This window comes from Rhizobium sp. BK591 (assembly GCF_014195045.1).
Classification (GTDB): Bacteria; Pseudomonadota; Alphaproteobacteria; order Rhizobiales; family Rhizobiaceae; genus Rhizobium; species Rhizobium anhuiense.
In genome coordinates, this window is sequence record NZ_JACIAZ010000007.1 from 342,325 (window position 1) to 390,190 (window position 47,866).

Here is a 47,866-nt window from a genome sequence, read left to right on the forward strand (position 1 = left end):
TTTCGACCGCGACGTGGTCTTCACCTGGAACGGCACCACCTCGGGCGTGCGCGTGCCGAACGCCGATTTCATTCCTGCCGACCGCAAGGGCCTGACGATCTGCGACGCCACCTCGGCGGCTTTCGCCCAGGAACTCGATTTCGCCAAGCTCGACGTCGTCACCTTCTCCTGGCAGAAGGTTCTGGGCGGCGAGGGCGCACACGGCGTCATCATTCTTTCGCCGCGCGCAGTCGAGCGCCTCGTCACCTACACGCCGGCCTGGCCGCTGCCGAAGATCTTCCGCATGACCTCGGGCGGCAAGCTGACGGAAGGCATCTTCCAGGGCGAGACGATCAACACGCCGTCGATGCTCTGCGTCGAGGACTATATCGATGCGCTCGTCTGGGCCAAGGGTCTCGGCGGCCTCAAGGCGCTGATTGCGCGCGCCGATGCCAATGCCAAGGTCATCCACGATTTCGTCGCGGCAAACGACTGGATCGCCAATCTCGCCGTCAAGGCGGAAACCGCCTCCAACACCTCCGTCTGCCTGAAGATCGTCGACAAGGACATCGCAGCCCTCGATGACGACGGCCAGGCGAATTTCGCCAAGGGTCTGGTCGGCCTCCTGGAAAAGGAAGGGGTCGCTTTCGATGTCGGCCATTACCGCGACGCGCCGTCCGGCCTGCGCATCTGGGCCGGCGCCACGATCGAGGCATCCGACATGCAGAAGCTCATGCCATGGCTTTCCTGGGCCTTCGAAACCCAGAAGGCACAGCTCGCTCAGGCCGCCGCCTGAGGTGATCGCATCCGGCTCCGCCACAAGGCGGCGGAGCCCAGCATTTCTGATTTCATTCATCGCTGAACACTTTTGAAGGAGGCCCTCATGGCACCTCGCGTTCTCGTATCCGACGAATTGTCGGAAACCGCCGTCCAGATCTTTCGCGACCGCGGCGTCGAAGTCGATTTCGAACCGCAGCTCGGCAAGGACAAGGACCGTCTGCTCGAAGTCATCGGCAATTATGATGGCCTGGCTATCCGCTCCGCCACCAAGGTGACGGAAAAGATCATCGAAGGGGCGAAAAACCTCAAGGTGGTCGGCCGCGCCGGTATCGGCGTCGACAATGTCGATATCCCGGCCGCCTCGCGCCGCGGCATCATCGTCATGAACACGCCCTTCGGCAACTCGATCACGACAGCCGAACACGCGATTGCGCTGATGTTCGCCGTCGCCCGCCAGCTTCCGGCCGCCGATACCTCGACGCAGGCCGGCAAGTGGGAGAAGTCGAAGTTCATGGGTGTCGAGATCACCGGCAAGACGCTCGGCGTCATCGGCGCCGGCAATATCGGCTCGATCGTCTGCGCGCGCGCCATCGGCCTGAAGATGCACGTCGTCGCCTACGACCCGTTCCTTTCCAAGGAGCGCGCCGAGGAGATGGGCGTCACCAAGGTCGAGCTGGAAGAGCTTTTCGCCCGCGCCGATTTCATCACGCTGCATGTGCCGATGACCGACAAGACGCGCGGCATCCTCAACAAGGAAGCACTGGCAAAGACCAAGCCCGGCGTGCGCATCATCAACTGCGCCCGCGGCGGCCTGGTCGATGAGGCAGCGCTTGCCGAAGCGATCAAGTCGGGGCATGTCGCGGGTGCCGCCTTCGACGTGTTCGAGGTCGAGCCCGCCAAGGAAAGTCCGCTCTTCGGCCTGCCGAACGTCGTCTGCACGCCGCATCTCGGCGCCTCAACGACCGAAGCGCAGGAGAACGTCGCTCTGCAGGTGGCCGAACAGATGGCCGATTACCTCGTCAATGGTGCGGTCTCCAACGCCATCAACATGCCGTCGATCACGGCTGAGGAAGCGCCGATCCTGAAGCCCTTCATCCGCCTTGCCGACGTTCTCGGCGCCTTTGTCGGCCAGGTCACCGAAGAGCCGATCAAGGAAATCGAAATCCTTTATGACGGCATCACCGCCAACATGAACACGCGGGCGCTGACGAGTGCCGTGCTCGCCGGCCTCATCCGGCCGCAGGTCGCCGACGTCAACATGGTTTCGGCGCCGATCATGGTCAAGGAAAAGGGTGTCGTGCTGTCCGAGGTCAAGCGCGACAAGACGGGTGTATTCGACGGTTACATCAAGCTGACGGTGACGACCGAAAGCATGACGCGCTCGGTCGCCGGCACGGTGTTTTCGGATGGCAAGCCGCGCTTCATCCAGATCAAGGGTATCAACCTCGATGCCGATGTCGGCTCGCACATGATCTATATCACCAATACCGACGTCCCAGGCATGATCGGCTTCATTGGCACGACGCTCGGAGCGGCCGGCGTCAACATCGCCAACTTCCAGCTCGGTCGTGACAAGCAGGGCGGCGACGCCATTGCGCTGCTCTATGTCGACGGCGAGGTTGACGACGCCGTGCTTGCGCAGCTGACGGCCCATCAGGCGATCCGCCAGGCAAAGCTGCTCACTTTCAACATCGACTGAGTTTCCTCCTCGGGATCTCGATCCGGCAAGAATGACAACAAAAACCCGGCGCGGGAAACGGCGCCGGGTTTTTGTTGTGTCGGAATCGAATGGATCTCAGTGCGGCCGGCGTTTTCGGCGGACGATCTTGCCGAAACGGGCGATATCGTCTTCAGCCTTCGTGCGGTGAAGGAAGGCAAGCCGGCTGCCGTCCAGACCCTCGTAGAATTCGTCCCAGGAAATCTCTTCCTGCGTTTCAGAGGAAAAATCGACGCGAACGGTTTCGCTATCCGCTGCGTTCTTGATACGGGCGGGATGGCCGCCACGCGCCTCGATCCAATGCCTAATCCTGCTGTAATCCGTCGTCGTGCCGAACCTGCCCATGAAACCCTCCTCAGCAATGCGACATCGATGACCCCGAACGCACGATCGACGCAATTGTTCCGGGGCATCCAAATTATTTTATTGAAGATGAGGCAGAGCGCCGTTTGCTCGTTTCACAGGCGGAAGCCTAAAGTTTAGGCCGAGTATGATTCTGATTTTATTTAACTTTTCTCAGTATACCCTGGCATCGGCATCAACCGCGCGTGAATTTCCATGGCCCCTTTGCAGAAGACCGAGCAGATCGAGGCACTGAACGATGACTTCCGGTCATTGTTTGCAACGCACCCATCCCCGATGTGGGTCTATGATCCGGTATCGCTGCGGTTTCTCAGCGTCAACGAAGCGGCGGTAGCCCTTTACGGCTATGGCGCGGACGAATACCGGCGCATGACGGTTCTGGATATCCGCCCCCAGCATGAGCGGGAACGGATGATCGAGGCCGTCAACGGCCGTACCGACATGGAAAAGGCGGAGCGCTGGCTTCATCTCAAGGCGAACGGCGAGACCTTCGAGGTGCTGACCTATGGCCGTGAAGTGCGTTTCGAGGGACGGGCGGCGATCCTGGCAATCGTGCAGGACCGCACCGAGGTCAACGCCGCCAGGCGCCAGATGAGCGATGCACGCTCGCTTCTCGACAGCATCGTCGACAATCTGCCGGTCGGGGTCTTCGTCAAGGACATGGAAGCGGACGGGCTTTACATTCTCTTCAACGAGGCCTGCGGCGACATCGTCGGCATGAAGGCGCGGGATGTGGCCGGCCGAACCGACCGGGCGCTGTTTGCCGCCGGCCAGACAGACGCTTTCCGTGAGCAGGATCGCCGGGCCTTCGAAGCCAAGAGGACGATCAGCTTCGAAGAGACGATGCTGCGTCCCGACGGAGCGCAACGCATCCTGCGCACCGTCAAGCGCGTCCTGCCGGCGCCGGAGGGCCATGCGCCGCGCTATCTGCTTGGCATTTCGCAGGATGTCACGGAGGAGCGTGCCATCGAGGCAAAGCTTGCCCATCTTGCTATGCATGATGCCCTGACCGGCTTACCGAACCGGGCAGCATTTTCTGAACATATCGATAAGCGCGTGGCCGAAGCGACCACAGAGAGCCCGATCGCGCTGCTCTATATCGACATCGATCATTTCAAGCATATCAACGACAGCAAGGGGCATGCCGCCGGCGACGCTCTGCTTTGCCAGGTGTCGGACCGTCTGCTGCAATTGGCGGAGGAGGGCGATCTCGTCGCCCGTCTCGGCGGCGATGAGTTCGCCATCGTGCTCGAACTCGGCGAGCCTGAGCGGGTCGGGCGTTTTGCACAGCGGTTGCTGCAGACGCTTAGCCATGCCTTCGATCTCGACGGCGCCCGGGAGCATGCCACCTGCAGCATCGGCATCGCCTTGGCGCCGGATCATGCCGGCGACGCGGATGTGCTGATGCGCCATGCGGATCTGGCGCTCTATGCCGCCAAGGAGAGCGGGCGCTCGACCTATCGCTTTTACGAGACGGAGATGCGGCTTGCCGCCGAGCGGCGGCATGTGATGACCGCAGAGCTGTGGGAGGCGCTGGAGAAGCGCCGGTTCGAGCTGCATTACCAGCCGATCGTGCAGCTCGACAATGACGGCATCGCCGGCTTCGAGGCGCTGATCCGCTGGCGCCATCCCAAGCGCGGCCTGGTGGCGCCGATGGATTTCATTCCGCTCGCCGAGGAGACCGGCCTCATCGTACCGATCGGCGACTGGGTGATCCGGGAAGCCTGTCGTGCCGCCGCCGGCTGGCCCGCCCATCTGAGGATCGCCGTCAATCTCTCCGTCAGCCAGTTCCGGCATGCGAGCCTGCTTTCGACCGTAGTCGCGGCGCTCAACGAAACGGGGCTGAATGCCGACCGGCTTGAGATCGAAATTACCGAATCCGTCTTCCTGACCGATGCCGATCAAAGCCTGCCGCTGCTGCGGGCACTGAAGGAGCTTGGGATCCGCATCGCCATCGACGATTTCGGTACGGGTTATTCGTCGCTGAGCTATCTCAGGGCTTTCCCCTTCGACAAGATCAAGCTCGATCGCAGCTTCGTTTCAGGCATCGAGACGGATGCCGGCAATCTTGCCATCGTGCGCGCCGTCGTCGGTATCGGTTCCGGTTTCAACGCAACGACGCTGGCCGAGGGGATCGAGACCGAAGAGCAGTTGCAGAAGCTGCGCGCCGAAGGTTTCCGCGAGGTGCAGGGCTATCTGCTTGGCCGGCCGATGCCGCAGCACGAGGCAGAGGTGCTGATCCACGGCCACGCGCTGAAGGCCGCTTCCTCATGCGGGTGACAAACGGCGGTGCTTGCGCGGGAGCTGGGTTCAGCCGTCCGAGGAGCAGGCATGCCGCTTGAGACCATCAAGCATTCGTTATTTTGAGAACGGCGGCCGAACCGGCATAATTCTCGTGGGCTGGAAGGAGGATGTATATGAAACGCTATTCATTCTCGATGATCGGACTGGCGCTCGTGACTGCCATCATCGTCAATCCGGGTATCGCATTCGCCTGCAACAAGCTGATCGGCACCTGAGCCGCACCCCTCGCTTCCGAGGCGCGGTTTCGGCTGCGCCTTCTTTTCCACGCGAATTCGAAACTATCGGGCGTCCGAAGGCCCGCCCCTTGCGTCCAGGGACAATCCTTTCTATATCGGTCCCTCATCGAGAGACGGCGGCCGATCCCGCCGGAGATCAGCAAATCCGCCGCAATTGCAGCGCAAGGGCGGATCGTGACCCAAGCAGAATTGGCATCATCGTTGAACACACTGGATTTTGATAAGAAGCCGGAAGAGACCCGTGTCGTCGTCGCCATGTCGGGCGGCGTCGATTCATCCGTCGTCGCCGGCCTTCTCAAACAGCAGGGTTACGATGTGCTCGGCATCACGCTGCAGCTTTACGATCATGGCGCCGCCGTTCATCGCGCCGGCTCCTGCTGCGCCGGCCAGGATATCGACGATGCGCGCCGCGTCTGCGAAACGCTCGGCATCCCGCATTATGTGCTCGATTACGAAAAGCGTTTTCGCGAGACGGTAATCAATCCCTTCGCCGAAAGCTATGTGGCGGGCGAAACGCCGATCCCCTGCGTGTCCTGCAACCAGACCGTCAAATTCGCCGATCTGCTGGCGACCGCCAAGGAGCTCGGCGCCGATGCGCTGGCGACCGGCCACTATATCCGCTCGGGCCCGAACCCTTCGCCGGAGAATCCCGGCCGCCGCGCGCTGTTCCGCCCGGCCGATGCCGACCGCGACCAGAGCTATTTCCTCTTCGCCACGACGCAGGAACAGATCGACTATCTGCGCTTTCCCTTGGGCGGCCTGCCGAAGGCCGAGACCCGCAGGCTCGCCGAAGAAATGGGCCTCGTCGTCGCCAAGAAGGCCGACAGCCAGGACATCTGCTTCGTGCCGCAGGGCAAATATTCCGACATCATCACCAAGCTGAAGCCGAATGCGGCGCTGGCCGGTGAGATCGTCCATCTCGATGGCCGCGTGCTCGGGACCCATGAGGGTATCCTGCATTTCACCATCGGTCAGCGCCGCGGCATCGGCATCGCCACCGGCGAGCCGCTCTACGTCGTCTTTCTCGACGCCCGTTCGCGCCGCGTCATCGTCGGGCCGAAAGAGGCTCTGGAAACGCACCGCGTCTACCTGCGCGATGTCAACTGGCTGGGCGACGAGACGCTTGCGGAAGCCGCTTCCGGCGACGGCTTTGCCTGCTACGCCAAAGTCCGCTCGACGAGGGCGCCGGCACCTGCCGTGCTGCATGTCGATGCGACCGGCACCTATGTCGACCTGACGGTCGGCGAGGCAGGCATCGCGCCCGGCCAGGCCTGCGCGCTTTATTCCGCCCCCGGCGACAACGCCCGCGTCTTCGGCGGCGGCTTCATCGAGCGCTCCGAGCGCGAACCGTCGGCGGAAGCTTCGCTGAAGGCCCTTTTGGCCGGCCCCGTCGCCGCCTGAAAGCCAGAGGCAACGGCGCCCTATAAAGCCCACCGTTTTTCTCGATCATGCGCTTGACACAAAGCCGAAGCGCACCTTATAAGCCGCTCATCCCACGAACCGGCATCGCTTCGCGAGCGGGTATCGTTGACCAGTGGCGGAGTAGCTCAGTAGGTCAGAGCAGAGGAATCATAATCCTTGTGTCGGGGGTTCAAATCCCTCCTCCGCTACCATCTCCTTATTGCAGAAATAGCGATTTATGCGGCTCGATTTTGAGCCGGTTCCGAAGGCCGTGGTAGCACGTTGGTAGCAGCGCCAGATGTCGCGGCGAGGGGAAACCAGTTGCCCCTGGTCTGCAGCCGCCAACGCCGAGGACAGACCTATCTGTAAAGCGTCAAAAGCAATACAGGCATCTTCGTCGCCCAAAAATGGGATGCGACAGCGATAATAATAGCCCATACGGCAAGCGAGAACATGACCGCCGCTAACCTGATCCCGACTGGCTGCATCAATTCCTCCATCCCAGCATAACCGTGCCTCCTCGCACGATCCTATGCTAGCAAGACGCAACTCGGTCAGCTATCGCAAGATATTGGTATCAAATAGCGACAGCAGAGAGCGCTTGGCGAAGATGCAAAGATGTCGGCGATACGATGCCTTTTTCCCCATCCGTCAAACGATGAAATGGAAGTTGTCGTATTGCGCACCATAATAATCCGGGCCGCTCGTTTCGGTGATCACGGGTTCGGTGTCGAGTATGAGGTAGTCGATCGGGCCGTAGGCGCTGAGATCGATCATTTGCGGGTCATGAATGCTGTCGGCGGTGACGTTGACCGTGACCAAGAATACGGTATCGCCGTTCAACTTGCCTTCGATCGTTAGAACGTTGTCATAGTCCGATGTGCCGTTTGCGACACTGAATTGCTCGATCTGAAAGTCACCGCCATCGGCGGCTTGGATGGGTGTCCAGAACACGCCTCCTCCCAGATAGTGGTTGCCATCCGCTTCCTCCCGCACAGTCGCGTCGTCACCATCGTACCAGGCGCCCCAATCGAAACCTTTATAGCCTGTAGGGAAGTCGTGTTTGCCGACATCCTCGAAGTTAACGAAGACGTCGCCGCGTTCCGGCAGGTCGACCGCGATATTGAGCAGGCCGAAGTCGGTGGCGCCTTTGCCATCCGAGATCTTGAAATTGAACTGGTCGGCGAGTTGATCTCCTGGGCCGAGCGCGGCCACGATCGGGTTGGAGTGATCGAGTTCGTACGTGTAGTTGCCGTTGGAATAGACGGTCAGCGTGCCGTATTTTCCCTCGATTGTCGTCGTCGTGGCGGGTCCATCCGGATCGGCCGGTTGCGGAATTCGCTGTCCATTCACGAAGTTGAGGCGCACCCGATCTCCATCGGCATCGGTGGAACTGGTGTTGTCCAGGATGTTGCCGTCGATCGGGTTGTCGATGTTGAAAATAGGCTGGTACACGTCACCTGCGACCGGCTTGTGGTTTGCCATTTCTATCCCCCCGTTTGATCTGCTGTTCCAGTGTGCAACTTTATCGAGTGTGTTGACAACAGAAATCGATGAAGCATCGGATAAATCAACCGGCTATTGCTCCAGCTTCCAAGTAAAAAAGGCACAATCGACGCAGATTCTGCCTATGATCCAAGCTTTTACGCCTGTCTCGCGCTGCTGCTGCCTTGTCGATCAGAGCATTTCCCGCCTCTTCAGACGATTACCATTTTCGCCGGCACAAGACGTTCCAGGCAGTATAATAGTGGCAGGCCAACGATGACGTCATAATGACGATATACTGGATGAATTCCTCTGTCTGTCCGGCGCAACGGTGAAGACAGGACGAGGGATTGATCGGCCGCTCCGGCCGTGCGTCAATGCAGGCCGCCGACCCCGAGCAGGCTCTCGACAGCCTCGTGATCGCTGGTGAGGCGCTCCGGCGTTCCCGCCCAGGCCAGTCGCCCTCGTTCGAGAATGACGACCTGATCGGCGAAATCGAGCGCGCTCTGGATACGCTGTTCGACCAGGAGGATCGTCATGTCTCCCGTCTTGGCGAGTTCGGCAAAGGCAGCCATCAATTCCTCGCAGATAACGGGGGCGAGGCCCTCCAGCGGTTCGTCGAGCAACAGGACGGAGGGGCGGCCGAGAATGGTGCGGGCCGTCGAGAGCATCTGCTGCTCGCCGCCCGAGAGTTGGCTGCCGAGGTTGCGGCGGCGCTCCTTCAGACGCGGGAACATGGCATAGGCTTCCTCCAGCGCCGTCCTCGGCCGCGTCTTCAAGCCGACGAAAAGGTTCTCTTCGACCGTCAGCGTCGGGAAGACGCAGCGCGTCTGCGGCACATATCCCAGGCCCTTATGCGCCCGTGTCGCGCTGGCTGCCGTGGTGACATCCGAACCGCCGAGGCGGATGCTGCCCTCGTAGCGCTTGGTCTGGCCGGCAAGCGTTGCCAAGAACGTGGTCTTGCCCATGCCGTTGCGGCCGAGCACGGCCAGCCGTGCGCCCGCCGGCACGGAGAGAGAAATGCCTTCGAGCACTCTCGTCGGCCCATATCCCGCCGACAGATTTTCGACCTCAAGCGATATGGCTGGCATTGGCATAGCTCCCGAGATAGGCCTCGCGCACGCGCGCATCCTTGGTGACGTCTTCAGGCAGGCCGTCGAAGATGATTGCGCCTGATGCAAGCACGATGACGCGTTTTGCAAAACGGAAGACGAGGTCCATGTCGTGTTCAATCATCAGCACGGCGAGATCGGCGGGCAGATCGGCAAGCGCCTGCTCGATGCGGCCGGTATCGCTCTGCGGCACGCCGGCTGCCGGCTCGTCGAGCAGCAGCACCTTCGGTCTCAGCGCCAGTGCCACGGCGATCTCGAGAAGCCGCTGCTGGCCATAGGCGATCTCGCTGACCTTGCGATGCATCAGCAAAGCCAATCCGAGCTTTCCCAAGAGATCGTCGACTTCCGCCATGACGTCAGGCATTCGCAGGAAATTTCCGAACATATGGCCGGTCTTTCCGTCGCGTTGGAGGACGGCAAGCCCCACATGCTCGGCTGGCGTCATCTCCTGGAAAAGCCGTGTCACCTGAAAGGAGCGGACAAGGCCGCGCTTGACCCTGCCGATCGCATCGACTTTCGTCACCCTTTCGCCGCCGAGGCGAACCTCGCCGGAATCGGGCGACAGATTGCCGGTCACGAGGTTGACGAAGGTGGTCTTGCCGGCGCCGTTCGGGCCGATCAATGCGATGCGATCGCCTGGCGACATTGCGAGCGATACATCGTTGGTGACGGCAAGGCCGCCGAAGGCTTTCCTGAGATTGGCGACTTCGAAGACGGGGCTCATGAGCGTTGCTCCGTGCGACGTCCAATGAAGGCCGCGGCTGTGCCATAGAGGCCTTTCGGCGCAAAGAGCACGACGGCGATCAGCAGCGCGCCGACCATCGTCAGCCAATGAAAGGGATTGGCGGCCGAGACATAATCTTCAAAGAGCATGAAGATGACAGTGCCGGAGAGCGCGCCGAAGAGAGAACCGGTGCCGCCGAGCACCAGCATGACAAGCGCTTCGGCCGATTGGGTGAAAGACAGGCTGTCCAGGCCGACGACCTGTGTCGAGATCGCATTTAAGGCGCCGCCGACACCGGCAACCGCGCCCGAGATTCCATACATCCTGATGAGAGCGGCCTTAGGCGAAGCGCCCATGGCGCGAACGCGCAGCGGGTCCTGCTTGATGGCGCGGCAGAGCATGCCGAAGGGTGAGCGGACCAGGAACCGCAGCAGCACGAAGACGATCAGCAGCAGCGCCATTCCGAAGAAGAAGGCGGTATGTCCGTAAAGGTCGAATTCGAAGAGGCCGAAGACCGGATCCGGCGCGATGCCGGAAAGCCCATCGCTGCCGCCTGTCCATGACGACGCCTTGTTGGCGAATTCATGGAAGAGGTTGATGAGCGCAATTGACAGCACCAGTTGCGGCAAGCCATGCGCACGCAGGATGATTGCGCCGCAGAAGAGCCCGGCAACCGCGCCGCCTGTTATGCCGGCCAACATCATCAGCAGCGGATCATTGATGCCGTAATGTGCCGACAGGATCCCGGCGGCATAGGCGCCGGAGCCGAAAAGTGCTGCATGGCCGAGCGTTGCGACGCCGCAATAACCGGTCACGAGATCGAGCGACAGGACGAGCAGCGCGATCGTGATCATCCGGGTCAGAAGGGCGAGATTATCGGGGAAGGCGAAATAGCCGAGCGCGGCAATGGCTGCCATGACCGCTATTCCGGCGAGATCCCGGCCGATGGTGCCGCGCCGATGCTGGAGACGTCCGTTTTCGTTGTTGATCACAATTGCCATCTCATTTCGCCCTTCCGGCAAGGCCGCGCGGGAAGACGCAGATGATCGCGATCACGGCGAGATAGAAGAAGAATTCGCCGAATTCAGGCATCAGATACCGCCCGGTCGTATCGATCGCGCCGAGCAACAGGCAGGCGATCAGCGCGCCCGGAATGGAACCCGCGCCGCCGACGGAGACGACGACCAGGAAGGTGACCATATAGCGCAGCGCGTAATAGGGTTCGACCGGTAGGAGTTCGGCGCCGACCACGCCGCCGAACGCGGCAAGCCCGACGGCAACGGCAAAGCTCACCGCATAGATGATCTCGGTGCGCACGCCGAGTGCTGCAGCCATCGCCGCATCATCGACGGAGGCGCGCAGCTTGACGCCGAAGCTCGTCCTGTCGATCGCAAACCAGAGCGCGAGTGCAACGGCCAGGCCACAGAGGATGACAAAGAGCCGGTGAACGGGAATGGTGCGGAAGCCGAGATCGGCTGATCCTTGCAACGCAGCGGGCAGCGGTATGGTCTTCAGCGTCGGCCCCATCAGGTAGTTTGCGATGCCGATGATGCAGAAGGTGAGGCCGATCGTCATCAGCACCTGGGTCAGCTCGGGCGCGCCATAGATCCGGCGGTAGAGGAAGCGCTCGACCGGGATTGCGACGATGATGGTGATCACAACGGCGGCGAGGACCGCCACGGCATAACCAAGGCCGAGGTCGCGGGCGACATAGGAGGCGATATAGCCCCCGATCATCGCGAAGGCGCCGTGAGCGAGGTTGACGACACGCATCAGCCCCATGGTGACGGAAAGGCCAATCGATATCACGAAGAGCACCATGCCGTAGGCAAAGGCATCGACGGCTATGCTGAAGACTGTCTGCATGGAACTACCTTGCTTCGATGCGACGGGCTTGGCGCGCCTTGGCAGCTCCGGAGATCGGAAGCCTGCCCGGCAATCGCCAAACCCGTCGCAAATCAGGATGGCGTAGGTTATTTGGCCGCCGCCAGGCCTGGATCGCCCTGTTTCTCGAAGGTCTGGACTTCCTTGTTGATATAGGTCCCGTCATCGGCTTTGACGACTTCGCGCAGATAGATGTTCTGCGTGATGTGACGGCTTTCCGGATCGATCGAAACCGGGCCGCGTGGGCTTACCCAGGCAAGACCCTTGACCGCATCGACGGCCTTCTCGGCATCCTGCTTGCCGCCCGTCGCCTCGATCATCTTGTAGATCACATACATGCCGTCATAGGCGCTGACCGCGGGGAAGGAGAGTTCGGCCTTGTTGCCGATCGCTTTGGCAGCCGCCTCGACGAAAGCCTTGTTCTCAGGAGAGTCGTGCGACACCGCGTAGTGGAAGGTCGTCTGAATGCCGAGCGCGGCATCGCCCAGCGCCGGCAAGTCGGATTCCTGCGTCAGATCGCCCGGCGCGAAGAACTTGATGCCGGCGGCCTTCAGGCCATTGTCGTTGTACGCCTTGACGAAGCCGAGTGTCGTCGGCCCCGATGGCAGGAAGGCGAAGACGCCCTGCGCGCCGGAATCCTTGATGCGCTGCATGATCGGGCTGAAGTCGTTGGTCGCAAGCGGCATGCGGATTGCCTCGACCACCTGACCGCCGGCCTTTTCGAACCCCGCCTTGAAGGCATTCTCGGCGTCGATACCGGGGCCGTAATCGCTGACGACCGAAATCACCTTTTTGACGCCGGCGTCGAAGGCGACCTTGGCGATCGGCGTCGAGGTCTGCCAGGTGGTGAAGGAGGTGCGGACGACGAGCGGGCTCTTGGTGACGATCGCCGAGGTGGCGGCGTTCATGATGACCATCGGCACGTTGCCCTGCTTCAGGATCGGCGTCACTGCCATGGCATCGGGCGTGAAATAGAAGCCTGTGAGATATTGGACCTTCTCCTTGACGATCAGTTCCTGCGCCAGCGCCTTGGATTGGGCGGGATCGGCCTGCGGTACGTCGCGATAGACGATTTCGACCGTGTCGCTGCCGACCTTGTTGCCGTTGACCGCCATATAGGCGTCGATGCCGGCCTTGAAGTTCTTGCCCTGCAGCGCGAACGGACCGGAGAACGGGCCGATGACGCCGACCTTGATGGTCTCGGCATAGGCGCTCGTGCCTATGGCGATGGCCGCAACGGCGGCCAGAAACAGCTTCTTCATTCTCTCTCTCCCTTTTGGGCGCACTCCCGCGCCGTATCCGCCAACCTCTCAAAATTGAGCGTTAGCTTGTCATGCGAAATGGTGATGTAAAATGAAATAAATCCCGGAATTCATGTTCACACGGTTATGAACGGGAGCGGAAACAATGGACGGCCAGCTCCGTGTTCAACGTGGCTTGCATCCATCGCCAATCTCCCCGTCAGAATGGCAATCCCACATAGTTTTCCGCGAGCACCGTCGAGGCGGCGCGGGAATGGGTGAGATAGTCGAGCTCCGCCTCCTGGATCTTCTGTTCGAAATCACCGGTATCGGGAAAACGGTGCATCATCGTCGTCATCCACCAGGAAAACCGTACGGCCTTCCACACCCGGGCGAGCGCCTTCTGCGAATACGCGTCGATGCCGCTATTCGAGCGTTCGCGGTAATGCTCGATCAGCCCGGAGAAAAGGTAGTGGACGTCGCTGGCGGCAAGGTTCAACCCCTTGGCGCCGGTCGGCGGTACGATATGGGCGGCGTCGCCGACGAGGAAAAGCCGGCCGAAGCGCATCGGTTCGGCGACGAAGGAGCGCAATGGGGCGATGGATTTCTCGAAGGACGGCGCGGTCACCAGTGCCTCGGCGTGATGGGTCGGCAGTCGTCTTCGCAACTCGTCCCAGAAGCGATCGTCGCTCCAGTCCTCGATCTTCTCGTCGAGCGCGCATTGGATATAGTAGCGGCTGCGCGTGGCCGAGCGCATCGAACAGAGCGCAAAGCCCGTGGGATGGTTGGCGTAGATCAGTTCATGGCTCACCGGCGCCACATCGGCCAGGACGCCCAGCCAGCCGAAAGGGTAGACCTTCTCGAAACTCCTGATCGCCTTTTCTGGGATGGCCTTGCGGCTGACGCCGTGAAAGCCGTCGCAGCCGGCGATGAAATCGCAATCGATGCGTTGTGTTGCGCCGTCCTTGGTGTAGGTGACGAAAGGAGAATGGCCGTCGAAGTCATGCGGCGTGACATTGACGGCATCGTAGATCGATAGGGAGCCGCTCGCTTCGCGCCGCTCCATGAGATCGCGCGTCACTTCGGTCTGTCCGTAAACGGTGACACGCCTGCCGCCGGTCAATTCGTGCAGGTCGATACGATGGTCACGTCCGTCGAAGGCCAGTGAGAAACCGTCATGCGGCAGGCCCTCGGCATGCAGCCGCGCACCCGCTTTGGCCTGGTCCAGCAGCCCGACGGTGCCTTCCTCCAGAACACCGGCGCGAACCCGCCCAAGGATGTATTCCTTGTTCACACGATCGAGAACGACATTGTCGATACCGGCTTCCGCGAGAAGCTGACCGAGCAGCAGGCCGGACGGTCCCGAACCGATGATGGTGACCTGGGTTCGCAAATGCTTCCTCCCTGCACTTTTGCGTTTTGCCAGATTCTGCCGTGCCGCTCTCGCCGCAGCAATGGACATCTCCGCCTAAAAATTGCACTAATCGAACATTGGTGCGGGAGGAGCCCCATGAGCAAACATGTTCCGACCTACGAACTTTACGGCGAAAATACCGGGCGAGGGCCGGATTTTTGGTTGCATTGCGAAACAATTCGCTCCCGCAGCAGCCTGCATCAATGGGAAATTCGCCCGCACCGCCACGAAAGCTTCTTTCAGATATTGTACATCGAAGGCGGTTCCGGCGATGCGATCTTCGGCGAAAAGAGCCATGCCATCCTGCCGCCGGCAGTCATCACGGTCCCGCCTGGGCTCAATCACGGCTTTCGTTTTTCACGCGACATCGACGGCTTGGTGATCACCCTATTGAGATCCCATCTCAGCCATCCGCTTGGCGAGCGAAGCCAGCTCGGCGAATGGCTGGCGACACCGCATCTGACGCTACTCGATCCTGAGGATGCCGAGGCAGCCTATGTGATGCAGACGTTGAGGCGGCTGGGCGACGAATTCGAAAACCGGCGCAGCGGCCGCAACGAGGTGTTGGCGGCCTATGTCGGCTTGGTGCTCAGGCTGACTGCGAGGATTTCCCATCAAGGAAACATGCACGAGCTCCCGCCCGACGAGAACGAGCGGCGGCTGGAAATGCTGAACGAGCTCATTCAACGCCATTTCCGATCGCACAAGCCCGCGTCCTTCTACGCCAGGGAGCTTGGAGTTTCGCCGACGCATCTTACCCGTATCGTCCGGTCGATGACCGGCAACACCCCCCATGAATTGCTCGCCGGCAAACTCATCGAAGAGGCGAAACGCCAGCTCGTTTTCACACTTGGCAGCGTCCAGCAGATCGGGTTTCGGCTCGGCTTTGCCGATCCGGCCTATTTCTCGCGTTTTTTTCTCAAATATACCGGCGAAACGCCGCGGGTCTGGCGCATCAAGGAAAAGGGTCGGCTTGAAGGCGCGTGACGTGTCGCGCCCGACGGATGATCTCTGCGGGCCGGTTCGCTGCGGTCCTGTTTGGTTTTCGCTTCACGCCGCTGGCCACGTCCAGTTCCGCACCTCCGGCATGTCCTCGCCATGCTCGCGGACATAGGCGTGATGCTCCGCAAGTTTGCCGCGGAAGGCGGCGAGCGCTTCGCCTGCCTTTTCTTTCAGGCCGGGTACACGCTCGATCGCTTCGATGGCGAGATGGAAGCGGTCGAGTTCGTTGAGGACGGTCATATCGAAGGGCGTCGTCGTCGTGCCCTCCTCGATGAAGCCGCGGACATGGATGTTGCGGTGGTTGGTGCGCTTATAGGTCAGGCGGTGAATGAGATAGGGATAGCCGTGATAGGCGAAAATGACAGGCTTGTCTGATGTGAAGATCGCGTCGAAGGCCCCGTCGGTCAGGCCGTGCGGATGTTGATCGCTGGATTGCAGCGCCAGGAGGTCGACGACGTTGACGGTGCGGATCTTCAGCTCCGGAATGGCCTTGCGCAGAAGATCGACGGCAGCCAGCGTCTCCATGGTCGGCACGTCGCCGGCGCAGGCCATGACGAGATCGGGCAGGATCGTGTCGTCCTCGTTGCTCGCCCAGTGCCAGATGCCGATGCCGGCCTCGCAATGTTTCACCGCCTCGTCCATCGACAGCCATTGCGGCTCCGGCTGCTTGCCGGCGACGATGACGTTGATGCGGTCATAGGTGCGCAGGCAATGGTCGCCGACCCAGAGCAGGGTATTGGCATCCGGCGGCAGATAGATGCGGACGATATCGGCCTTCTTGTTGGCGACGAGGTCGACGAAGCCGGGATCCTGGTGGCTGAAGCCGTTGTGGTCCTGGCGCCAGACATGGGAGGTCAGCAGGTAGTTGAGCGACGAGATCGGCTTTCTCCATTCGAGTTCGCGCGTCACCTTCAGCCATTTGGCGTGCTGGTTGAACATGGAATCGATAATGTGGATGAAGGCTTCGTAGCACGAGAACAGGCCGTGCCGGCCGGTCAGCAGATAGCCTTCAAGCCAGCCCTGGCAGAGATGTTCGCTCAGCACCTCCATGACACGGCCGTCGCGGGAGAGGTGGATGTCGTAGGGTTCGATATCCTCCATCCAGACACGGTCGGTGACTTCGAAGACGCTGCCGAGACGGTTTGATTCCGTTTCGTCAGGACCGAAGATACGGAAGTTGGCGGCCTCCGCATTGCGCTTCATCGTGTCGCGCAGATAATGGCCGAGGATTTCCGTCGACTGCACCATGGCGCTGCCGCGCTTGCCGATCTCGACCGCATAGGCGCTGATATCGGGAACATCGAGCTCCTTGCGCAGCAATCCGCCATTGGCGTGCGGATTGGCGCCCATGCGGCGTTCGCCGGCCGGTGCCAGCGCCCGCAGTTCCGGTTTCAGCCGGCCGTCGGCGCCGAACAGGTCTTCCGGATCATAGCCGCGCATCCAGTCCTCGAGGATCTTGCGATGGCCGTCATTCTCGCGGCAGTTGGAGACCGGCACCTGGTGGGAGCGCCAGAAGCCTTCGACCTTCTTGCCGTCAACCTCCTTCGGTCCTGTCCAGCCCTTCGGGCTGCGCAGCACGATCATCGGCCAGCGCGGGCAGATATCGGGCGCCTTGCCATTGCGTGCTTCCTCCTGGATTTCGCGAATGCGATCGAAGACCCTGTCGAAGGTTGCGGCCATCTGCTGGTGCATGTCGCGCGGTTCGTGACCCTCGACGAAGAAGGGCTCGTAGCCATAGCCTTCAAAGAGGCTCTGCAAATCCTCGTGACTGGCGCGGCCAAGAATGGTCGGATTGGCGATCTTGTAGCCGTTCAGATGCAGGATCGGCAGCACGGCGCCATCGCGGGCTGGGTTCAGAAACTTGTTGGAATGCCAGCTCGCCGCCAGCGGCCCGGTTTCGGCCTCGCCGTCGCCGACGACGCAGGCGACGATCAGATCGGGATTGTCGAAGGCGGCGCCATAGGCATGGACGAGGGCGTAGCCGAGCTCGCCGCCCTCGTGGATCGAGCCCGGTGTTTCGGGTGCGGCGTGGCTCGGAATGCCGCCAGGAAAGGAGAATTGCCGGAAGAGCTTGCGCATGCCCTCCGTATCCTCGGAAATATCGGGATAGATTTCACTGTAGATGCCTTCGAGATAGGTGTTGGCGACCATGCCCGGCCCGCCATGGCCGGGGCCACACATGTAGATGATATCGAGGTCGCGAGCGCGGATGAGACGGTTCAGATGCGCATAGATGAAGTTGAGGCCGGGTGTCGTGCCCCAATGGCCGAGCAAGCGGGGTTTGATGTGCTCCGGTTTCAGCGGCTCGCGCAGCAGCGGATTGGCGAGCAGATAGATCTGACCGACCGAGAGATAGTTGGCGGCGCGCCAATAGCGGTCGATCAGGGCGAGTTCGGCATCGGTCAGGGCGGCGGTCGAGACATGCTTTTCCATGGATTTCTCCCGTTCGAAAACGTGTTCAACGTCAATTCTATCGGCCGGCGTCAGCCTGTTATTGATCTGGATCATCCACCACGAAGAAGGGTCAGCGCCTCGTCGGCGATGACCTGCTCCTCATCGGTGGCGATGACATGAGCGGCGATGCGGCTTTCCCCAGTGCTGATCGTGAAATCATTGGCGGCATTGGCCTTTTCGTCGATCGCAAGGCCAAGCCAGGACAGCCGCTTGGCAACGCCGGCGCGGATCGCCGGTTGATGTTCGCCGATACCGGCGGTGAAGACGATGGCGTCAAGGCCGCCGAGTGTCGCCGCCATGCGGCCGATCTCGCCGGCGATGCGCAACGTAAAGAGGTCGATCGCCTGACGCGCCTCCGGCCGTCCATCCTTCAGCAGATCGCGCGTATCGGCGCTGATGCCGGAGACGCCGAGCAGGCCGGAGCGGTGATAGAGCAGGTCTTCGATCGCCTCGAAGGACTGTTTTCTCTCTCCGGCCAGATGCAGGATGACGCCGGGATCGAGCGGGCCTGGGCGTGTCGCCATCGGGATGCCGTCGAGCGTCGAAAAGCCCATGCTGCAATCGCGGCTGACGCCGCCGTCCAGCGCGCAGAGGCTGGCGCCGCTGCCGAGATGGGCGACGACGGTCTTTGCCGCGCGTGGCGCCTTGCGGGCAAGCTCGCCGGCGATGAATTTATAGGAGAGGCCGTGGAAGCCGTAGCGCTTGACGCCCTCGTCATGCAGCGCACGGGGAATGGCGAAGCGGCGAACGAGATCGTCCTGCGTGGCATGGAAGGCGGTGTCGAAGGAGGCCGTCTGGGTGAGATGCGGCTTCAGATGCCGGAGCGCGCGGATGAAACGCAGCGCCTGCGGCTGGTGCAGGGGCGCAAGCGGGGTCAGCGCATCGATCGCATCGATTGCTGCGTCGTCGAGGGCGATCACCTTCGTGAAGCGATCGCCGCCATGGACGACGCGGTGGCCGGCGGCGCGTGTGGCGGTCGTGTCGAAATGGTCGACGAGATGCGCCAAGGTCTCGTCGATAACGCCGTGCAGGTCTTCCGTCATTTCGGCCTTCAATGGCATCTCGAATGTCTGCGATCCCCTGGTCAGGCCGAGCGAGAGCGGTTCGGCGCGGAAATCGATCACGCCCTTGCCGAGGCGTCGCGCCGCATCACCCTCCATCGTAAAAATGCCGATCTTGACGGTCGAGGAACCGGCATTGAAGGTCAGGAGGAGGTCGGTCGATGACATTCTCAGACTCCGCGCGGGCGTGACGATAGCTGAACTTAGCGTCGGGCCTCCTGACGGAAAGGGAATATTCGGGCCTCCACGTGTTTTTGCCGCCGCGCGGCAGCCGAAGTCGTGCGATGGTCACCATCGCTTCGGCCGATGATCTCGGCCTGCCGGTCTCGACCACACGTGTGCTGTCGTCAGGCGTCGCCGGCACCATGGCGGCGAACGGTTCCGGCCTGCAATGGTCGACCGTGCGCAACATGCTGATGGCTTGGGTGCTGACGCTGCCGGCCTCGATTGCGATCGCCTTCCTGCTCTTCGTGATCCTGCGCCAGGTGTTTTAAGACGTCCCGTCAGGCCGTCGAGGCCAGACTGGCATTGCGATCGCTGATGAAGATGCCCGCCTCGGCGGCGGGCATCGCCTTGCCGAAGAGATAGCCCTGGCCGATGTCGCAGCCGAGCTGCAGCAGGAAGGCGAGCTGCCCATGCTCCTCGACGCCTTCCGCGGTCGTCTTGATGTTGAGGCTCCGGCCGAGGCCGAGCATGGCGCGGACGATCTTTTCCTGGCGTTCGTCGTCGCGATAGGTGGCGATGAAGCTTTTGTCGATCTTGATCTTGTCGAAACGATAGCGGGCGAGCTGGGCGAGGCTCGAATAGCCGGTGCCGAAATCGTCGAGCGCGATCTGGATGCCGGCCGCATGCAGTTCGTCGAGAATGACGGCGGCGATGGCGGGATCCTGGATCAGCGCGTTTTCGGTGATCTCCACTTCCAGGCGCTGCGGCGGCAACCGGCTTGCCGAAAGCACCTTGAGGATGCGGGAGGTCAGCAGCCTGTCTTCCATCTGCACCGGCGAGACGTTGAAAGACAACATCACATGCTCCGGCCAGGTGAGTGCGTCGCTGCAGGCCTGGGCGAGAAGATCCTCGAACAATGCAGTGATCATGCCGGTTTCCTCGGCGATGCCGATGAAAACAGGCGGCGGGATGTTGACGCCATCGTCGCCGATCCAGCGCGCCAGCGCCTCGAAGCCGCAGAGCTGGCCGGTCTTCAGATCGATCAGCGGCTGGTAGAAGGGTTTGATCGCCTTGTTGGAGATCGCGGCGCGCAGCCTGGTTTCCAGTGCGGCGCGTTCGGTCACCTTGTCCTGCATCGAAGGTTCGAAGACGAAATAGTGGTTCGGTCCGCGTGATTTCGCCTCATACATGGCGAGGTCGGCACGGTGGGCGGCGTCTTCCAGTGGTTCGGCTCCCTCGGCCCAGCGGTCGTAGCCGACGCTGGCGCCGACCTCGACGGCAAAGCCATCGATATGGATCGGCCGGGTGACCGCCTGGATCAGCAGCTTGGCAAAACGCTCCTCGCGCTGCGCCGTCAGGGCGAAGGCGACGACGATGAATTCGTCGCCGCCGAAGCGATAGACGCAATCGGCATTGCCGAGTGCACAGATGCGTCTGGCAACCTCGATCAACAGGACGTCGCCGCCCTTGTGGCCCACGAGATCGTTGACTTTCTTGAAGCCGTCGAGGTCGACGGAGAAGAGAGTGACGTTGCGATCCCACTCCTCGATCTCGGCCTCATCGTCCTTGATCGGCCGCGAGAGGATCTTGCGCTCGAAGGCGTAGCGGTTCGGCAGTTTGGTGAGATGGTCGTGGGTTGCGGTCCAATCGGCCTTTGCCTGGGCGGTGGCGCGCAGTTCCGTTTCCTTGCGCAGGTCGGCTATGCGCAGCACCGAATAGATGAAGCTCATGGCGCCGGCGATGCCGAGCGCCAGAACGAGCTTGTCGGCGCCGTACTCGCCGAAACCGGTCATGAAGTAGACAAGGCTGTCGTCAAGCTGCAACAGGGTGCAGAGGAGCCAGAGAGTAATCCCGAACCCGACGATCGAAACACATTGCCTTCCGGCCCTGCTCTGGAAAAATACCGGCACTGCGCCTTCTCCATCTCCACCCTTCGCGGAAGTAGCACGAAAGTCTGAAATGTTCGTTGAAACCAGAAGGCGAATTATCCGAGGCTTCAGCCTCCTGATGTGCCGTCGAGGGACCGTTGGCGCCAGAGGAAAACGCCGAGCGAGCCCTCTTCGTGGTTGGCAGAATGGCAGGTGCGGAAAAAACGAAGGCGAGCGTGCCATGGCATCGCTCGCCCTTTTTCGTGCTTCAGGCGGTGACGATCAGCAGCGGGACGCTGACGATGAGACCGACCAGAACTGTGACTGTGGCGACACGCATCAAACGCAGGCGCCGCGTGCGCTCCCCACTCCAATCATATGTCATTCTTCCATCTCCTTGGGATAAGGAAGTAGTCCCCGCGAAACCGGGTTCAACAGAGATGACGCGATTTGCTTGTGTAAGGCTGGATATGATCAGGACTCGCTAAAGCATCGGTCCGAAAATCGGAATCGATTTTCGGACAGCGCGATGCGAGGATTGAAAGTGTCCGAGCGTCCTTGTGCGTCCGAAAGGACGCACGGCGCTCTAATGCTGGAAGCGCAGAGACCAGCGTCGTCCATTGCTGGTCATGCGAATGACGGCGAGCGGCTCGATGTCGCTCAGCCAGAAAGAGGAGAGCGGCGCCTGAAGCACATGGGCGACCGCCGCCCGGATGACGGCTGCGTGACTGACGGCGATCACATGGCCGCCGAGGGCGGATTCGCTCTCCATCCAGTCGGCGACGCGTGTTCTCAAATCAAGAAGGCTCTCGCCGCCATGCGGGGCCGCTTCCGGATCGCTCATCCAGGCCATGAGGCTCTCAGGCTCTTCCGCCTCTATCGCGGCGATCGATCTGCCGGCCCAGCGGCCATGGTCGCAGTCGCGAAGCGCCGGATCGATCCGGGCTTGGAGGCGGAGCGCGTCAACAGTCTGGCGGGCGCGCAAAGCGGGGCTCGTGGCAACGCGATCGGCGCGGGGCAGGGCGGCCATCCTGTCGGCTTCTTCCGCCGCCTTGCCTTCCAGCGGTTCGTCGAGCGGGAACAGGGCCTTGCGGCTCGCCATCGTCGCGCCGTGGCAGATCCAGGTGAGGCGCGTATTCACGGTCGTTCTGATCTCCCGGAGTGCGGCTGTAGCGGCGCAGGACGGCCCTTGGCCGGCTTGTGAAGTTTCGTTGACAGTCTCTTCGGCGTGCAGATATAACCGTGCTGTTGCGGGTTTGGAAGCCGGTGGAAATCCGGCGCGGTCGCGCCACTGTGACCAGCGTGTCGAAAGCTCTTCGCGCTGGAAGTCAGACCCTACTGCACAAGCACTCTTTCGACTGAACGCGTCATTCCCGGAGGAATACATGTCTGACACCACTTTTGCGCCCGTCGCGGCACCGGCGCCGATCCCCCTGGGAGAGATCCTGCCATGGGCGATCTTCGGTGGCCTGCTGATGCTCATCGTTCTCTATTTTGTCGGCACCGAGGAAGGCGCGATGGCGCTGTTCAACGGGATGTATGTGCACGAATTCGTGCATGACGGCCGTCATCTCCTCGGCTTTCCCTGCCACTAAAGCGCGTCGCGATCTTTCAGATTCGCGCCTCACTTTAGGTCTTTGTTTTCGCATGTCGTTATCGCAAAATCGCTGCACACTTTTGCGCGACATGCTTTAGGGGAGTTCCTGACATGGTTGGAAATCTTCTGCTTCGCGGCATGCTCGCGGGCCTGATTGCTGGCATCCTCGTTTTCGCTTTTGCGCATATCTTCGGCGAGCCGCTGGTCGATGCGGCGATCGCCTTCGAGGAGGCGAGTGCCCAGGCGGCCGGTGAAGCTGCCGAACCTGAAATCGTCAGCCGCGCCACGCAGGCCGGTCTCGGCCTTTTCACCGGCGTCATGGCCTACAGCGTTGCCGTTGGCGGGCTCTTCGCTCTCGCCTTCGCTTTCGTGCACGGCCGTTTCAGCAGCCTTTCGGCGCGCGGCACCTCGGCCGTCATCGCCATTGCCGCCTTCGTGGCGATCGTCCTCGTTCCCGGTATCAAGTATCCGGCCAACCCGCCGGCGGTCGGCAATCCCGATACGATCGGCGTCAGGACCGAACTGTTCTTCCTGATGATCGTCGTCTCGCTCGCCGCGCTGATTGCCGCGGTGGCGCTGTCGCGCCGCCTCGCGGGGCGTTTCGGTCTCTGGAATGGCGCGATCATCGCCGGAATCGCTTATCTCGTCTTCATCGGCGTCGTGCTCTATCTGCTGCCGCCGATCAACGAGGTGCCGGAGAACTTCTCGGCGATGGTCCTCTGGCGGTTCCGCACGACTTCGCTCGGCATGCATGTGATCCTCTGGACAACCTTGGGCCTTGCCTTCGGAGTGCTGGCGGAAAAGCGGCTTGCCGTTAAGGACGGGCAACGCGGCCGGCCGGCAACGGCATTTCACTGAACGCATCGAAGGGCGCCGCTTGCCGGCGCCCTGAACTTTTCGGGCGGCCATGACAAGCAGCAGAACCATACCACTCGTGTCGACGGCGTTTGCCACCGCCGTCTTTTTTTGTGTGGTTGCTGGAAGCGCTCTTGCCCATAGCCCTAGCGGCGGCGGCAGCCATACCGGACTGGATATTCCGGAAATTTCCCATGGCGAGATGGCGGTGATTGCAGACTATCGCAGTGGGATCATCGACCTTGCTTCCCGTGCCGTCGATACCAACGAGCCGTTCCGCCGCGTCCTGAACTATGCCGAGATCCAGTATTCCTATTGTCTCTGGGGCCGGGTGCCGGGCAGCGTGACGGACGAGGAAAGCCCGTTCAACGAATGCGCCCATGCCTATCTCGCGGCGGCCAAGGCGGTCTTGCTGTCGATGCGCGAGATGCCGCAAGAGAGGGCTGCCGCGAATGAAATCATTTCCGCCGTCGACGCCGACATGACGCGGCGCGGCCTTGCGCTCGTCACCTGCCGGTTCAGCGGCGAGGCCTTCAACACCGCCGATGTCATCAAGCCACACTGGGGCAAGGTGCCACTTCATCCAGCCAGCATGGCGTCGCTGACCGGGCTCGCTGCATTGTTCGGCCTTGGTTTTTTTTGGCTTCGCCACTTCCTGCGGCCGAAGGCTCAATCGTCGGAATAGCGCTGCTCGCGCCATGGATCGCCGTAGATATGGTAGCCGTTCTTTTCCCAGAAGCCAGCCTCGTCGTCGGGCATCAGCTCGATGCGGCGCAGCCATTTGGCGCTTTTCCAGAAATAAAGATGCGGCACGACCAGGCGCATCGGGCCGCCGTGATCCGGCGTCAGCGGCAGGCCTTCCCAGGCGGTAGCAAGGATCGCGTCCTCGGCGGCGAAATCAGCGAGCGGCAGGTTGGTGGTATAGCCGTCATAACTGGTCAGCATGACGTAACCGGCTTCGGGCTTCGGCGTGGCGAGGTCGAGCAGATCACGCGTCGAGACGCCCTTCCATTTGTTGTCGTAGCGCGACCATGTGGTGACGCAGTGGATATCGCTCACCCCAGTGCTCTGCTCGATCGCCTGGAAGGCGGTCCAGGTGAGGGTGAGCGGTGTTTCGACGAGGCCGCGCACGTCGAGCCGCCACGTATCCGTCGAGACAACAGGCTGCTGGCCGAGATCGAGCACCGGCCAGTTCTTGACGAGGTGCTGGCCGGGCGGCAGACGCTCGGTTTCAGGTCGGCTGATGCGGCCAGTCAGGAACTTGCCCTCGGCCGCCCAGCGGCGCTTGGATGTGGTGAGCTTGCTGTCGGCGGGTGTCTGATCGTCGCTCATGATGGGCTTCCTTGCGATGCGGCAATAGGATATCCGAGGTCGTTAAGTGTCAAGTTTCGGCTGGCCCTTGGAAAACCTTGCCAGGGTTGTTAGAGCGTCCTTTGTGCATCCTTTCGGACGCACAAAGGACGCTCTAACATTTTGAATCTACGCATCGTGCTTTCCGAAAATCGATTCCGATTTTCGGGCCGATGCGCTAGACTTGAGGGCGTCGGGTATGCCTCGCTGGGGAGTGGAGGCAGAAAGGGGAGGAGCCGGATCTGTCTTCGAGGTATCGTGCGATAGCGGCGTTGCTCGTCGTGCCGCTGATCATCTTCGCCTTCTTCACTTATGGAAGCGCGATTGCGACACGCGCTTATATGGGGGAAGCCTCGGCGCAGGCAGGAACGGCGCTGCGCCTTGCCGTGTCGGCGCTCAGCGGCCACCTCAACCGCTACGAGGCGCTGCCGGCGCTGATTGCCGATCACGACGACATCAAGGAACTGGTGAGCGCGCCTGAGGATGCGGCGCTACGCGATGCCGCCAATCTCTATCTCAAGGAGATCAACGGGCTGCTGAAATCCTCCGACATCTATGTGGTCAAACCGGATGGCGAGACGATCGCGGCGAGCAATTACGACGGACCGGGAAGCTTCGTCGGACAGAATTTCAGCTACCGGCCCTATTTTCAGGATGCGATCGCAGGCCGGCAGGCAAGGTTCTACGCGCTCGGCACCACCTCGCTGAAGCGCGGCTATTATTTTGCCGCGCCGATCCGGACCGGCGCGGATATTCGGGGCGTCATCGTTTTCAAAGTCGATATCGACATGATCGAATCCTCCTGGGGCGGCGGCGAATACAAGATCTTCGTCTCCGATCCGGAGGGCATCATCTTCATGTCCGGCAGCCCCGAATGGCTCTATGGCGCTATCCTGCCGCTGACGGCCGATCGCATCGCACGCACGGAAGCGTCGCGGCGGTATGCCAATGCCAGGCTGACGGCGTTGCCGGTGACGCGTCAGCGCTTCGAGCCGCATGAGTTGATGACGCTCGCCGGCGAGCGCGGCTCGAGCGAATATCTGGTGCTCTCGCACTACATGCCGGCCGAGGACTGGACCGTGAACGTGCTGATGGAGACGAGTTCCATCCGCGCCCAGGCGCGCACCGCGCTTGCGGCGGTCTTTCTCATCCTCTGCATTGCCGGGCTCGCGGTCGCGGTCATTCGCCAGCGGCGGGCGCGGCTTGCCGAGCGCATGCAGATGCAGGCCGACGCCCGCAACGAGCTGGAGCGGCGCGTCGAGGAACGCACAGCCGATCTTGCCCGCGTCAACAGCCGCATTGAAGAAGAGATCGCCGAGCGGCGCCTGACCGAGCAACAACTCCGCCAGACACAGGCCGATCTGATCCAGGCCGGAAAGCTCGCCGGCCTCGGACAGATGTCGGCCGCTCTTTCGCACGAGTTCAACCAGCCGCTCGCCGCGGCGAAGACCTATACGGACAGCGCCTCCGTTCTCATCGATCGGGGCCGGACGGAGGAGGCGCGGGACAATATCCGGCGTATCGGCGGGCTCATTGACCGCATGGCCGCGATCAGCCGGCACCTGCGCAACTTCGCCCGCAAACCGAACGAGAAGCTCGGCTCGGTTTCTCTCGACGAGGCGATGCATGACACGCTCGAGATCATCGCCTGGCGGCTGAAGGCGGCGGATGCCGAACTCCTGCTCGATCTAGGCCCACGTCCACCCGTCGTGCGCGCCGGTTCGGTGCGTCTGCAACAGGTGCTGGTGAACGTGATCTCGAATGCGGCCGATGCGGTGGAAGGGCTGGACGACAGGCGCATCGAGGTTTCGGCCTTCGAGGAGGCCGGCAAAGTGGTGCTGACGGTGCGGGATCACGGGCCGGGCGTGCCGGCGGCGATTGCCCAGCGTATCTTCGATCCCTTCTTCACGACGAAGGGCGTCGGCAAGGGGCTCGGCCTCGGGCTTTCGATCTCCTACAACATCATCAAGGATTTTGGCGGCAGCCTTGAGGCGGCCAATCATCCCGAAGGGGGCGCGGTGTTCCGCATCGAGCTGCAGTCGGCGGCAGGGCTGATGCCGGAGGCGGCGGAATGAACGATGCGAAGATCCTGCTGGTTGACGACGAGGAGGAATTGCGCCGCTCGACGGCGCAGGCGTTGGAGCTCTCCGGCTTCAGCGTCGAGACCTTTTCGAACGGCGACCACGTGCTGGAGCTGATCGGCTACAGCTTTCCCGGTGTCGTCGTCAGCGACATCCGCATGCCCGGCATGGACGGCATGACGCTGATGCAGAAGATCCGCGAGCTCGATCCAGAGGTGCCGGTCATTCTTGTCACCGGCCACGGCGACGTGCAGCTCGCGGTGAAGGCGATGCGCGAAGGCGCCTATGATTTCATCGAGAAGCCGTTCACGCCCGAAATGCTTGCCGGCGTCATCCGCCGGGCGATGGAGCGGCGCGGCCTCGTGCTCGAAAACCGGCTGCTGAAAGCGGTCGCCGGCAAACGCGACGATATCGAGGCGCGGCTGCCGGGGCGCACGCAGGTGATGGTGGATTTGCGCTACCGTATCCGGGCGATCGGGGCGAGCGATGCCGATACGCTTATCGTCGGCGAAACGGGAGCCGGCAAGGAAGTGGTGGCCCGGGCGCTCCACGATATCAGCGCCCGGGCAAGCCGGCCGTTCATCGCGATCAATTGCGCCGCACTGCCGGCAAACCTGATCGAGAGCGAACTCTTCGGCCATGAGGTGGGGGCCTTTCCGGGCGCGGTGAGGCCGCGCTACGGAAAATTCGAACACGGGCGCGGCGGCACGATCCTGCTCGACGAGATCGGCTCCATGCCCTTCGACCTGCAGGCCAAGTTCCTGCGGGTACTGCAGGAGCGGGTGATCTCGCGGCTCGGATCGAACGAAGTGGTGGCGCTCGACGTGCGGTTCATCGCCACAAGCAAGGTCGATCTGGAGGCGGAGGTGGCAGCCGGGCGCTTCCGCGCCGACCTCTTCTATCGGCTGAACGTTGCGACGCTGCACGTGCCGTCGCTGTCGCAGCGGCGGGCGGACGTTCCGCTGCTTTTCCTGCAACTGGTGCGGGAGGCGGCGGCCCGCTACGGCCGCGACGAGATGCCCGTGCCGCCGGAGGTGATCTCCGACATTGCCCAACGCGACTGGCCCGGCAATGTGCGTGAATTGAGGAACGCCGCCGACCGGCTGGTCCTCGGTCTCGACAATGGCGGGCGGCAGGCCGAGGAGGCGACGGGGCTTGCGGAACGCGTCGCTGAATTCGAGCGAGGGGTGATTGCAACCGCGCTGGTGGCGCATGGCGGCAGCCTCAAGGCGGTCTATGAGTCACTCGGCATTTCCCGCAAGACCCTCTATGAAAAGATGCAGAAATACGGTCTCGACAAGCGGATGATGATTATCGAAAGCTGACTGCTTTCGGAAAATGCCTGTTTTCCGAGTGACGATTCCGGCTGTGGCCGCGCACTCTTTCCAATCTCAAGTCGATTATCCTCCGGTGCGATGGGTGGATTTCCACCCATCGCACCGGCCGTTTGTTTCCGAATCGACCCATGCTGCATTGCACTTTTGCAAAATCGCCTTTCGAAAGCGGCTGCAATGATTGCAGGTCGATTTTTCCCGGCGGCAAATAGGCCATCCCAACCGGCGCGGAGGATGTGTCGGCGGGCTTGCTTGTTTCATCAGGGAGGAAACGATGAAAATTCTGAAGGCCATGCTCGGCCTGACCGCGGCTGCCGCGGTCTCTCTTCTCGCCGGCGTCGCTTCGGCGCAGACCTATCCCGAGCGCACCATTACCATGGTCGTGCCCTTTGCGGCCGGCGGCCCGACCGATACCGTGGCGCGCCTGGTCGCAGAATCCATGTCGAAGGATCTCGGCCAGCAGATCGTCGTCGAAAATGTCGGCGGCGCCGGCGGCACGCTCGGCGCCGGCCGCGTGGCAAATGCCGATCCCGACGGTTACACCATTCTGCTGCACCATATCGGCATGGCGACCAGCGCCACGCTCTACCGCAAGCTCGCCTACGACACGCTCGGCGCTTTCGATTATGTCGGCCTCGTCACCGAAGTGCCGATGACGATCGTTGCACGCAAGGACATGGAGCCGACCGACCTCAAGGGGCTGATCGACTATATCAAGGCCAACAAGGACAAGGTGACGGTCGCCAATGCCGGCATCGGTGCGGCTTCGCATCTCTGCGGCATGATGTTCATGAGCGCCATCCAGACACCGCTGACGACCGTGCCCTACAAGGGTACCGGCCCTGCCATGACCGACCTGCTCGGCGGCCAGGTCGACGTCATGTGCGACCAGACGACCAACACGACCAAGCAGATCCAGGGCGGCACGATCAAGGCTTATGCCGTAACCTCGCCCAAGCGCCTCGACGTGATGAAGGACATTCCGACGGCCGTCGAAGCCGGCCTGCCGGGTTTTGAAGTCGGCATCTGGCATGGCATCTATACGCCGAAGGGCACGCCGGCCGAGATCAACGAGCGTCTGTCGAAATCGCTGCAGGTGGCGCTGAAGGATCCGAATGTCGGCGCCCGCTTTGCCGAGCTCGGCACCGCACCATCCTCAGACGCCGATGCGACGCCGGCCGCACTGAAAGCCAAGCTCGAAAGCGAGATCGCCCGTTGGAAAACGGTGATCGAGGCCGCTGGCGAATATGCCGACTAAGGCTTGTCCTCGTCCGGGCATGCCGGACGAGCCCCTCACCCTAACTTACCGGGGTCGAGCCACTTGTCTCGACCCGTCCTCCGGACCCCCGTTTACGGGGAGAGGGTGGCGGCAGGCGGATGAGGGGCTAGCTCCTTTGCCGCGGCGTGACGTGAACCATCTCCAACCCCAGGAGACACCATGAAATCCATCAGTTTCGATACCACCAATGCGATCTGCGGCGCGCTTTTCGTCGCCTCCGGGGCTTTCTTCGCCATCCAGTCGCTGGGGCTCGACCTCGGCACGACGGTGCGTATGGGGCCAGGCTATTTTCCGTTGCTGCTTGCCGGCGTGCTCGTGCTTCTCGGTGCGATCATCTTCATTCAGGCCCTTCGGGTCGAGGGCGAGCCGATCGACCCGTTTGCCTGGCGCGGCATGCTCTTCATCCTGCCGGCGCCAGTCTTTTTCGGGCTGACCGTGCGCGGGCTCGGCTTCGCACCGTCCTTGTTCCTCACCGCCTTCATCGCCTGTTTCGCATCGCAAAAGATGAACCTGTTCTTTGCGATCGTGCTGTCGTTGCTGCTGACGATCTTTTCGGTCGCGGTGTTCAGCTACGGGCTCGGCTTGCCGTTCGAGCGTTTCGGCCCCTGGGTCCGGTTCTAGGAGGCGATGATGGATCTTTTCAGCAATCTCGCGCTCGGCTTTGCGACAGCCGGCACTCCGGAAAACCTGTTCTTCTGCCTGATCGGCGTGCTGCTCGGCACGCTGATCGGCGTGCTGCCCGGCATCGGCGCCACGGCGACGATCGCCATGCTCTTGCCGATCACCTTCCAGCTCGAGCCGGTTTCGTCGCTCATCATGCTCGCCGGCATCTATTACGGCGCGCAGTATGGTGGCTCGACGACGGCGATCCTCATCAACATGCCAGGCGAATCTTCCTCGGCCGTCACCGCGATCGACGGTTACCAGATGGCCCGCAAGGGCAGGGCGGGGGCAGCGCTTGCGATCGCCGCGCTCGGCTCGTTCTTCGCTGGCACCGTGTCGACCTTTCTCGTCGCGATCTTCGCGCCGCCGCTCACCGCAATCGCGCTGCAATTCGGCTCGGCGGAATATTTCTCGCTGATGATCGTTGGCCTCGTCTCCTCGATCGCACTGGCGCATGGTTCCGTTGTCAAGGCCTTAGCGATGGTGGCGCTCGGGCTGCTGCTCGGCCTTGTCGGCACCGACATCTATACCGGCACGCCGCGCTTCACGCTCGGCATCCGTGAATATGCAGACGGGCTGAATTTCGTGGCGCTCGCCGTCGGCGTTTTCGGGGTGGCGGAAATCCTGCGCAACCTCGAGGGCGAATCGACACGCACGGTGCTGATGGCCAAGGTGTCCGGCCTGCTGCCGTCGCGCCAGGAATTCAAGGAGATGATCGCCCCGGTCATTCGCGGCACGGCGATCGGTTCGGCGCTCGGCATCCTGCCGGGCGGTGGCGCCATCCTTGCCTCCTTCGCCTCCTATACGGTGGAAAAGCGGATGTCGAAGACGCCGGAGGAATTCGGCAAGGGTGCGGTTGCCGGCGTCGCAGGGCCGGAATCGGCAAACAATGCCGGTGCGCAGACCTCGTTCATTCCGCTGCTCACGCTCGGCATTCCTGCCAATCCCGTCATGGCGCTGATGATCGGCGCGATGATCATTCAGGGCATCGTGCCGGGTCCGAATGTCGCCACCGAGCAGCCGGCGCTGTTCTGGGGCATCATCGCCTCGATGTGGATCGGCAACCTGATGCTGGTCATCCTCAACCTGCCGCTGATCGGGCTCTGGGTGAAATTGTTGACCGTGCCTTACTACGTGCTCTTCCCCGTCATCATGGCTTTCTGCTCGATCGGGGTCTACAGCGTCAATGCCAACGTCTACGACCTCTATGCCGTCGCCTTCTTCGGGCTCATCGGCTATGTGCTGGCCAAGCTTCGCTGCGAGCCGGCGCCGCTTCTGCTCGGCTTCGTGCTCGGGCCGCTGCTCGAGGAGAACCTGCGGCGCGCCATGATCCTCTCGCGCGGCGATCCGACGACTTTCGTCACGCGGCCGATCAGCGCCATTCTTCTGGCCATTGCGGTTGCCGTCCTCATCGTCGTCTTCCTGCCGAGCGTCAAGAAGAAGCGCGAGGAGGTGTTCGTCGAAGAGGCGTGAGGGTTGAACTCGCGCCTTGTTTGATAAACAACGGATGATCTGAGGCGGGCGCCGGTTGGGCGCCCGTTTCGCATGACAGGATATCCAGGCCCCAGGAGCATCGCCCGATGAGCATTCCCGCCCGGATCGAGGACGATCTGCCGTTTCTCATGGCCTTGCGCCGCGACCTGCACGCCCATCCCGAACTTGGTTTCGAGGAAGAGCGCACCGCCGGCATCGTCGCGAGGCTTCTCGATGATGCCGGTATCACCGTGCATCGCGGCCTCGGCGACACCGGCGTGGTCGGTACGTTGCAGGTCGGGAGGGGCGCGCGCAGGATCGGGCTACGCGCCGATATGGATGCGCTCGCCGTGCCCGAGCTGGTGGAGCGGCCTTATAAATCGACCGTACCCGGCAAGATGCACGCCTGTGGGCACGATGGACATACGGCGATGCTTCTTGGCGCCGCGCGGCATCTGGCGGTGACGCGGAATTTTTCCGGCACGGTGCATTTCATCTTCCAACCCGCCGAAGAGGGGCGGGGCGGAGCCAGGCGCATGGTCGAGGAGGGGCTGTTTCGGCTTTTTCCGTGCGATGCCGTTTATGGATTGCACAATATGCCAGGACTTGCGGTCGATGAGATCGCCGTGGTCGAGGGGCCGCAGCTTGCCTCCTCCGATAGCTGGCGCACGACCTTTCGTGGGACCGGCACACACGGCGCCAAGCCACATCTCGGGCGCGATCCAATCACGGCCGCCGGCACCTTCCTGTCGTCGCTGCAGACGATCGTCGGACGGGTGGTCGATCCGCTGCAGCCGGCCGTCGTCAGCGCCTGCTCCCTGCAGGCAGGCGACCCGAAGGCGCTGAACGTCATTCCGGATACGGTCGAGATCGGCGGAACGGCGCGAGCTTATTCGCCCGAGGTGCGCGATCAGTTGGAGACCGAGATCGGCCGACTGGCGCATGGCACTGCTGCTATGTACGGCATATCAGTCGACTATGCATTCGAGCGGCGGATTCCGCCTGTCATCAATGATCCGGATGCGACCGCGCGGGCGCTCGCAGCGGCCCGATCGGCGTTCGGCGGAAAGGTGCTGACAAGCTTTCCGCCGTCGACGGCGGGCGACGATTTCGCTTTCTTCGCGCAGAATGCGCCGGGTTGTTACGTCTGGCTCGGCAATGGGCCGGCGGTGGACGGGGCGTTGCATCACAATACGGCTTATGATTTCAACGATGGGGCGCTTGGATACGGGACGGCTTATTGGGTGGCGTTGGTGGAGCGGGAGTTGAAGGCATGACTGGTGTTTGGGCTACAGCAGCACTCCTTCGCATTATGATCTGTGCGTCCTGACTTACCAAGCTTCCAGCACCGGACTCTCCATCACTCTCCCCGTCCCCACATCGGCAATCCCGCGGTCCGTCTGGTGCGGGCCGGCATTGCAGGCGAGTGTGGCGCCGAAGCAGGCCTTGAAGACCCGATAGGGCGGTTTCCAGTCGACGATCTTGTCCATGGCCTTGCGGATATCGGTAAAGGTCAGGGCTGTGTCCTCAAGCGCTGCATCCGTCACCAGGCCGGAGAGTGGCAGCGGCAGGAGCGCTTCGATTCGACCGTCTTTGGCGACCGCCATGCCGCCGCCGGCTGATATGACGGCGTTGGCGGCGAGCATCATGTCGCGCGCATTGCCGCCGAAGACGGTGAGGTTGTGGCTGTCATGCGAGACGGTGGTGCAGAAGGCGCCGCGCCATTCGCCCCAGCCGGTGAGGAAACCGACGCGTGGGGTGCCGTCGGCCTTGCCGTGACGATGGGCGACGGCGATCATGGCGCTACCGGCCGGCGGCACGACGAAACCATCCCGCACCTCGGTTTCGACCTCGCCCCATTGCGTGAAGCGTGGCCGGTCGATGGTGGCGACACGGACACGCTCGCCCGTCGCCGGAATGCGGAAATCATCCTCGGTCAGCGGCGGCAGCTTCACCGAATTGACGAGCGGCGCCGAATCAATCTGCTGGACGGCACGCTGCATGCGGCCGTTGTGAGCGACGACGCGGCCGCCTGATACGACCACCCGCGCCCGGAAATCCGTAAGGTCCTCGAAGAGCACGATGTCGGCCCGGCGGCCCGCGGCGACAAGGCCGAGATCGGGACGCTTCAGACGCTGTGCGGCGTTGAAGGTCGCGGCCCGGATCGCCCAGTCCGGCTTCATGCCGTAGCGCACCAGGCGCCTGACGACGTCGTCGAGGCCGCCGCCTTCCTGAAGCTCATCGGGAAAAACGTCGTCGGTGCAGAGCGTCACGGTCGGGGGCAGGTGGCCGAGACCGTTCAGAACCTCGACGAATTCCCGCAACAGATGATCGTGAGAGCCGCGCAGCTCGATTGTCAGGCCGGCGGAAAGCTTGGCGAGGAAATCGGCACCGGAGGTGAGTTCATGGTCGGAGGTGATACCTGATGCCATGAAGGCATTGAGATCGGCGCCTTCGAGGCCGCGTGCGTGGCCGCAGATGAGCTTGCCGGCGGCAAGGCCGGCATTGACGATATCAGTCATGCGTGGATCGCCGTCGATGACGCCGCGCATATTCATGACCTCGGCGACGCCGCCGACTGTCGAGGAGCGCAGCATTTCGGCGACGACGGTGGCATCGAAATCGGCGCCGGCAAGTTCCAGGCCCGGCGCAGACGGCACGCAGGAGGGGGCGAGCAGGATCATGCGCAGCGGCAGGGAACGCGCGGCCTCGATCGCCCAGCGCACGCCGTCGAGACCATGGACGTTGCCGAATTCATGCGGATCCCAGACGATTGATGTGACGCCGCGCGCCAAAACGGCGCTAGCATATTCGGCCGGTGTCACCATCGAACTTTCGACATGCATGTGCGTGTCGATCAGGCCGGGCGTCAGGATGCTGCCCGTCGCATCGATGATCTCGGCGGCATCCGTTCGGTTTGCCGGCGCATGGACACTGGCGATCAGCGCACCGACAAGGCCGATATCGGCCTCGCGGATCAGGCCCGTCACCGCATCGAGCAACCGGCCGCCGGTGATCAGCACGTCGAAGGGGGCATCGCCGCGCGCAGCAGTAACGGCGCGGGCGCGCAAAGCGGGATCATTGAGGTCGGCGGGTTCCTGGCGAGGGCTGGCGTTCATTTGCGGGCCTCGTTGACCAGGGCAGCGAGAATGATGACACGGGCCATGTCAGCATCGATGTCGGCGGCGAATTGGGCATTGAAACTCGCATGTGTGGCGCGGGTCTCGACAACGGTGCGGCCACGGGTGAGGGCGCCCTGCAGCTCGACGTCGATGCGCGCGGGACGGAAGCTGACGATATCGGGGGCGACAAAGGCGACGGCGGCGGAGGGATCGTAGATCGCCATGGCGGGGCGGCCGCGGCTGGTGGCGATGCGGATATAGCCTGAGAACATATCCGCGATCAGCTCGGCATTGGCGCCGCCGGCATTGCGCACCGGCTCGGCATCCTCGGGCCTTGCCAGCACCTTGCGGCAGAGATCGAGATCGACCATGCGCAGCGGCAGGCCGTGGGCAATGACGATCGAAAGCGCTTCCGGGTCGGCAAGTGCGTTGAACTCGGCGGAGGCCGTATGGTTGCCTGATGTGACGCCGCCGCCCATCCAGACGAGTTCGGTGATGCGGGCGGCAAGATCAGGCCGGGCGAGCGCCACGGCAGCGATGTTGGTGAGCGGGCCGAGCGCCAGGATGCGGTGCTGGCCCTGGCGTTCCAGCCAGCGGCAGAGCCCTGTGAAGGCATCGCTTTCGGCAAGGGCGGGTGCCTGCGGCAGGCTCTTGCCTGATGTCGGGATGCCGGTTTCCCCAAGGATCGCCTGAGCGGTCTCAAGCTTGCCGAGAACGGGCATGGCGCGACCGGTGTGGATGGGGAAGTTCCAGCCGAAGGCGCTGGCGGCGCCGGCGGCATTCATTCTTACCTGCGGCAGCGGCGTATTGCCGAAGACCAGCGATAGGCCGTCGATCTCGAATTCCGACTGTCCCACCACCAGAATGGCGGCGATGTCGTCGAAGCCCATGTCCGTGTCGATCCAGACGCCCATGATTTCATCCGAACCGTTTGAGACTTGCCGTGTCGGCAACTGGTAGATCGCAGGCGAGCGCGCCGTGTGGCGGCAGGCCTACATCGATCTCGGTCTCGATTGGGCCGGGCATGGTATCAAGCAGGAGTACTGCCGAGGCAATGGGAGCTTTTTTCATCTTACACGTTCCCCATCTCTCAGGTTTTCGGCTCTGAGGTTTCTGGTGCCGGCTTCGCAGGCCCGGATGATTGGCGGACGATCAACTGCATGGCAACGCGTTCGATCTCCGCGGTAACGAGCATGCCCTCCCGGATGCGGTTTGCTCTTATCGTAGCGACCAGCGCCGACACGGCAATCCCGGCAATCCTATCCATGTCCATCCGCACCGTCGTCAGCGACGGCGTGACAACAGGCGACCAGATGAGGTCGTCGAAGCCGGTGACGCTGACATCGGCGGGAACGTTGACGCCGGCCTGCTGTAACTCCGTCAGCGCGCGTAGCGCCTGCAAATCGGAAAGGGCTGCGAAAGCGGTGAATCCCTGCCTGGCCTTTTCGGCAAGGCCGAGCGGGCAGCCCCTGCCGCCATCCTGCTCGAGCCTATCGATCCATAGTGTTTCGGAATGCATGCCCGGGCGCATGCCGGCGCGGATGCCGCCGACGCGGTCGTTCTGAACGCTGGATTCCTGATTGTTGCCGATGATGAGGATGTGGCGATGGCCGAGATCCGCGAGGTGGTCGGCGATTTCGCGGCCGCCCTGCCAATGATCGGCGGAAACGGTGTTGCCCGGCGTCGAGGGAGTGTCGATGATGGCGACCGGACAGGTGGTGGACGAGATGCGGGTGGCGCGGCGGGGAATGACGATCATGCCATCGACGCCACGCTCGACCAGACGGTCGATCGCTTCGGTCTGGGTGGCGATATCGCCGCGGGAATCCGCGATCAGCACGCCGTAACCCGCAGCCGAGGCGGCGAATTCGATCGCCTGAGCGATCTTCGGGAACAGCGGATTGGCGATATCGGGTAGCACCAGGCCGAGAACGCCGCTGCGGCCGGTCCTGAGCGCCCTGCCGGCCTGGCTTGGGACATAGCCGAGCTCGGCTGCATGTTCACGGATTCTTTCGATCAATTGGCCGGAGACCCGGCCCTTGCCGGAGAGCGCATTGGAGACCGTGGCGACGGAGACGCCGAGCGACGTCGCTATCCTGCTGAGATTTGGTCCCGAACGCGATGGAGCCATAATCGACGGCGCTCTGATTAATCGTTTAATCAAAGGCTTACCTCAGCTATCTCAGCTTGTCGAATCCAAATTCGTCCTGTGTGTAATTAGCTGGAGGAGAGTTCGGCGGCAACGAAAAAGCCCCGCGAGACGATCGCGGGGCTCTGCCTTTTCAGAAGGGCCAAACGCCGATCAGCTCTTGGCGGGCTTCACCGCTGCTGTGGTATTGGGTGCGGTGGTCTTGCCGCCGGGCGCATAGCCGCCGCCGACTGCGATGTTCAGCGAGACGTAGTCCTTGGCCATCTGTTGGACGGACTGGGCAAGGCTTGCCTGAGCCAGCGAAACCTGGCGCTGCGCGTCGAGAACGTCGAGCAGTGAAGAGGCGCCGTCCTTGTAGGATGCGGTGGAAAGCTCGAGCGTTTCCTGGGTGGTCTTGACCTGGGCCTGAAGTGCGGCGACCGTACGGGCGTCGCGCCGGACAGCCGCAAGCGCGTTCTCGACCTGTTCGACGGCGGTCAGCACCGTCGACTTCCAGTTGAGGTAGGCCGTAGCGGCATCGGACTGGGCCGACTTGACGTTGGCGCGCAGGCGGCCGCCATCGAAGATCGGCAGGTTGAGGGTCGGACCGAAGGACCAGGGGGTCAGGCCACCGTGGACGCCGCGCTGGTTGATGTAGGATGGCGAGATCGAGCCGCTGAGCGAGATGCTCGGATAGAGCTGGGCCTGGGCAACACCGATATTGGCCGTTGCGGCGGCGAGATCACGCTCGGCGACGCGAATGTCGGGACGGTTGCGGATCAGATCGGCCGGGATGCCGGAGTTGATGCCGCCGCGGAATACCGGCTGACCGGCGCCCCTCAGCAGTTCGTCGACGAGGGCCGAGGCCGGCAGGCCGAGCAGCGTGGCGATGTGATGGGCTGATATGCGGATGTTGGTTTCAAGGCCCGGAATTTCGGCGAGCGTGGACTGTACGAGGCCTTCGGCCTGAACGACGTCGAGACGCGAGGCGGCGCCGGCTTCAAGCTGGAACTTGGTCAGTTCGTAGGTTTCCTGACGAGACTTCAGGTTGGCCTTCGAAAGCGCCAGGCGCTGCTGATAGTAGCGAACGTCGATATAGCTCGAGACCAGGTCCTGGACGAGGGTCAGCTTGGCGACATCAGCCGATGCGTAAGCGGAATCGAGCGAAGCGAGCGCGCTTTCGGTGCTGCGCTTGTAGAGGCCAAAGAGATCGAGCAGCCAGCTCAGCTGGACGTCGCCGGCGCTGGTGTTGCGCGTGTCGAGTTGCGTGCGCAGTTCGCCCTTCTGACCGCTGATCGTGTGCGACGCGCCAACCGTCAGGTTCGGAAGGCCGCCGGCTCCGGCGGTGGTGACGGCGGCGGAGGCCGCATTGATGCGTTCGATCGCCTGCTGGACTGTCAGGTTCTGCTCAAGGCCCGCGTTGACGTAGCCGTTCAGCCTCGAATCGTTGAAGGCGGTCCACCAGGCTGCGGTAGCAACATCACCATCACTCTTCGTTCCGCCTTCTCCGAATTTGGCGGGCAGCGGCATTTCAGGAGGAACATGATCCGGGCCAACAACGCAGCCCGACAACAATAACAATAATGCCGGGGTGGCAAAACGAAGAGATACCATTCATTTCATCCTGTACTCGAGCAAGTCAATTCTTGTCCGAAGCTTCATGCTTCACTAACGCGCGCCGCGCCTCGTTACCAAAAACACACACCGAAGCAGTCGGGCGCAATGTAGCAATCGGAACAGCATTATCACAGTGCATTTATATCACACTCCTGCCGCATTTTTGCCGCGTGTGGCAAAGATGCGTCGGATGACAACGAAAAAGGACGGTACGAAGAAAATTCCGAGCATCGTCGCCGCCAGCATGCCGCCGAGAACGCCTATGCCGATGGCGTTCTGTGCCGCCGAGCCAGCGCCAGTCGCGATCGCCAGCGGCACGACGCCGAGAATGAAGGCAAGTGAGGTCATGATGATCGGCCGCAGGCGCAATCTTGCCGCCTCCAGCGTGGCTTCGTAGAGCCCCATGCCGCTTTCCATACGGTCCTTGGCGAATTCGACGATCAGAATCGCGTTCTTCGCCGCCAGCCCTATGGTGGTGAGCAGGCCGACCTTGAAATAGACGTCGTTTGCCTGGCCGAAGAGCGTTGCCGCCGCCAGTGCCCCGAGAATGCCGACGGGTACCGCCATGATCACCGAGAAGGGGATCGACCAGCTTTCGTAAAGTGCCGCCAGGCAGAGGAAGACGACGAGAACCGAGATCGCGTAGAGCATCGGCGCCTGCGAACCGGAAAGGCGCTCCTGATAGGAGATGCCCTGCCAGGCGACCGTATAACCGCCGCCGAGCTGTTCGGTCAGCGCTTCCATTTCGTTCATCGCATCGCCGGAGGAGACACCGGGTGCGGAAGCGCCGTCGAGCGGAATGGCGCTAACGGCGTTGAAGCGGGCAAGCGATGGCGCGCCTTTCACCCACTCCGTCTTGGTAAAGGCGGAGAAGGGTACCATTTCACCGGCAGTGTTGCGCGCGTACCAATGGTCGAGATCATCCGGCTGCATGCGGAAGGGCGCATCGCCCTGAACATAGACCGGCTTGATCTCGCCGTTCAGCGTGAAGTCGTTGACGTCGCGGCCGGTGAAGATGATCGACAGCATCGAGTTGACCGAGGCGATGTCGACGCCCATAGCGCCGATCTTCTCCTGATCGAGCACGATGCGCATCTGCGGCTCGACTTCCTTGTTGCTGCTGCGCAGCGCCACGATCTTGCCCGAGGTGTTGCCCATCTGGATCAGCCGCTTGGAGGCGGCCGTCAGGGCGTCGTTGCCGTGGCCGCCGGTGTCGACGAGATACATGGAGAAGCCGCTCGATACGCCGAGACCCTGAATCGCCGGGGGCAGGAGCGCGAAGACCTGCGCCTCGCGGATGGCAAAGAAGCTGCGCAACGCGCGGTTGACGACCGACTGGGCGCTCAGCGTCGGATCGGTGCGCTGTGCGAAATCCTTGAGCTTGGTGAAGACGATGGCGCTGTTCTGGCCGGAACCGTTGAAGCCGAAGCCGAGCGCGCCAAACACGGATTCGACGGCGTCCTTCTCGTTTTCACGATAGTATTTCTCAACCTTCTCGACGACTGCCTGGGTTTGCTGCGTGGTCGAGCCCGGCGGCGTGGTGACGATGGTCAACAGCACGCCCTGATCTTCCTGAGGCAGGAAGGAGCTCGGCAGACGGGTGAAGAGATAGGCGCAGCCGGCGCCGACGAGGAGGAAGACCAGCATGACGCGGATCGGCCGCTTCAGCAGATAGCCGATGGCGCTGATATAGCCGTTGGTCGAGCGCGTGAAGTTGCGGTTGAACCAGTCGCCGACGCGGTGTTTCCTGTGTTCGCCGACCGGCTTCAGCATTGTGGCGCAAAGTGCAGGCGTCAGCACCAGGGCGACGAGCGCCGACAGCAGCATGGCCGAGACGATGGTGATCGAGAACTGGCGATAGATGATGCCGGTCGAACCGCCGAAGAAGGCCATCGGAATGAAGACGGCAGTCAGCACGAGCGCGATGCCGACAATGGCGCCGGTGATCTCTCCCATCGATTTTTCCGTCGCCTCAAGTGGCGAGAGCTTCTCTTCGGTCATGATGCGTTCGACGTTTTCGACGACGACGATGGCGTCGTCGACAAGAAGGCCGATCGCCAGCACCATGGCGAACATCGTCAACGTATTGATCGAGTAGCCGGTGACCGCCAGCACTCCGAAGGTGCCGAGCAACACCACGGGCACCGCAATCGTCGGGATCAGCGTCGCCCGCAGGTTCTGCAGGAAGATGAGGAGGACGACGAAAACCAGCACGATCGCCTCGATCAGGGTATGGACGACCTTCTCGATCGACAGCTCGACGAAGGGCGTGGTGTCGTAGGGATAGGTGATCGCGACACCTGCCGGCAGGCCGCGGCCGATGACCTCGAGCGCGGAGCGCACACGGGCGGCGGTATCGATGGCGTTGGCGCCAATCGCCAGGTTGACGGCAAAACCGGTCGACGGCTGGCCGTTATACCGCGAACCGCCGCCGTAGCTTTCCTGACCGATCTCGATGCGCGAGACATCGCTCAGGCGCACGGTCGCGCCGTCCTTTTCGACCTTCAGGATGATGTGCTCGAAGTCGGCGACGGTGGTCAGCTGGCTTTGGGCGGTGATGGTGACGTTGATCTGCTGGCCGGGGGTAGCCGGCTGGGCGCCGAGCGAACCAACGGAGACCTGGGTGTTCTGCGCCTGGATGGCTGATGTGACGTCGCTCGGCGTCAACTGGTACTTCAAGAGCTTGAAGGGATCGAGCCAGACGCGCATGGCGTATCCCGAACCGAAGACGTTGATGCTGCCAACGCCTTCCAGGCGTTGGATCTGATCCTCGATGGACGTCGACATGATGTTGCCGAGATCGACCGAGTTGCGCTTGCCGTCGGTCGAAACCAGCGAGCCGACGAGCAGGATGCTCGAGGTCGAGCGGGTGACGCTGATGCCGGCATCGATGACGTCGCTTGGAAGCTGCGACTGAACCAGCTGCAGCTTGTTCTGCACCTGCACCTGGGCGATATCGGGATCGGCGCTCGTCCCGAAGGTGAGCTGGATGCTGGCCGAGCCCGTCGATGAGGTTGAGGTCATGTATGTGAGATCGTCGAGGCCGGTCATGCCATCCTCGATGATCGTCGTCACCGATTTTTCGACGGTCTCAGCGCTGGCGCCGCGATAGGTGGCGTTGATGCGAACCGTCGTCGGGGCGATGTCGGGATATTGCGAGATCGACAGCGTGAAGATCGCCAGCAGGCCGGCGAGCATGATGGTGATCGCAATGACCCAGGCGAAAATCGGACGTCGGATGAAAAACTTGGCCATCGGTTGTTCCTGTGCGGCTGAGACGGTGACGATGCGGGGCTTCAGCGATTATTTCGCTGCAGGCTTCTCAGCATCACCGGCCGCTGGCTGCTCGGCAGCCACGACCACGCCATTGTCGTTGATCTTCATCGGGACCGGTTTCACCGGCATGCCTGATGTGATCGATTGCAGGCCGCTGACGATCAGCTGATCGCCGTCCTTGATGCCTTCGGTCACGAGCCAGGAATTGTTGGAGGGCGAACTGTTCTCGAAGGCACGGGTTTCGACCTTGCCTTCGGCGGAAATGAACTGTGCCGTCAGCCGGCCGTTGGCATCACGGCTCGTCGCCAGCTGCGGCAATGCATAACCGGCCTCGGCGCCAAGCTCGACGGTTGCCCGGACATACATGCCGGGCAGGACGATGCGATCGGGATTGGGAAAGAGCACGCGGATGATGAAGGTGCCTGTGGTCTCGCTGACCACCTGCTTCGACATGTCGAGCTTGCCCTGCTGGTTATATTCCTTGCCGTCTTCGAGGATCAGGTGGAAGGCGACGTTGTCTGCACCCTTGATGTCGCCGGCGGTCATCGCGTCGCGCAGCTTCAAGAGGTTGGTGCTCGATTCCGTCAGCGAGATGTAGATCGGATCGAGCTGGCGGATCGTCGTCAGCGCCGTCGTCTGGTTGGCCGAGACGACGTTGCCGACATTATAGGCCGTCTGGTCGATGACGCCGTCGAAGGGGGCGATGATCTTGGTATGGTCGAGGTCGATCTGGGCGGCGGAAAGTGCTGCCTTCGCCGACTCGACTTCGGCCTTGGCCTGGAGCAGCGTCGTCTTTGCTGTTTCGAATTCGATCTGGGTGGCGCCGCTGCCGACGAGGCGCTGATAGCGGTCGAGATTGCTTTCAGCGCTCGGCACGCTGGCTTGCGCCTTGGAGATTGCCGCCTTGGCCTGCTCGACGGCGGCGATATAGGGCGCATCCTCGATCTGGTAGAGAAGGTCGCCCTTCTTGATCTCGCCGCCTTCTTTAAAGGCGATCTCGCGGATAAGGCCGCTTACCTGCGGCCGGATATCGGCTGTCTGAAATGTCTCGGCGCGGCCGGGAAGGATCGTCGTGATCGGGAAACTGGCTTTTTTCAGGGTGATCACGCCGACGGGCGAGGCCTGTTGTGCTGCGCCCGCACCGGCATTGCCGGCGGGCTTGCCGGCATTGTCGCTGCAGGCGGCGAGCAATGCGCCGAACGCCAGGGCCGTGGAGAGGAGGAGGGCACGCCGTATCATTCTGAATTCCCTGTTCGGTGGCAATCGGCGTTCAATCCGCAGGCTCGGCCCGGCCGAACGCAGGCTTATATAAGCGTCAGGATTGATCTGGCTTCAAATGCCATTATCCGAATTTAACAAAAGCTTTATGAAGTGACGTAAGTCAGCAATCGTCACTTAGCAAGCGTTATTTTGCAGTGCGGCATCGACAAAGCCGACGATATCCTCGGCGCGGTGCACGAGGGTTTCCTTGTCGTCGCGGGCGATGAGGATGGGGTGCAATACGCAGGCCAGGAGGTCTGCGACGGTGTGTGCGGCGCGCTCGGGATCGCGGCAATGATAACGCCCCTCCGCGATACCCTCGCGGATGATCTCGCCGAGCTTCAACTCGATTCGGGCGCGATAACGGTTGCCGGCCTCGAGTTTGGCCTCGATCGTCGAAAGCACCATTTCGAAGATGTAAGGATTTTTCTGAATGTCCTGCAGATGACCTTCCAGCAGGCGCAGGACGAAGCGGAGCAATTGCTCCTTCGGCGGCAGATTCTGGTCGAAGGCTGCGAAACGCTCGGTGGCATTGTCGAGATGGCGTCCGGCGATCGCATCGACCAGCGCGACCTTGGAACGGAAATGCTTGAAGACATTGGCGGGTGACATGTGCAATGCACTGGCGATATCGGCGATTGACACCGCGAGGTAACCGCGCTCACGAAACAGCACCTCTGCCATGGAGAGGATGTCCTCCCGCGTTTCCTCGGCTTTGCGTCTCGGCCTTCTCGTCATCTGTCCCCCGCCCGGCCGAGCCCGATGCCCCTTTTTTCTGATGCTAGCGCGATTGGAGGGAGGCTGCCAAGCCAATGCTCGGCCTGGCAGCTTTCATGTATCGCCATGTCAAGGGAAATAGGGAGCGAGGCTGCCTCGCACGCGGGCAAGCGGCGTCTCGCCGCTATTGTCGGGAACAAAGCGCTCGCCGGTAATCGCCTCGTAAGCCTTGATATAGACGGCCGAGGTCTGCTCGATCAGTTCGACAGGAATTTCAGGGATCTCGTCCTTATAGGGATCACAGCGCTCGGCAACCCAGGCGCGGACGAAATCCTTGTCGAAACTTTCCGGACGTTTTCCGGCGGCAAAACTTGCCGGGTAGCTTTCGGCAAGCCAGTAACGGCTACTATCGGGGGTGTGGATCTCGTCAGCGAGAATGATGTTGCCGTCGCCATCGGTGCCGAATTCATATTTGGTGTCGACGAGGATCAGACCGCGCTTGGCCGCCATTTCCTGGCCGCGCGCAAAAAGGGCGAGCGCATATCCCGACAGAGTGTCCCACTGCTCCTTGGTCAAAAGGCCGCGGCTGACGATTTCGGCAGGCGTCAGCGGCTCGTCATGGCCGCCGTCGAATTCCTTGCTGGTCGGCGTGATGACGGGCTCGGGCAGGATCTGGTTGTCGCGCATGCCGTCGGGCAGACGCATGCCGTACATCTCGCGCTCACCCTTTTTATAAAGCGTCAGGATCGAGGTACCGGTGGTGCCGGCGAGATAACCGCGCACGACGATCTCGACCGGCAGGATGTCGAGCCGCTTGCCGATGACGACATTCGCATCCGGATAGTCGAGAACGTGGTTGGGGCAGATGTCCTTCGTCGCCTCGAACCAAAAGCGCGCTGTCTGCGTCAGGACCTGGCCCTTATAGGGGATGCAGGTAAGGATGCGGTCGAAAGCGCTCAGCCGGTCGGTGCTGATTATGATACGGCGTCCGTCCGGAAGATCGTAATTCTCGCGCACCTTGCCGCGATAATAGTTCGGCAATTCGGGGAAATGGGCTTCGGAGAGAATTCGCACGGCGCTCGACTATCCTTGATTATTGGGTGAAGACTTCCTGCTCTAGTTTTATTGCTGGGGAAGTCAAGCCGAGGCTGGACAGAGGCGCCCTCAAGCAAAGAAGAACAATCCTCATGTCCCGCGTCTGGCCGATGGTGCCTGCCAGCGGCCTGCTTCGTTCCGCTCCAGAATAGGCGTTGCGAAGACGCCGACGGTGCGCGTGGTCCATTGCGGCCCAGCGGCCGCGAGGCTTTCGCGCCAGCGCTCCGATTGCAGCATGGCGGCGGCGATGACGGCGGGTTCGATGCCGCAGCCTGTCAGCAGGTTGATGCCCGCGACGATCGAGGTGCCGCTGGAAATCACATCGTCGATCAGCGCGACGCGCCGTCCCTTGAGCAGCGGCAGCATGCGCGGATCGATATAGAGGCGTTTCTGCTGCATCGGCGTGGTGATCGAGGACAGGGCAACGGAGAGCTCGTCGCGATACCAGAATTTGCGTGAGGTTCCGAGCGGGACGTAGCGGCTGTGGCCGAGCTTTTGCGCCACGGCGGCGGCCAGCGTCAGGCCGAGGGTCGGCAGACCGGCGACGATATCGATGCGCATCGGCCTGATCTTTTCGGCGAGGCTTTCGGCGAACGCATCGAGAACGGCGAAGCTCGCCTGGTTGACGATCAGCGAAGCGAGAGCGTGATCGCCATCCGCCAGCGCGCGGATCGGCAGGCGAAGCTGGCGGCCGTCTTCGAGAACGGCGACATAGAAGGAGGTGAACTCGCCATCATCGGCAAAGGTGCCCGACGGGTGAATCTCCTGCCAGAAATCGTGCGGCGCCATCTCCGTCATTTCAGTCAATTGCGTCTCGCCTTTTCCATCCCGGCCTTCCGGCGCAATGCCTGCAATTCTGTCTCTGTCAGGGCACGCACCGCGCCTTTCGGCAGTTCGCCGAGTGCGAGCCCGCCGATTGCAACGCGCACGAGGCGCAGGCATTCGCTTCCGAGCGCTTCCAGCATGCGGCGGATCTGGCGGTTGCGGCCCTCGTCCAGCTCGACCTCGATCCATGAGTTCCTGTCGCCCTGGCGCAGGCGCCGTGCGGCGGTTGCCGTCAGCAGCTCGCCGTCGTGGCGGATGCCCGATGTCATCGCGGCAATGCCCTCGTCGTCCATGATGCCGTCGATCTGGACATGATAGGTCTTCGTCACATGCGTGACCGGATCGAGCAGGATCTGAGCGAATTCGGTGTCGTTGGTGAAAAGCAGCAGGCCCTCGCTCGCCTTGTCGAGCCGGCCGACCGGAGAGAGATGCGGGATGTCGAAATCCCTGAGGCAATCATATACCGTCGGCCTGCCTTCGGGATCGTGGCGGGTGGTGACGAGACCGCGGGGCTTGTTGAGCATCAGATAGATTTTCGCTTCGGCAGCGATGACCAGGCCGTCGATGCTGATCCTGGCAGTGCTAAGATCGACCCATGCCGAGGTCTCGCTGACCGTGCGGCCGTCGACGGCAACGCGGTTTTCGGCAATCAGCCGTTCGGCCTGGGTGCGGGAGCAATAACCGAGCTTGGAAAGGGCACGGGGAAGGGTCACCCGCTTAGCCGCGGCGTTATCGGCGGGCTTTGTTCGCTCGCGCGTCTTATGCGGTGGGCGCCGCTCCCTCATCTGCCGTCCTTGTCCTGCTTTTGATGCCGTTTCTTGGCATGAACGGAACAAGGATGCCAGCAATCGGAACAAAAAAACGAGGGGAATAAAAGACGCCGCAAAACAATTTCGGCGCTTTGGGATAAAGCGCCGTCAGGGCTTTGACAGGGTAACGCTGCCTCAGTGGCAGGCCATGAAGCCCGCCAGTTCTTGGCGGCTGACGACAATACCGGCGGCGGCCTTGACCGGGTCCGGATGTGTATAAGAAAGGCTTGGCATTTCCGGCAGGTCGAGTGCCTGGCGCATATTCATGATGCCGACCGCGTGACGGCCATTGGCGCCGTCGACGCTGACTTCGATGATGCAGTTGGCCCTCTTGTTTTCCATGATGATCCTCCCTTCGTTTTTTATGTTCCCATAGCTCACATTAAAAATTGGTTTTTGTAAGACATAAGCATTTACGCACCCTGCCGAAAAACGGATCGGCGGGTGCGTAAAAACCGGTTTATGGGTGGCTGTGGTCTGTTTAGCGCCACCAGTGGCGAGGCTGCGGCTGCGAACTGCCGGAAAGCAGATATCCGGCGAGGAAGCCAATGGCGCCGGCAAGCGCCAGCGCAGTGGTCGTTGCGGTCGGATGCTCGCGGGCGGCGCCGGCGGCGGCCGCACCTTCGGCCCTGATTTGGGCGACGGCGTTCTTTGCCCGGGGCAGGGCTTCGTCGTATGCCTTGCCGGCGCGGCCGCGTACTTCGTAATAGGCTTCGGCGCCTTGAGCGGAAATCATCTTCTGCAGGCGCGAGACTTCCTGTTGGAGTGCGGCGATGTCCTTGCTGACAGTTGCTCTGATATCATCGGTATTGGCAGCCATGTCGGTCTCCTTCCTTCAATGGGAAAGAAAACACCCAAGTCGGTGATAGGTTCCGAAATGTCAGCCGCTGATTTGTGACGGAAATTTAGAGCTCGCCGGTCGGAGACGGTTTAATCCTCTGTTAACCATAAATCGGCTCAAGGCGCTGTTTTTTCGCGATCTTTCGGGGTTGAGAACGACTTTCCGATCGATTTTTGACCAGCAGGTAAAGGATTTTCCAGGAATCTGTCCCGGGAATCCGCCCTGTGGATAATATCCACCGACAAAAACCCCAGCCGAATCAACCTGTTACAAAAATGTCAAAAAACTTTGGCTAGGTGTGTTGACTTGGAAAAGGGGTTAGTTCTATAAGCCCCCTCACTGAACGAGGGCGGC

40 protein-coding genes, 1 tRNA gene, 1 pseudogene and 1 riboswitch (1 of these 43 cut by a window edge) are annotated in these 47,866 nt (G+C 62.0%); of the genes and pseudogenes, 16 read left to right on the top strand and 26 right to left on the bottom strand.

The features are described 5' to 3' along the window. A protein-coding gene (locus FHX10_RS28655) for a phosphoserine transaminase (protein WP_063475363.1) crosses the window boundary here: on the top strand, positions 1 to 775 show its 3' portion. The gene continues 404 nt to the left of window position 1, outside the view; 775 of the gene's 1,179 nt are visible here — the last part of the coding sequence; its start codon lies off the left edge, out of view; its stop codon occupies positions 773 to 775. A gap of 87 nt (positions 776 to 862) precedes the next feature. Continuing rightward, a complete protein-coding gene (serA, locus tag FHX10_RS28660) occupies positions 863 to 2,458 on the top strand; it encodes a phosphoglycerate dehydrogenase (protein WP_047616543.1) in 1,596 nt (531 codons plus the stop codon). Positions 2,459 to 2,554: 96 nt separating this feature from the next. Here the strand turns inward: serA and FHX10_RS28665 are convergent, their stop codons facing one another. Beyond that, entirely contained in the window at positions 2,555 to 2,821 is a 267-nt protein-coding gene (locus tag FHX10_RS28665) for a hypothetical protein (protein WP_047616545.1), read from the bottom strand. A 213-nt stretch (positions 2,822 to 3,034) separates the two neighbouring features. On the opposite strand from FHX10_RS28665, the gene FHX10_RS28670 reads away from it, so the two are divergent. The 3 genes from FHX10_RS28670 (at position 3,035) to FHX10_RS28680 (ending at position 6,992) form a co-directional block, all read left to right on the top strand. Beyond that, positions 3,035 to 5,119 carry a putative bifunctional diguanylate cyclase/phosphodiesterase gene (locus FHX10_RS28670; RefSeq protein ID WP_183845192.1) on the top strand — a complete coding sequence of 695 codons (2,085 nt, stop codon included), beginning with the start codon at positions 3,035 to 3,037 and terminating at the stop codon, positions 5,117 to 5,119. Positions 5,120 to 5,580: 461 nt separating this feature from the next. Beyond that, positions 5,581 to 6,780, top strand: coding sequence for a tRNA 2-thiouridine(34) synthase MnmA (mnmA, locus tag FHX10_RS28675; protein ID WP_063475365.1), 1,200 nt, complete (start codon positions 5,581 to 5,583; stop codon positions 6,778 to 6,780). Positions 6,781 to 6,915: 135 nt separating this feature from the next. Then, positions 6,916 to 6,992 (top strand) — tRNA-Met (locus FHX10_RS28680). A gap of 439 nt (positions 6,993 to 7,431) precedes the next feature. Here FHX10_RS28680 and FHX10_RS28685 read toward each other — a convergent pair. From FHX10_RS28685 to pobA, 7 genes are all read right to left on the bottom strand, one after another. After that, on the bottom strand, positions 7,432 to 8,265 hold the full coding sequence (locus FHX10_RS28685) for a VCBS domain-containing protein (RefSeq protein WP_047616551.1): 834 nt from the start codon (positions 8,263 to 8,265) through the stop codon (positions 7,432 to 7,434). 374 nt (positions 8,266 to 8,639) lie between these two features. Further along, positions 8,640 to 9,356, bottom strand: a complete 717-nt coding sequence (locus FHX10_RS28690; protein WP_097595158.1) for an ABC transporter ATP-binding protein — start codon at positions 9,354 to 9,356, stop codon at positions 8,640 to 8,642. Beyond that, positions 9,337 to 10,101, bottom strand: coding sequence for an ABC transporter ATP-binding protein (locus tag FHX10_RS28695; RefSeq protein WP_047616555.1), 765 nt, complete (start codon positions 10,099 to 10,101; stop codon positions 9,337 to 9,339). The genes FHX10_RS28690 and FHX10_RS28695 overlap by 20 nt, the downstream gene beginning before the upstream one ends. Then, positions 10,098 to 11,102 (bottom strand): branched-chain amino acid ABC transporter permease, encoded by a 1,005-nt coding sequence (locus FHX10_RS28700; protein WP_063475367.1) that lies wholly within the window; start codon positions 11,100 to 11,102, stop codon positions 10,098 to 10,100. The genes FHX10_RS28695 and FHX10_RS28700 overlap by 4 nt, the downstream gene beginning before the upstream one ends. 1 nt (position 11,103) lies before the next feature. Further along, positions 11,104 to 11,967, bottom strand: a complete 864-nt coding sequence (locus FHX10_RS28705; protein WP_063475368.1) for a branched-chain amino acid ABC transporter permease — start codon at positions 11,965 to 11,967, stop codon at positions 11,104 to 11,106. Positions 11,968 to 12,074: 107 nt separating this feature from the next. Continuing rightward, positions 12,075 to 13,247, bottom strand: a complete 1,173-nt coding sequence (locus tag FHX10_RS28710) for an ABC transporter substrate-binding protein (RefSeq protein WP_063475369.1) — start codon at positions 13,245 to 13,247, stop codon at positions 12,075 to 12,077. 199 nt (positions 13,248 to 13,446) lie between these two features. Continuing rightward, positions 13,447 to 14,619 (bottom strand): 4-hydroxybenzoate 3-monooxygenase, encoded by a 1,173-nt coding sequence (gene pobA, locus FHX10_RS28715; RefSeq protein ID WP_063475370.1) that lies wholly within the window; start codon positions 14,617 to 14,619, stop codon positions 13,447 to 13,449. 117 nt (positions 14,620 to 14,736) lie between these two features. On the opposite strand from pobA, the gene FHX10_RS28720 reads away from it, so the two are divergent. Continuing rightward, positions 14,737 to 15,627, top strand: coding sequence for a helix-turn-helix domain-containing protein (locus FHX10_RS28720; RefSeq protein WP_183845193.1), 891 nt, complete (start codon positions 14,737 to 14,739; stop codon positions 15,625 to 15,627). 63 nt (positions 15,628 to 15,690) lie between these two features. Here FHX10_RS28720 and FHX10_RS28725 read toward each other — a convergent pair whose 3' ends face one another. Together FHX10_RS28725 and FHX10_RS28730 are read right to left on the bottom strand one after the other, a co-directional pair. Further along, positions 15,691 to 18,075, bottom strand: coding sequence for a phosphoketolase (locus tag FHX10_RS28725; RefSeq protein WP_063475382.1), 2,385 nt, complete (start codon positions 18,073 to 18,075; stop codon positions 15,691 to 15,693). 71 nt (positions 18,076 to 18,146) lie between these two features. Continuing rightward, positions 18,147 to 19,325, bottom strand: coding sequence for an acetate/propionate family kinase (locus tag FHX10_RS28730; RefSeq protein WP_184390640.1), 1,179 nt, complete (start codon positions 19,323 to 19,325; stop codon positions 18,147 to 18,149). 113 nt (positions 19,326 to 19,438) lie between these two features. Here FHX10_RS28730 and FHX10_RS28735 point away from each other — a divergent pair. Further along, positions 19,439 to 19,651, top strand: a pseudogene (locus FHX10_RS28735) (inorganic phosphate transporter); the annotation flags it as partial. Between the two features lie 9 nt (positions 19,652 to 19,660). On the opposite strand, the gene FHX10_RS28740 reads toward FHX10_RS28735, so the two are convergent. Next, positions 19,661 to 21,232, bottom strand: coding sequence for a putative bifunctional diguanylate cyclase/phosphodiesterase (locus FHX10_RS28740; protein WP_047616569.1), 1,572 nt, complete (start codon positions 21,230 to 21,232; stop codon positions 19,661 to 19,663). 544 nt (positions 21,233 to 21,776) lie between these two features. After that, a complete protein-coding gene (locus FHX10_RS28745) occupies positions 21,777 to 22,331 on the bottom strand; it encodes a histidine phosphatase family protein (protein ID WP_063475374.1) in 555 nt (184 codons plus the stop codon). Between the two features lie 88 nt (positions 22,332 to 22,419). Then, positions 22,420 to 22,562: riboswitch (adenosylcobalamin (AdoCbl) riboswitch) on the top strand. Between the two features lie 13 nt (positions 22,563 to 22,575). Here FHX10_RS28745 and FHX10_RS28750 point away from each other — a divergent pair. From FHX10_RS28750 to FHX10_RS28760, 3 genes are all read left to right on the top strand, one after another. Next, positions 22,576 to 22,785 (top strand): CbtB domain-containing protein, encoded by a 210-nt coding sequence (locus tag FHX10_RS28750; RefSeq protein WP_047616573.1) that lies wholly within the window; start codon positions 22,576 to 22,578, stop codon positions 22,783 to 22,785. A 113-nt stretch (positions 22,786 to 22,898) separates the two neighbouring features. Further along, the gene (locus tag FHX10_RS28755; RefSeq protein WP_047616574.1) at positions 22,899 to 23,645 is read left to right on the top strand and encodes a CbtA family protein; all 747 of its coding nucleotides are present in this window, start codon (positions 22,899 to 22,901) and stop codon (positions 23,643 to 23,645) included. A 49-nt stretch (positions 23,646 to 23,694) separates the two neighbouring features. Then, positions 23,695 to 24,327: a hypothetical protein gene (locus FHX10_RS28760; protein WP_063475375.1), complete on the top strand. Its 633-nt coding sequence runs from the start codon at positions 23,695 to 23,697 to the stop codon at positions 24,325 to 24,327. Here the strand turns inward: FHX10_RS28760 and FHX10_RS28765 are convergent. Then, complete coding sequence (locus FHX10_RS28765) at positions 24,312 to 24,974, bottom strand: sulfite oxidase-like oxidoreductase (RefSeq protein WP_097595157.1); 663 nt, start codon at positions 24,972 to 24,974, stop codon at positions 24,312 to 24,314. The two genes, FHX10_RS28760 and FHX10_RS28765, sit on opposite strands and share 16 nt — an antisense overlap. 299 nt (positions 24,975 to 25,273) lie before the next feature. Between FHX10_RS28765 and FHX10_RS28770 the strand changes: the two genes are divergently transcribed. From FHX10_RS28770 to FHX10_RS28795, 6 genes are all read left to right on the top strand, one after another. Beyond that, on the top strand, positions 25,274 to 27,067 hold the full coding sequence (locus FHX10_RS28770) for a sensor histidine kinase (RefSeq protein ID WP_280949753.1): 1,794 nt from the start codon (positions 25,274 to 25,276) through the stop codon (positions 27,065 to 27,067). Further along, entirely contained in the window at positions 27,064 to 28,398 is a 1,335-nt protein-coding gene (locus FHX10_RS28775) for a sigma-54-dependent transcriptional regulator (RefSeq protein ID WP_029868281.1), read from the top strand. The genes FHX10_RS28770 and FHX10_RS28775 overlap by 4 nt, the downstream gene beginning before the upstream one ends. Positions 28,399 to 28,681: 283 nt before the next feature. Continuing rightward, positions 28,682 to 29,665 carry a tripartite tricarboxylate transporter substrate-binding protein gene (locus tag FHX10_RS28780; RefSeq protein ID WP_029868282.1) on the top strand — a complete coding sequence of 328 codons (984 nt, stop codon included), beginning with the start codon at positions 28,682 to 28,684 and terminating at the stop codon, positions 29,663 to 29,665. A 180-nt stretch (positions 29,666 to 29,845) separates the two neighbouring features. Beyond that, on the top strand, positions 29,846 to 30,307 hold the full coding sequence (locus FHX10_RS28785) for a tripartite tricarboxylate transporter TctB family protein (protein WP_029868283.1): 462 nt from the start codon (positions 29,846 to 29,848) through the stop codon (positions 30,305 to 30,307). A 9-nt stretch (positions 30,308 to 30,316) separates the two neighbouring features. After that, entirely contained in the window at positions 30,317 to 31,822 is a 1,506-nt protein-coding gene (locus FHX10_RS28790; RefSeq protein WP_018243405.1) for a tripartite tricarboxylate transporter permease, read from the top strand. 107 nt (positions 31,823 to 31,929) lie between these two features. After that, entirely contained in the window at positions 31,930 to 33,099 is a 1,170-nt protein-coding gene (locus FHX10_RS28795) for a M20 aminoacylase family protein (protein ID WP_029868284.1), read from the top strand. Between the two features lie 54 nt (positions 33,100 to 33,153). Here FHX10_RS28795 and FHX10_RS28800 read toward each other — a convergent pair whose 3' ends face one another. The 13 genes from FHX10_RS28800 to FHX10_RS28860 form a co-directional block, all read right to left on the bottom strand. Beyond that, complete coding sequence (locus FHX10_RS28800; protein ID WP_063475377.1) at positions 33,154 to 34,941, bottom strand: adenine deaminase; 1,788 nt, start codon at positions 34,939 to 34,941, stop codon at positions 33,154 to 33,156. Continuing rightward, complete coding sequence (locus FHX10_RS28805) at positions 34,938 to 35,858, bottom strand: nucleoside hydrolase (protein ID WP_025570667.1); 921 nt, start codon at positions 35,856 to 35,858, stop codon at positions 34,938 to 34,940. The genes FHX10_RS28800 and FHX10_RS28805 overlap by 4 nt, the downstream gene beginning before the upstream one ends. Positions 35,859 to 35,862: 4 nt before the next feature. Continuing rightward, positions 35,863 to 36,015, bottom strand: coding sequence for a hypothetical protein (locus tag FHX10_RS28810; protein WP_165932280.1), 153 nt, complete (start codon positions 36,013 to 36,015; stop codon positions 35,863 to 35,865). A 19-nt stretch (positions 36,016 to 36,034) separates the two neighbouring features. Next, positions 36,035 to 37,075, bottom strand: a complete 1,041-nt coding sequence (locus tag FHX10_RS28815) for a LacI family DNA-binding transcriptional regulator (protein WP_029733029.1) — start codon at positions 37,073 to 37,075, stop codon at positions 36,035 to 36,037. Between the two features lie 171 nt (positions 37,076 to 37,246). Beyond that, positions 37,247 to 38,686 (bottom strand): efflux transporter outer membrane subunit, encoded by a 1,440-nt coding sequence (locus tag FHX10_RS28820; RefSeq protein ID WP_029733030.1) that lies wholly within the window; start codon positions 38,684 to 38,686, stop codon positions 37,247 to 37,249. Positions 38,687 to 38,833: 147 nt separating this feature from the next. Beyond that, on the bottom strand, positions 38,834 to 41,944 hold the full coding sequence (locus FHX10_RS28825; protein ID WP_025570604.1) for an efflux RND transporter permease subunit: 3,111 nt from the start codon (positions 41,942 to 41,944) through the stop codon (positions 38,834 to 38,836). Between the two features lie 48 nt (positions 41,945 to 41,992). Continuing rightward, positions 41,993 to 43,204, bottom strand: a complete 1,212-nt coding sequence (locus FHX10_RS28830; RefSeq protein ID WP_025570605.1) for an efflux RND transporter periplasmic adaptor subunit — start codon at positions 43,202 to 43,204, stop codon at positions 41,993 to 41,995. A gap of 156 nt (positions 43,205 to 43,360) precedes the next feature. Beyond that, on the bottom strand, positions 43,361 to 43,963 hold the full coding sequence (locus tag FHX10_RS28835; RefSeq protein WP_028756368.1) for a TetR family transcriptional regulator: 603 nt from the start codon (positions 43,961 to 43,963) through the stop codon (positions 43,361 to 43,363). Positions 43,964 to 44,071: 108 nt separating this feature from the next. Continuing rightward, positions 44,072 to 45,016, bottom strand: coding sequence for a phosphoribosylaminoimidazolesuccinocarboxamide synthase (locus FHX10_RS28840; protein ID WP_028756369.1), 945 nt, complete (start codon positions 45,014 to 45,016; stop codon positions 44,072 to 44,074). A gap of 111 nt (positions 45,017 to 45,127) precedes the next feature. Continuing rightward, the gene (locus FHX10_RS28845; RefSeq protein WP_280178087.1) at positions 45,128 to 45,835 is read right to left on the bottom strand and encodes a phosphoribosyltransferase; all 708 of its coding nucleotides are present in this window, start codon (positions 45,833 to 45,835) and stop codon (positions 45,128 to 45,130) included. A gap of 5 nt (positions 45,836 to 45,840) precedes the next feature. After that, the gene (locus FHX10_RS28850) at positions 45,841 to 46,647 is read right to left on the bottom strand and encodes a pseudouridine synthase (RefSeq protein ID WP_029733032.1); all 807 of its coding nucleotides are present in this window, start codon (positions 46,645 to 46,647) and stop codon (positions 45,841 to 45,843) included. Positions 46,648 to 46,806: 159 nt separating this feature from the next. After that, the gene (locus FHX10_RS28855; protein WP_025570485.1) at positions 46,807 to 47,013 is read right to left on the bottom strand and encodes a hypothetical protein; all 207 of its coding nucleotides are present in this window, start codon (positions 47,011 to 47,013) and stop codon (positions 46,807 to 46,809) included. Between the two features lie 139 nt (positions 47,014 to 47,152). Continuing rightward, a complete protein-coding gene (locus FHX10_RS28860) occupies positions 47,153 to 47,491 on the bottom strand; it encodes a hypothetical protein (protein ID WP_025570484.1) in 339 nt (112 codons plus the stop codon). Between the last annotated feature and the right edge of the window lie 375 nt (positions 47,492 to 47,866).

Excerpts from the sequence above, each read along its gene's own strand:
- FHX10_RS28665 (WP_047616545.1), bottom strand. The coding sequence starts at position 2,821 with ATGGGCAGGTTCGGCACGACGACGGATTACAGCAGGATTAGGCATTGG.
- FHX10_RS28690 (WP_097595158.1), bottom strand. The coding sequence starts at position 9,356 with ATGCCAGCCATATCGCTTGAGGTCGAAAATCTGTCGGCGGGATATGGG.
- FHX10_RS28670 (WP_183845192.1), top strand. The coding sequence starts at position 3,035 with ATGGCCCCTTTGCAGAAGACCGAGCAGATCGAGGCACTGAACGATGAC.
- FHX10_RS28720 (WP_183845193.1), top strand. The coding sequence starts at position 14,737 with ATGAGCAAACATGTTCCGACCTACGAACTTTACGGCGAAAATACCGGG.
- FHX10_RS28830 (WP_025570605.1), bottom strand. The coding sequence starts at position 43,204 with ATGATACGGCGTGCCCTCCTCCTCTCCACGGCCCTGGCGTTCGGCGCA.
- FHX10_RS28785 (WP_029868283.1), top strand. The coding sequence starts at position 29,846 with ATGAAATCCATCAGTTTCGATACCACCAATGCGATCTGCGGCGCGCTT.
- FHX10_RS28835 (WP_028756368.1), bottom strand. The coding sequence starts at position 43,963 with ATGACGAGAAGGCCGAGACGCAAAGCCGAGGAAACGCGGGAGGACATC.
- FHX10_RS28860 (WP_025570484.1), bottom strand. The coding sequence starts at position 47,491 with ATGGCTGCCAATACCGATGATATCAGAGCAACTGTCAGCAAGGACATC.
- FHX10_RS28710 (WP_063475369.1), bottom strand. The coding sequence starts at position 13,247 with ATGAAGAAGCTGTTTCTGGCCGCCGTTGCGGCCATCGCCATAGGCACG.
- FHX10_RS28750 (WP_047616573.1), top strand. The coding sequence starts at position 22,576 with ATGTCTGACACCACTTTTGCGCCCGTCGCGGCACCGGCGCCGATCCCC.
- FHX10_RS28850 (WP_029733032.1), bottom strand. The coding sequence starts at position 46,647 with ATGAGGGAGCGGCGCCCACCGCATAAGACGCGCGAGCGAACAAAGCCC.
- FHX10_RS28795 (WP_029868284.1), top strand. The coding sequence starts at position 31,930 with ATGAGCATTCCCGCCCGGATCGAGGACGATCTGCCGTTTCTCATGGCC.
- FHX10_RS28790 (WP_018243405.1), top strand. The coding sequence starts at position 30,317 with ATGGATCTTTTCAGCAATCTCGCGCTCGGCTTTGCGACAGCCGGCACT.
- FHX10_RS28775 (WP_029868281.1), top strand. The coding sequence starts at position 27,064 with ATGAACGATGCGAAGATCCTGCTGGTTGACGACGAGGAGGAATTGCGC.
- FHX10_RS28780 (WP_029868282.1), top strand. The coding sequence starts at position 28,682 with ATGAAAATTCTGAAGGCCATGCTCGGCCTGACCGCGGCTGCCGCGGTC.
- FHX10_RS28855 (WP_025570485.1), bottom strand. The coding sequence starts at position 47,013 with ATGGAAAACAAGAGGGCCAACTGCATCATCGAAGTCAGCGTCGACGGC.
- FHX10_RS28685 (WP_047616551.1), bottom strand. The coding sequence starts at position 8,265 with ATGGCAAACCACAAGCCGGTCGCAGGTGACGTGTACCAGCCTATTTTC.
- FHX10_RS28730 (WP_184390640.1), bottom strand. The coding sequence starts at position 19,325 with ATGTCATCGACCGACCTCCTCCTGACCTTCAATGCCGGTTCCTCGACC.
- FHX10_RS28825 (WP_025570604.1), bottom strand. The coding sequence starts at position 41,944 with ATGGCCAAGTTTTTCATCCGACGTCCGATTTTCGCCTGGGTCATTGCG.
- FHX10_RS28810 (WP_165932280.1), bottom strand. The coding sequence starts at position 36,015 with ATGAAAAAAGCTCCCATTGCCTCGGCAGTACTCCTGCTTGATACCATG.
- FHX10_RS28760 (WP_063475375.1), top strand. The coding sequence starts at position 23,695 with ATGACAAGCAGCAGAACCATACCACTCGTGTCGACGGCGTTTGCCACC.
- FHX10_RS28755 (WP_047616574.1), top strand. The coding sequence starts at position 22,899 with ATGGTTGGAAATCTTCTGCTTCGCGGCATGCTCGCGGGCCTGATTGCT.
- FHX10_RS28815 (WP_029733029.1), bottom strand. The coding sequence starts at position 37,075 with ATGGCTCCATCGCGTTCGGGACCAAATCTCAGCAGGATAGCGACGTCG.
- FHX10_RS28700 (WP_063475367.1), bottom strand. The coding sequence starts at position 11,102 with ATGGCAATTGTGATCAACAACGAAAACGGACGTCTCCAGCATCGGCGC.
- FHX10_RS28705 (WP_063475368.1), bottom strand. The coding sequence starts at position 11,967 with ATGCAGACAGTCTTCAGCATAGCCGTCGATGCCTTTGCCTACGGCATG.
- FHX10_RS28805 (WP_025570667.1), bottom strand. The coding sequence starts at position 35,858 with ATGGGCGTCTGGATCGACACGGACATGGGCTTCGACGACATCGCCGCC.
- FHX10_RS28725 (WP_063475382.1), bottom strand. The coding sequence starts at position 18,075 with ATGGAAAAGCATGTCTCGACCGCCGCCCTGACCGATGCCGAACTCGCC.
- FHX10_RS28800 (WP_063475377.1), bottom strand. The coding sequence starts at position 34,941 with ATGAACGCCAGCCCTCGCCAGGAACCCGCCGACCTCAATGATCCCGCT.
- FHX10_RS28765 (WP_097595157.1), bottom strand. The coding sequence starts at position 24,974 with ATGAGCGACGATCAGACACCCGCCGACAGCAAGCTCACCACATCCAAG.
- FHX10_RS28845 (WP_280178087.1), bottom strand. The coding sequence starts at position 45,835 with ATGACGGAGATGGCGCCGCACGATTTCTGGCAGGAGATTCACCCGTCG.
- FHX10_RS28820 (WP_029733030.1), bottom strand. The coding sequence starts at position 38,686 with ATGGTATCTCTTCGTTTTGCCACCCCGGCATTATTGTTATTGTTGTCG.
- serA (WP_047616543.1), top strand. The coding sequence starts at position 863 with ATGGCACCTCGCGTTCTCGTATCCGACGAATTGTCGGAAACCGCCGTC.
- FHX10_RS28695 (WP_047616555.1), bottom strand. The coding sequence starts at position 10,101 with ATGAGCCCCGTCTTCGAAGTCGCCAATCTCAGGAAAGCCTTCGGCGGC.